This is a genomic window from Neobacillus mesonae (genome assembly GCF_023715155.1).
GTDB classification, from domain to species: domain Bacteria; phylum Bacillota; class Bacilli; order Bacillales; family Cytobacillaceae; genus Neobacillus; species Neobacillus mesonae_A.
Map to the genome: position 1 here is coordinate 1 of NZ_JAMBNQ010000031.1, position 57671 is coordinate 57671.

Sequence of the window (57671 nt, forward strand, 5' to 3'; positions counted from 1 at the left end):
TATTACAAGTGCTTTGAAATCCTGCGAATAAGTGAGTATTCGAGAGAAAATCGTATCTAACTGAGGGAGCTTAAATAGTAAAAAATAAGCGGAGTTTTTTCCGTTATTCAATGAAAAGCACCCGATTATAGCAGTTTAAAATCAAATAAGGGAAATTCCTCCGTCTATTTCAGCTAATTAACATCCAATTTCCTAAATAAGGGGAATTTCTACCTATTTTTGAACGAATTTTAAAAAGGGAGCAAAAAGCAACAATCTTTTAGAAAAGAGCCTTGTTAAAAAAGGAGGATGAAAAATGGGGGCAATAGAACGCAGCGGTTTTCGCTTTGTGCCTGAGTATAGTGTTGTTCAACAAACAGGTGCCATACATGTGTATAACGAGGATCATTTCATTGAAGAAATTAAGTTTCAATTTTCGGGGAAGTTTCCTGGAATGGACAAAATAGAGGATTTGGTGGAACAATATTGCGAGCTGCATAATATCTAGTCTAAATCGTGATATAATGAAACTTCGGAAGAGAGGAGGGATAAAAATGAGTAAATTAAACATAATTTACCCTCAAGCAATTGAACATACAAAAATGAAAGTGTATCAGGATATTGACCAATATTTAGAAACAAAGGCCGTACTGCCTCCATTTGAGCAATATCTTCGTGATCGCAGCCATTATCTTGAACAAATTTGGGTTAATGTTTGGCTGAATAAATCAACCAATGATGTACCAAGAAATGAAAAAAAGAGTTTTTTAAGCGAAAAAGGCTTTGAAGTTCAAGGGGTAGACCGTAAGATCATCAATAAACTGTTTCGTGATGAAATGAGGGAGTACCAGCCTTTTGATACTATGTCTTGGGTAGTAGAATCTTTTGATGGACAGGAAGAAAAGTGGGCAAATCGTTTCGAACAGGCAAAACAGCATTACATAAAAAAGCTTCAGGAGAAACAGCTTGAAGAAACAAAGCATAAAATAGAGGAAGAGATTGATAAAGCGGCTAATATTTTGATTGAAGAACATTATCAGCTTATTTATTTATATGTCCGTTCTTTCGTTGCTAAGCAATTAGACGCTGACTTCAAAAATAATGTAAAGTTCAGATCTGTAGATACATTTGCCTTGGAAGAGGAATTAGAAAAGGAAGGTTCTTTTAATCCTTCATCCTATAAAACAGTCGCTGCATTTTTTGAAGAACTAACAGGGGATATTCAAAAAACGCTGGGATGGGGAAAAAGTTATTTTGAATATGAAACCTATTTTTATGTATATGAAGGGTTAATTTCAGATTATCTTACAGAATTTATTCCTAAAAAGGTTTTGGACGAGTTTCTCCCATCCTTTAAAGAAAAGTTTTGGGAAACCTTTCATGAAAAGCTGTCTGTTTCTTTTGTAAAAGGAAGCATTGTTGATTTACTATATGATATTACAGGAATCTTTATTGAAGATATCCAGGAGGAATACGTCTCGGATTTACTTAAGCTTGCACAAGTCCCGTTTGAAGAAAGCATTCATCGTGAAATATTAGAAAAAGACCTCGAAGAACGTGAAAGACGTTACGCCGAAGAACAAGCAGAACTTGAGCGTAAAAGAGAAGAAGAAAAACGGATGATGGAGGATATCTTTGGGGAGGAATATAATCCCTCTTCAAGAGGAAATGTCCGTTATATCCTGCATATTGGGGAAACCAATACTGGAAAAACTCATCATGCATTAGAGAGAATGAAGCTGGCTGACAGTGGTCTGTATTTGGCACCGCTAAGACTTTTAGCACTTGAAGTATTCGATAAATTAAATGCGGAAGGGACACTCTGCTCATTAAAAACGGGAGAAGAGGAAAAAATTGTCCATGATGCCAATCATATCTCCTGTACAGTAGAAATGTTTCATGAAAAGGAATATTATCAAGTTGTCGTGATTGACGAAGCTCAAATGATTACTGATAAAGATCGTGGTTTTTCCTGGTATAAGGCAATTACCAAAGCCAATGCAGAAGAAGTTCATATTATCGGAAGCAAAAATTCCAAGGAAATGCTATTAGAACTTCTGGGAAATGCTAACATTGATATAAACGAGTATACCCGTGATACACCTCTTGAAGTAGAATCCAAAAAATTCGATATCAGACATGTGAAAAAAGGCGATGCCTTGATTTGTTTTTCAAGAAGGCGTGTGCTGGAGATGGCATCAAGACTGCAAAATGACGGCCATTCAGCAAGTATGATTTATGGCAGCATGCCTCCTGAAACACGAAAGAAGCAAATTGAGCTTTTTAACAAAGGAAAGACAAAAGTGATTGTAGCAACAGATGCAATAGGTATGGGATTAAACCTGCCGATACGCCGGATTGTCTTTTTAGAAAATGAAAAGTTTGACGGTACAAGGCGAAGGCTGTTAACCTCTCAGGAAGTAAAGCAAATTGCTGGACGTGCGGGCCGTAAGGGGATTTATGATGTCGGCAAAGTTGCTTTTACAAGCGATATTAAAAAAATGCGGGGGTTGCTTATGCAAGAGGACCGGCCTGTCCAAACCTTTGCCATTGCGCCGACCAATTCAGTATTTGAACGATTCCAGCACTATTATCATGACTTAGGGACGTTTTTTGACCTGTGGGAGAAGTTTGAAAGCCCAAAAGGAACAAAGAAAGCATCACTATCAGAAGAACGGTCGCTTTATAATAGAATTGTTGGAACCGAAATTGAAGCAAGATTGTCATTAATGGAATTATACGGCTTTTTACACCTGCCTTTTTCCAAAAATGAAGGTGCTTTAACACGGCAATGGGAAGATACTATGTATGCGATCATACGAAATGATGATCTTCCTGAACCAATAATAAAGGATGGAAACCTTGAGGAACTGGAGTTAAGCTATAAGGCGATTGGGCTGCATCTTTTATTTTTATATCGCTTAGGTGAAAGGACGGAAGCGATTTATTGGGAGCGGTTAAGGGAAGAAATTAGTGATAAAGTCCAAGAACGGCTAAAAACCGATATTAAAAAGTTTGTGAAAAAGTGTAAAAACTGCGGTAAAAAGCTTCCATGGGATCATCCGTTTCCAACCTGTGACGCCTGTTATCGCGCGAGGTTTAAAAAATATTGGTATAAAGAAGAAAATGAGTTTTAACGACAGAATGGTCTTAGAGTCCATTCTGTTTTTTTATGATACTTCCTGATCGCTTACGTATATTCATCCCATTTGCCCATATGATGATAAAAAGGAGCGTGATAAGATGGCCGTCCATGTGGTTCGATCGGGAGAAAATCTATGGAGAATTTCAACAATGTATGGAATCTCCATATCGAATATAATGAAGTTAAACGGTTTATCTCAAAGCGGTGCAATCGTACCAGGTCTTGCCCTATACCTTCCAGATTCCCTTCCGCCAAATCGCTCTTATCGAATTAAAGCTGGTGATATGTTATGGAAATTAGCGATGCAATACCATACAAACTCATCCAATATCATCAAAGCCAATCCTGGAATAAATCCGTATCTGCTCTCAATTGGTCAAATAATCACAATACCGTCCCCCCTCAAACTATCCATCCAAACACTTGGATTTATGATGCCAACCATCGTGAGTCAAAATATTGCTATACTTAATTCTCTAGCCAAGCAGCTTACCTATTTAGCTGTTGTTTCCTATTCGGTGACAGACGTAGGGTGGGCCTTTAATATAATGGATGATAAAGAAATTATTTCAAGATGTCACCAATTAAATATTAAACCGCTATTAGTTGTCCAAAACATAGAACATGGAGATTTTAGTGCAGATCTTGCAGGCAAAGTACTGGAAAATCCAAATTATCGAAAAAATTTATCAAACAGTCTTGTTAATTTAGCCAAGCAGCGGGGATTTAGCGGAGTTAGTATTGATTTCGAATTCATACCGCCTGAACGGCGGCAGGACTTTATTACCTTTTTAACAGAATTAAAAAATGCACTAGGCAGTCTTATTCTCCATGTAAACCTTCCTTCAAAAATACAGGACCTTCCAACTAATCCGATTATTGGTGCTTATGATTATGCAGAAATTGCCAAAATAGCTGATCTAGTTGCAGTGATGACAATGGATTATGGATATGCCGGGGGTCCGCCTGATCCGGTTTCACCAATAAATTGGATGGAGCAGGTAATAAAATATTCACTTACCCAAATTCCTAATCGTAAAATGCAAATTGCTTTTCCTCTGTATGGACATGATAAATTGGTTCCTTCTAACCAAACTGTCATGTTATCTGTACTTAATGCCCAAAATCAGGCTATTTCCAAGTGGGTTTCGATTCAATATGACAATACCTCTAAAGCACCCTGGTACCGCTACTGGCAGGATAGAAACGAGCATGTTGTTTGGTTTGAAGATATTCGAAGTTATATCGAAATGTATAAATTGGTTGATCTATATCAATTGGCTGGTTCCACTTATTGGGAATTAAGTTTTTCAGCACCACAAAATTGGGCATACTTAGGAAATAATATTTCTGTTATAAAATGATAATATTTTATGAAGGATATTGAAGGAAAGGATGTAGAAATAGATTTGTTTAGAAATAGTAAATACTTGATAATCTTCGTACTTTTTATGATAGTGGTGACTATTATCCCCTCCACACAAGCTCAGGCAGCTGCCGGAAATCATGCAGTTAATACATGGAGTCAAAAGCTTGATTCCTTATTAAGAGATGAACCAGATTTGCAAGGGGCGATTGCTGGAATCAGTATCCGGAATGCTTCAGATGGAAAAATCGTATACGATCATCAAGGAGATATCCGGCTCCGTCCAGCTTCAAATATGAAGCTTTTAACGGCAGCGGCTGCCTTGAATGTGTTAGGGGAGGATTATACTTTCTCAACTGAAATTTATTTGGATGGTCAAATGAAGAAAAAGACGCTAAAAGGGAATCTTTATCTAAAGGGAAAAGGCGACCCGACTTTAATGAAGACTGATTTTGATCAAATGGCCAAAATATTAAAAAAGCAGGGGATTGCTAAAATTGAGGGAAATGTGATTGGAGATGATTCATGGTTTGATGATATCCGTTATTCTAAAGATCTGCCATGGAGTGATGAAACCACTTATTATGGGGCACAGATTTCTGCCTTAACGGCTTCCCCGACAACCGATTTTGATGCCGGAGCAGTAAAGGTAGAGGTAAAACCGGTTGATCGAGTCGGAGACCGCCCTATGATAAAAATCTCTCCAAAAACAGACTATATTAAAATAATAAACCGTGCGGTAACAGTTAATAAAGATGGAAAAAAGAAAATAACCATTGAGCGTGAACACGGAAAAAATACTATTGCCATCAATGGCACCATTCCTATTACAGCCAAAGAAGTAACTGAATGGCCTGCTGTCTGGGACACGTCTCTTTATGCTTTGACATTATTTAAACAAGCTATGAAAGAAAATGACATTAAATTGGAAGGGGAAATCAAAAAAGGTCTAGTGCCTGAAACCGCAAAAATCATACATACTCATCATTCGATGCCGCTATCAGAGTTACTGGTTCCATTTATGAAATTAAGTAATAATACTCATGCGGAAATTCTTACAAAGGAAATGGGGAAAGAGGCAGCAGGAGAAGGTTCCTGGAAAACAGGATTAACTGTCCTAAAAACAGAATTGGCTAAATTTGGAGCAGACGCGAACTCAATGGTTTTGCGTGATGGATCAGGAATCTCACATGTTACCAGTGTGCAAGCAAACCAGATTTCACAGCTGCTATTTGCTGTGCAAAAAGAAAAGTGGTTTTCTGTTTATCTGAACGCATTACCAATTTCAGGTGAGCAAGAAAAGATGACCGGTGGGTCTCTGCGATACCGCATGAAAACCCAAGAACTTAAGGGAAAAGTTATGGCAAAAACAGGGACTCTTTCGTCAGTAAGTTCATTATCCGGATATATCGAAACAAAAAGCGGACAAAGACTGATTTTTTCAATACTCTTAAATAATTTGCTGGATGAAGAGAAAGGGAAGAGGATCGAAGATAAAATCGTTTCAATCATTGCCAATCAATAAAGTTGAATAGATTCCCCCTCACTGTAAAATCTATAAGAAATAAATAACCGCAGTGGAGGGGGTTCTTTTATGAAAATAGGTAGTCATGTAAGTATCAAAAAGGGATATTTCGGGGCAGCAAAACAAGCGGTCGAAAATCATGCATCTGCCTTTCAGTACTTTCCGAAAAACCCTAGGAGCTTGTCAATAAAGAATTTTGATAGGGGAGATGCATTGGAATGTAAAGAGTTTTGCCAAGCACATCAGCTCCAGTCTGTCGCACATACTCCATATTCGACCAGTTTTACACCCGTAAAAGAAAAAGAAGAATTAACGATTGCTTCACTATTCAATGATTTGGAAATTGCGAATGCCTGCGGTTCCATTGGAGTGGTAGTTCACTTTGGCAGCCAAATCAGTAAAACGGACCCGTTAGCAAGCTATCATTTAATGCTGGAGATGCTTAATCGGCTTTTAAGTCAGTGGGAAGGCGAAAGTTTAATTCTTTTGGAAAATAACGCTGGTACCAAAGGGGCTCTTGGGACAACATTTGAAGAATTAGTACAAGTTCGGAGTTTATGCCAGTACCCTGAAAAAATTGGCTTTTGCCTGGACACCTGCCACGCTTTCGCAAGCGGTCTTTGGACGGCTGAAAATACCAGGGGATTTTTCGAAAAAGGCAAGAAGCTGGAGTATTTTGAGCACTTGAAGGTTATTCATCTTAACAATTCAAAATTCCCATGCTTGTCGAGAAAAGACAGGCATGCGAATATTTTTTTCGGGAATGGTTTAATCCCTGTTGAACAATTAAAAGAACTAATCACCAACCCAATTCTTCAGTTTATCCCGCTAATTCTTGAAACACCTGATAATGAAGGTATCTCCCATAAGGAAGAAATTGAAATGCTTTTGAAAAAATGGGGATAAAAAGTTTTAATGTTTCTTTCATATAAATGGTTATATAATATAGAAAAAAGACTTCGGGAGAGAGAAATGAAAACGGTTAAAACAGATGGTCAGCTGCTTTCAGAGCGTTTTGAAGTGGCATATAACCAAGTACATGAAGCATTGAGGGAAATTGTAAAAATAAATGATGATAGATTCATAGTATTAGTAAAGGTCGGGGCAAAAAAATATCAGGTCATCGAAACGTTTAAGAAAGATCTTGTACAGTATGCTCGTCTTAGGAATGCGATTGTCCACGAAAAGATGGAGGTGGGATTTTATATCGCAGAACCAAATGCAAAAGTGGTCTATCATCTTGAAAAGATGGCTGATATTTTAAGCCGCCCTAACAATGGACTATCCATTGCCTCAAAAAACGTTATTTCCTTTCAAGATGATGATAGGATTTCCAATGTGATAACCTCTATAAAAAATCACGGCTATTCTAAGTTTCCGATTTACAAGAGCGGGAAATGTATTGGACTGTTAACCTCGAGTTCCATCGTAAAATGGATGGCACAGAATATGATAAATAGTTCGGTTAATTTAGCAGATATTCGTGTTTCCGATATTATGAAATTTGAAAAAAACCATCCAATTAAGTTTGTTTCAAAGGAGATTAATATTTTTGAACTAGAAAATATCTTTGAAAAGTCGCATAAGAATAAAAGAAAACTAGAGTGTGTCATAATATCTGAAAATGGAGGTCCGGAAGAAATACCGCTCGGCATTGTAACTCCATGGGATTTAATAGAAATCGATTATACGGATGAATAGGGAATGAGATTTCCTTGCACAGATTAGGAACCTTTTATACAATAGTTAAAAAATACGTAATACTGCGGCAGGAGAAATCTGCCGTTTTCTTGGGTAGTATAAGTCAGAAAATTTAAAAGGTTAAGAGAAAGGAGTGAGAATAATGGTTGAACTTGAGCTTTTATCATGTTTCAATTCTGTCATTTCTGAAGAACAAATTCAAAAAAATATTTTTAATTGTCCGTTGTTAGGAAACAATGGCCGCATAACGGTTTTTCCAAAAACAGAACAAGAAATATCTGAAATTCTTCATAATGCCAATGAACATCAAATAAAGGTGAACATAATGGGGGGAGGAACAAAAAGGGGGTATGGAGGAGTAGAAGATTCTGCTGATTTATTGCTGTCACTTGAACAATATAAAGGGGTAGTTGAGCATTCACCAAGCGACATGATGATAACCGTGAAATCCGGCACTACCTTTAAGGAACTTCAAATGTTTTTAAAGAAATATAATCAAAAAGTCCCATTGGATCCTGCATGGCCTAATGATGCAACGATTGGCGGAGTGGTTGCCGCAAATGATTTCGGTCCGAAACGGCTTGGTTACGGTTCTGCTCGTGATATCGTCATTGGGCTTCAGATGGTTTATCCCGATGGCACTTTAATTCGAACCGGCGGGAAGACTGTAAAGAATGTTGCCGGTTATGATATGAATAAATTATTCATTGGCTCAATGGGGACTCTCGGAGTCATCTCAGAAATTACCCTCAAATTAAGACCTCTGCCTAAATGTGAAAGTGTTATTCTAGTATTCTTCCCAGAAAATAACTTCGATGATATTCAAAGTTTTACCTGTAACTTGCTGGATTCAGTCATGGAACCATCCGCTCTTGAATTGTTTAGCCCTGCTTTAGCAGAAAAATTAACTGGAAACCATGCTTATATGCTTGCCATTGCATTTGAAGATGTCGAAAGCTCTGTCAGATATCAAGCGGATTTTGTAAAACAAAACAGACCCCAAAAATCAACCATTACTATTTTGGAACAAGTAAAAGCCCATCAGTTTTGGGATTCAGCTGCGCGAATTCAGCCGAACGGGCGGAATGAAGCTGCTGAGGCCAAAACAAGAGCTGCTTTAAAAATCGGTGTGAAGAATTTGGATGTTTTAAAAGTGGTCAAGGAGTGCCATCTTCACCAAGATTCCCTTAACCTAAAAGTTAATGCACATGGCGGTCTTGGTCATGGTCTCTGCAAAGTCGATTTAACAGGAGCAAAAGAAGATGTAGCAGCAGCCATCGATTCATTGCGGATTTTCACTGAAAAATTAGGAGGATATGCGGTTTTCACCCATCTGCCATTAGTGCTTCGCCAGCAAATAAACGTATGGGGAGAAAAGCCTGCTTATTTTTTCTTATTAGACGGAATTAAAACGAAAGTGGATCCGAATAGAATACTAAATACTGGTCGTTTTGTAGGAGGGATTTAAGATGAGCCTACCAGAACTTGAAAAGAAACCAGCCTGTTCTGCAGGAAGCCTAGGCAATTATTTGTGGAGCGACCCTCCAAAGGAACATAAGTGGGCAGATTGCGTACACTGCGGGTTATGCCTTGAGGCGTGTCCTACATATGAACAATTAGGACAAGAGCAGCATTCACCGCGCGGCCGGGTTCACCTGATTAAATCTGTGGCGGAAGGGAAACTCAAGGTGAATGAAGTGTTTGCTGAACCGGTATTTCAATGTCTTGACTGTCGTGCCTGCACAACGGCCTGCCCTGCAAGTGTAGATGTCGGCGGTCTAATTGAGGAAGCACGCGGCCAGGTCAGACAGGCCATTCCTTTAAAGGGATTGAAAGCATGGACGAGTAAATTTTTCCTCGAAGGTTTGTTTCCTCACCATGGCCGGTTATCTGCAGCAGGCAGCCTATTGAAATTTTATCAAAAAAGCGGCATGCAAAAAATGGTCCGCAAAACTGGAATGATCAACATCATGCCGAACCATTTAGTGGATATGGAATCCATCATGCCAGAAATCAAGACACCCGTTCGAAAAAAATACAAACAGGAGAAGGTCATAAAGGCAAAAGGTGAAACAAAGAGGGTAGTATCGATTTTGTCAGGCTGTATCATGGATATTATGTTTAGTGATATAAATGAGTCCACGATCAATGTATTGACCCGTAATGGCAATGATGTGACCATCCCCCAAAATCAAACCTGCTGTGGTGCTCTCCATGTGCACGCCGGGGACCGCGAAATGGGGAGAAAACTGGCAAAACAAAATATTGAGGCATTTAAGAATTCGGAAAAGGTTATTGTCAATGCGGCCGGCTGCGGCTGTATGATGAAAGAATACCCGGAACTGTTTTCTGATGATCCACAATGGCAGGAAAAAGCGAAGGCGTTTTCTGCAAAGGTAGAGGATATTTCTAAATTTCTTTACGATACCGGCTATGAAATTCCAAAAGCCGAATTAAAGACCCGCATTACCTACCATGATGCCTGCCATCTTGCCCATGGTCAGGGAATTCGTAATGAACCTCGCGAACTTTTGATCCATATTCCAGGGGTTGAAATGATCCAGATGCCAAATTCAGACCGTTGCTGCGGAAGTGCTGGTATTTATAATCTGACAAATCCTGAAATGGCTGGTGCGGTATTGGAAAGTAAGATGGCCAATGTTCCAGAGAATGTTGAAATGATTTCTATGGGGAATCCAGGGTGTATGCTGCAGATGGCAGCAGGCGTACAGAAATATGGCAGGAGCCAAAAAGTCGTTCATACAGTGCAATTATTGGATTGGGCCTATCAAAAGGAAGAGGACGGGAGTGGTGACCAAGATGGTGCAAATTAACTTGAAAACAAAAGATATTCATATTAGTAATCTTGCAAAGCTCGTATCTGGACCTAATGCGATCCTATATAAAGATGAGGATTTACTGGCCTATGACTGTGACGGTTTTACAATTAAACGGCACCTGCCAAGAGCAGTGATCTTCCCGAAGGATACCCATGAAGTTTCGCAGATTGTGAAATACTGTGCGAAACATAACCTGCCTTTTCTTGCCCGTGGTGCGGGTACGGGTTTGAGCGGAGGGGCAATCCCGTTAAATAACGAAGTCATTATTAGTTTAGTGCGGATGAAGCGGCTGTTGGAAATAGATTTAGAGAATCGCCGGGCAGTGGTGGAGCCCGGTTTTGTGAATTTGAAACTAACCAACTCTATCTCGGATAAAGGCTACTATTATGCACCAGACCCATCGAGTCAATATGCCTGTACAATTGGCGGGAATGTCGCCGAAAATGCCGGCGGAGCTCACTGTTTAAAATATGGGGTAACCACTAATCATATCTTGGGGTTAGAGGTGGTGCTCCCGAATGGCGACATCATAGAGATAGGAAAAAACGGAATCCCAGATGCTCCGGGCTATGATTTATTAGGTCTTTTAACAGGCTCAGAAGGAACGCTTGGAATTGTAACAAAAATAACGGTTCGAATTTTGAAAAACCCCGAAGCAAAGCAAACTGTTCTGGCCTATTTTGATAAAATTGACGATGGCAGTAAAGCAGTATCTGATATTATTTCCAGCGGTATTGTTCCAGCGGCACTGGAAATGATGGATAAAACCGCTATCGAAGGTGTGGAGGCGGCTGCCTTTCCAGTTGGTCATCCTAAGGATATTGAAGCAGTCTTGCTCATAGAAGTGGATGGAATCACTGCAGGTATTAATGACCAAATTAACTTAATTTTGGATGTCTGCCAAAAAAGGAATGTACGTGAAGTGAAGGCGGCTCGTGATGAAGCGGAAAGAGGAAGATGGTGGGCCAATCGGAAAACTGGTTTTGGAGCCATGGGGGCGATTTCCCCAGATTATTTAGTACAGGATGGAGTTATTCCAAGAAGCAAGCTTCCTGAAGTGCTGGCTAAAATTAATCAGATTAGTGAGGAAAACGGTTTAAGGATAGCAAATATTTTTCATGCCGGTGATGGAAATTTACACCCGCTAGTCTTGTTTGATTCACGGATCCCTGGTGAAACGGAAAAGGCCATACAAGCAGGGAGTGAGTGTTTAAAAGCTTGTGCAGATGTCGGAGGTTCGATAACCGGTGAGCATGGAGTCGGTATTGAGAAAAAGGAAGAAATGCGCTTTGTTTTTCATGATCATGAAATCCAGGCGCAAACCGATATCCGTGATGTCTTTAACCCAGACTATTTGCTAAATGCTGGCAAGCTCTTCCCAGCACCAGGCCGCTGTGCAGAGGTGAAGAGGGAATTGAAATGAAAAATATAAGGAAATTATGCCGGTAAGCTGATTTAGTTTAATGGGAGTGTAAAGAGAGACCACTCCTCTTGTCAATAAATTTGAAATTTACAGTAATTTTACTCAATATTCATACCTCCCTAACAATCCTAATTTATTATATTTAGTGTTAATAAATATTAGGGGGAAAGGGTAAACATGAAATCAAGTTTTAAAAAGAAAGCAATTCCTTTATTAGCAACAACCGTCCTTGCAACGACTGCTTTAACAACCCAGACTTTATTTAATGATGGTGGTAATCAAAAAGCGAATGCACAACAATTATCAAAAGAAGAAGTGAAAAAGAATGGTACAACATGGCTTGCAGGTGATCATCATGTACATAGTGAATGGAGCGTTGGCTGGGACAACTCTACTAATCCTCCAACAGCCATACAAGGCGGGGATGCTGTTTATCCAATCGTTAAGAATGCACAAAATGCAAAAAAGTATGGGCTTGATTAAATGGTTTCAACGGATCACGGCGGTCCTAATCATTCAAAAGTGAATTTAGAACAGGCATACCCTGAATTACTAAAATCCCGTCAATCTGTTCCCGAAGTACTTCAATTCTACGGAATGGAGTTCGATACACCTGCAGCAGATCACAGTTCATTAATCATTCCTAATGGAGATAATGAATCTCAAACACTTTATGATATTGAAAGTAAGTTTAATACACGCGACCCATATCCGAATGATGGCAGCAGAAACACTGAGTCTAATATGATAGATGCTTTAAACTATATGAAAGGATTGGAAGAACAACCTGTTCTATTTGCCAACCATCCTGCCCGTTCAGCAAGCGGGGATGCAAAGTGGGGACTAGATACACCACAGGAATTCCGAAATTGGAATGATACAGCCCCTGCGGTTTCTGTAGGTATGGAAGGTGCTCCAGGACACCAGGCAGGTGCAATCAATCCAGATGGTTCAATCGATTCTAAAGGTTCCCGTGGAGGATATGGAAACTATCCAACAATGGGCGGGTTCGATCAAATGACAGCAAAAGTTGGAGGTTTATGGGATTCGATGTTAGGTGAAGGAAGACACTGGTGGATCACTTCATCCTCTGACTCACATGTTAACTGGCGTGATGGCGGAAGCGACTTCTGGCCTGGTGAATATTCTAAAACTTATGTAAAGTCAGAAAAAAGCTACAAAGATATAATGGAAAACCTTCGTAATGGCCATGTATTCGTTACAACGGGTGACCTTATTTCAGAACTAGATATTAAAGCGCAGGCTGTTGGTAAAACACCAATGCATGCTAAAGCAAAAGGAAATACTGCAAATATCGGTGAAACTCTTACTCTTCCAGGCAAGAAATCTAGAGATGTAACGGTAACCATTCGCCTGAAAGATCCGAATGCTGCTAACTCTCACGGAGACAAGCCGCATGTAAAGCGTGTAGACCTCATTATGGGAGAAATAAATGGTAAAGTGTCTGATCGTTCAACTGCTACTAATCCAACAACAAAAGTGGTGAAACGATTCACTGAGAGTGATTGGAAAAAAGATGGGGAATACATCACGATTTCTTATAAATTAAAAGATGTGGATAAAGATAGCTATATCCGTGTACGTGGCACCAACACAGATGAGTTGGAACCAGCAGCAGATCCAAAAGGAGAAAACCCATGGAACGACCTTTGGTTCTACTCAAATCCAATTTTTATCAAGTCTACTAAGTAATTAGGAATATAAAAAATTCTTGACGAGGAGCCTAATACTCCTCGTCTTTCCATTATATTCAAGTTTAGTCTTGGAAATAACGATGAAATGGATGTGTTTTATAATGAAAAAGTTATGGTTCCCAATGTTGATCATCTTTTTTTCTTTAAGTTGTTTGGTTCCTTCCTCAACATCAGCCCACACAAATAATAGTGAAGGATTTTCCACAATTGAAGTTAGCGGAAATTCATTAAATTATGAATTAAAGCTGGATTTGGAAGAGTTTGGACATGCACTAAATAAGGAAACGAATCAAAAAGAGCTAATTAACCATAAGATTGTGGAGAAATATATTAATTCTCATATTAAAATCTATGCAGACAGTCAATTGATTGAAGGTACAGTAAAAAATACTGATATTGAGATGATAAAAGAGCGTCCTTTTGCTGTCATTGAGCTGGCTTATGACTGCAAACATAAACCTGATAAATTAATAATGGAATATAATATATTTATGGACGACTCTGATCCAAGCCATGCCAATTTTGCAACGATTAAAATGGACGGGAAACAACAGGAAAAAATTCTTACTTTTGAATCCAGAGAATTAGAAATTGGAGAAATCAGTTTCCTGCAAAATTTGAAACAATTTTTGGTTCTAGGTTTAAAACATATTTTTACCGGGTATGATCATATCCTTTTTGTCATCAGTCTGCTTTTTGGCGCAAAAACAATCCGGCACATTCTTTCCTTAGTCACAGCCTTTACTGTTGCCCATAGTATCACTTTGGCTCTCGCAACATTAGACATTGTTCATATTCCAAGCAGATTTGTGGAATCGGCTATCGCTCTAAGTATTATTTATGTAACGCTCATAAATATTTTTAATCAGGACTCAAAACACCGGCCATGGCTAGCCTTTGGTTTTGGGCTTATTCATGGATTTGGTTTCGCAGGCCTCTTATCTGAAATGAGATTAGATACAAATAACATGGCTTCATCTCTTTTATCATTTAATATCGGAATTGAAATCGGACAGCTGATAATTGTTTCTCTCGTCTTCCCAATCATATTGTGGATGAAAAAATTATCCTTAAAATCGATAAAGTGGGTGATACCTAGTACCTCGGCAGCTATACTAGCCTTTGGACTGGTATGGTTTTTTCAGAGAGCATTTTAAATGAAAGAATGCAAAGTTATATATTTCTATTAACTATAGCTAATAAGAATTTTGTTTTATAAATAGCCGATAGAATTCGCCATAACTGTCTTTGTGAACGAAGACACCAGCCGGTGATTAATGTTATGACTGGCTGGTGTCTTTTTTTAGGGACAGCTGTCTGAATGTAACAAGCAGCTGCTTACAGTTCATTCCCAGGTTTGTCACCATGATAAATATATAGGTTGAGCATATTTTAGGAGTTTACTATTTGTTTAGGAACTAAGGGGTTGGGGACGCAGTTTTTTTGATTTCCAGAAGTGATCGTTCTTTCTTTTTCGGAACATAAATAGCGGGGAACCCATTGCCCCCGCCCTGAACTATCTTCTTCGCAGCCTATATACCCACATATTGCTGTCCTTCCAACAGCTTTGGGATTGATGTCTGCCGCGTCCGGTATTCTGCCATTCGGTACAACATAAATCCATCTTCCTTGAAGTGTGTCGGGAAGTTACCTTTCGGGAAGTTCTTTTCCGAGAAGATTGTCTGCTTGACGTTCTATTTTGAGATGTCTGCTGTGGACGGCTGGACGTCCGTCTGCGTGTAGTCCTGCGGTTTTGGTTAGGGTCCATGAACATGAAATCACCAAATCCGCCGGTTCTTACCTCATCTGCGGCTGATTGAATTTCTTCAGGGGAAAACTCTTTTTCTTCGTCCATTATTGCACCTCCTTAATTTTGAAAAGGGAGTGAAAAGTGCCTGTTTTTTGGGGTTAAAACTCACTCTTCTTGTATCACTTTACGTTTGAAAGCCCCTATTTGTTTGGGCAGGAAGCCTAGAAAATAAAAAATAACTGAAAATACGTGACCGCTTTCTTTTTTTTTCATACCAATAAAAAGAGGGAGGGATCAATATGGACGAGATGGTAAAATTACCGCAATATCGACTATTCATAAAACCTATCGATCTTAAGGAATTGAAAAGGGATATTTGGATTGATGAGCCGATTCCCGCCCAGTTAAGGATAGATGGGAAAAGGCTTGAAATCGATATAAGCTATCGCGGATCCCATATTCGTGACTTTCCGAAAAAGTCTTATCATGTGTCTTTTTATAAACCAAAAAAATTTATGGGTTCACACGAGGTTCATCTCAATGCGGAGTATAAGGATCCTTCAATGATCCGCAATAAACTGTCATTTGATTTCTTTTCTGAAATTGGTGTATTGGCACCACAATCAAGGTATGTTTTCTTGTACTTAAATGGAAAGGAAGAGGGCATCTATTTAGAAATCGAATCGGTTGATGGGAATTTTATTAATAGAAGGAACTTGCCAAATGGCAGCATTTTTTACGCAGTGGATGGGGATGCGAACTTTTCCTTGATGAGTGATTTGGAAAAAGAAACGAAAAAATCTTTGAAATTAGGTTATGAAACAAAGTGGAAGGATTCCCGCTCGGCTGAATACCACTTGCAGGAACTGATTTTTAAAATCAATACAATTCCACCAGTTGAATTTGAACGGGAAATTCAGAAATATGTTCATGTAGAACAATACCTGCGCTGGGTGGCGGGAATTATCTTTACCTCCAATTACGACGGATTTGTCCATAATTATTCCCTTTACCGCAACGGAGAAACCGGATTATTCGAAATAATTCCATGGGATTATGATGCCACATGGGGAAGGGATGTAAATGGTAAGATAATGACAGCTGATTATGTTCCGATAAAGGGATTTAATACCTTAACAGCACGTCTTCTGGATGTAAATAACTTTCGCCGGCAATATCGCAGCCTGCTTGAAGAAATGATGAATCATCAGTTTACCCATGATTTCATGATGCCCCGTGCCGAAAAACTGATGCAATATATTCGGCCATTTATCTTACATGATCCGTATAAAAAGGATCATGTAATTCAATTTGAAAGAGAACTGCAAGTAATCTCTGATTATATTAAAAATAGAAGAAATTATCTGCAAAGAAAATTATATAAGCTGGATTAGAGGGAGCAGGGGGGTTCTTAAAGACCAAAGCATAAGTGAAAGCTCCCCAATCTGTCTTTAATAAGGTCTCTTAAAGACAAAGCAGGCAGTGAAACCAACAAAACCTGTCTTTAATAAGGAGGACAAAACAGGCAGCGGAGCGAATCAACCTGTCTTTAATTAAAGATAGACAAACCTGAAAACTCGCCAAACCAGCCCATAAAGAAGGTAGGATTACCTAGTGAACCATTCATATAATCTTATTTTTAAAAAATGGACTTATAAAAAATTTTTCGAACTTATAAAGATAGATAAGTAAAGTTCTCGGTGACAATATAACTAAATGAAAAGTATATCAAAACATCCCAATCGGGAATTCCATTTTTTCTGCTGCTTCCGGAAGATCGATAAATGGGTTCCGATTTCCTTGAATATGGAAAATGGCCTGATTGCGGTGTTTTTCATACAAGCTGACTGGAAACTCCTTGTGCCAGCTTAATAACATTTGAACATCGATTTCTTGCCGGTGAACTTTTTTAATTGCTTTAGGATAACGAAGTATAAAATAAAGCATTGCCCGTGCTGCAGCACCTTTCCCAAACTCAGGCTCGAACCTTTCTTTTACGGCCAATCCACAGTGATTTTGAATGGGTTCATCCGGTGATTCTGGCTGGTAGAACGTGAAATCTTTATAAGGAAAATTGGACCTGGCAATGTTGCATTCTGGATCACATACAAAAAGATGATGCAAATCCCCCTTCATGGGTTCTAAGGCACCAAACCATGATTGGGGAACGATATGTTCCGTATTAAGCTTTACTCTTTTTTCAAAAGCCTTTAATTCTTTTAATAAGTCATATTCTCTTTGCTCTACCTTTTCCAGATAATGCTGGAACTCTTCATATTTTTGATTAATAATTTCATAATCATGGAGAATTAAGGCTTCAGGGTCCTTTTTCTCTCCAGAATAGATACTTTTTACAGTTCCATCAGGGTATAGATCTACCCATGTATACAAATATAAATCTTTACTGATAAAATATGGGATCTGATTTTTATGTGTTTTTTCAAGTAAACTATTATATTTGTAAAATAACTCAAGGCCAGAGGAAGGTAAATATGACAAAGATTGATAATAAAGATCGATATCCATTTGATTTTGTCTCTCATTGAAATAGAGATCCTTATCTATTTTTATTTTTCTTCTATTTTCCCGTAAAAAAATCAATTGTTTATGTAATGGAATAAACTTAGATGAAGTATCCCATAACTTTTTCACATTTTTCCTCTTCTTCGCCATAAAAATTTCTCCCTTTTGCAGCACCTTGGAAAAATCTCCTTAGGAAATGTTATTTAGTACCTTCATTATAATATATCATCATATAAGAATCTGAATTAAATTAATCGAAGCGTTAGTAATAACATGGTAAAGGAATTCGTAAAAATAGGTTAAGGGAATAAAACCAATTTATGATATCCAGCTGAAATTGTTCAGTCACCAATTGGAGGGGAAAATTTTGAAGATTGAATATAAGTACAATTTTAATTTGCCTCGGGAAATCGTTTGGAAGTATATCCAGGATGAGCAGGTCTTAAGAAATGCTCTCCCTGGCTGCCAATCGTTTGAGAAAATAGGAGACGGACTGTATGCTGCTGAGATGGGAATTCATGTGGGTCCAATTAAAGGTTTATTTGCTACCGAAGTACAGCAAACCAATCAAAAACCGCCCTCTTCTTATAGACTCATCATAAAAGGCAAGGGAAAACCGGGAGAAATTCATGCAACAGCTGATATGTTTATTAAGGAAGAAAGGAATACTTCACAGGTTACCTGCCTGGTTGATTTTGAAGCGGCTGGTTTTTTAGCTTCCTTTGGCCAAAAGGTGATGGGAGGGGTAGCAAAGATTATTTTTGGGCAATTTTTTAAAGCAGCTGAAAAGGAAATGCGAAATGAAATAAACAGTGTATAGAAAATGTATGACAAAAACGGGCCAGGATGGTAAAAGCATTATTAAATGTCAAGAAAGCGGGGCAGGGTATGGGATCGGACCAAAAGGTAACCAATTTATTATCCCAATTGATTAAAAAGCATGAATCAGGGGTTTTGGCTACAGTGGTATCTATTCAGGGGTCAGCTTATAAGAGGGAAGGGTCAAAGATGATTATAGAGGCAGGCGGTGGGTATCATGGGATGATTTCCGTCGGCTGTTTGGAAACTGATGTGACTGAAAGTGCGGAATACGTCTACAGAACAGGAAAAACGCTGATAAAAAAATATGAGCTGGATCATGAACTTGAATGGGCCCACTCTTTGGACTGCCCTGGTACAGTTGAAATTTTAATAGAACCGATTGATTCATCTGATTTATGGCAGCGATTAGCAGATTTCTATGCAAAAAATGAGGCAGTTGTCGTATGTAAAGTACTTAAGAATGATGATTCTGACAGCCAGGTTTTACTTGTTACCAATAAGAGTGTATATGGCAGCTGGTCTGATGAATATTTTCAGGAAACTGTTGTCTCAATAGCCAAACGCAAATTATTACGGCTGACTCCACAGTCAGAAAGTATCTGTATTGAAACAAGAGCCGGCAAAGAAGAAACTGTTTTTTTTGATGTTTATTTGGGTACATCAAAGCTATGCATTTTCGGTGCTGGTCATGATTCGGTTCCGCTCGCGAAAACAAGTGCAATACTTGGCTTTGAAACGACCGTTATCGACCCAAGGCCCGCCTATAACACAAAAGAGCGTTTTCCATTTGCAAATCTGCTTTCAGCAGCATCAAAACAAGTTAACATAGATTCACAGACATATATTGTCATTATGAACCATCACCTTGAAAGGGATGCGGAGGCACTCGCCTATGCATTAAAATCTGAAGCGGCTTATGTGGGCGTACTGGGACCAAGGATAAGGACGCAAAGATTGCTTGGGCATCTGAAGAATGAAGGGATTGTTTTTACACCAGAGCAATTAAAGAAATTGTTCAGCCCGGTCGGCCTTGATATTGGCGCTGATACATCAGAAGAAATTGGCTTAAGCATTATGTCAGAAATTATTGCTTTTCGGAGCGGTCATCAAGGAAGTTTTTTAAAAAATCGTCCGTTTATTCATAAAAAGTCCCAAGTACCTGTGGAACATCCATTATAAAAGAACCCTGATTTTAGCAGGGTTGTTCCAAAGAAGGGGTGGTCAATATGGACCAGGAGCAGGTAAAAAGCTCATTAAAAGATAATCTAGTGGAATTGGATAAACGACATTTTATTCATCCAACATCTTCATTAAAGCAGCAGCATGAATCAGGTGCGCCGTTTATTTTTACCGAGGGTAAAGGCGTGTATGTCACAGATATCAGTGGTAAAAAGTTTCTGGAGGGTATGTCATCTTTATGGAATGTTAATATTGGTTATGGAAGAAAGGAATTAGCGGAAGCGGCACGGGCTCAGATGGAAAAGCTTGCTTTTAGCAACTCTTTTTCATCCTACAGCAATGAACCGGCCATCAGACTGGCGGCAAAGCTTGCGGAAATAACTCCAGGTGACTTAAATGCAGTGTTCTATACTTCTGGAGGATCGGAGGCAAATGATACTGCTTATAAATTAGTCAGATATTATTGGAAATTAAAAGGTTTCCCTAAGAAAACAAAGATTATTTCAAGGAAAAAAGGTTACCATGGTGTCAACATTGGGGCAACAAGTGCAACTGGAATTTCTCCTTTCCATGAAATGGCCTCCTCTATGGCCCCGGGTTTCCTTCATGTTGACACTTTTTCGACGGAAGCACTGCGGGAATGTATTGCCAGAGAAGGGGCGGATACAATTGCCGCTTTCATTTCCGAGCCTGTTCAGGGGGCAGGAGGAGTTAATATTGCACCAGATGGGTATTTTCAAGAAATACGAAAGATTTGCAGTGAAAACAATATTTTATTGATTGCTGATGAAGTGATAACTGGATTTGGGAGGACTGGAAAATTATTTGCCTGCGAACATTACCATGTTGTACCTGATATTATGCTCCTAGCAAAAGGAATTACGAGCGGCTATATCCAGCTGGGTGCAGTTGTTTTAACAGAGCAGATCCATAAAGAGCTGACGGCATTATCCGAAGGAGTTATGCTTCACGGGTATACGTACAGCGGCCATGCGACAGCTTGTGCGGTTGCTTTGAAAAATATTGAAATCATTGAAACTGAAAGATTAGTTGAAAATTCTCGTATCATGGGGCAGCAGCTGCTAAAAGGGTTTCAAAAGATCAAAGCGGAGGTAGATATTGTCGGAGATGTCCGGGCATTAGGGCTAATGGGTGCAGTGGAAATCAGGGATCCTTTAGCGAATAATCGATTCCCTGCACCAATTTCACCTAAAGTAAGTGAGGAATGTGCTAAAAGAGGCTTGATTATAAGAACAGTAGGTTTTGAAGGCATGGATACTATCGTATTTGCTCCCCCGCTTGTCATTAATAAGAGAGAAATAGAGGAACTTATTTTCATTTTAAGGGAATCACTGTTAGTGGTTCAGAATCATATGTAAGCTTCAGGCCCTTTCAATATTAAATGGAAAGGGCATTTATTTTTATGCTTTTATGCTTTTAAGCTTGTTTGCGGTAAAGTAATAAAAGTTTTTGTTGAATATTATCTGAATCTTTTTTATAATTATCTTAACATAATATATAAGGATAGGAGATAATTAGAATGAAAGATTTTTTCAGCAAGCTGTTGAACGGGATGAGCATTGGAATTGTTGTTGCGTTAATTCCAAATGCGTTGTTAGGTGAAATTCTTAAACTATTTGTGCCTCATTTTCCGGCCCTTCAGTCTGTTTTAGATATTACGGTGTTTGTAATGAGCTTATTGCCTATTTTGATTGGTGTTATGGTCGGAATTACCTTTAATTTAACACCAATACAAACAGCCAGTGTTGGAATAGCTTCTATGGTCGGCAGTGGTGTGGTGCAAAAGACTGCTGACGGTGTATTTACATTAAATGGGATTGGCATAACCTTAAATATTGGGATTACAGCAGCTCTGTCCGTTTTATTTGTTCGATTGCTTGGAAATAAACTAAAAGCTTATGCTATTTTATTACTGCCGACTCTTAGTATTTTAGTACCCGGCATGATCGGATACTTGATTCTGCCATTTGTTAAGAAGTCAACTGGATTATTGGGAATGGGGATTGCCCATGTGACAACACTCCAGCCGGTATTGATGGGGGCAATTATTGCAGTATTCTTTTGTGTCTTAATTTTGTCACCAATTTCGACGGTTGGAGTAGCGACTGTAATTATGCTTTCGGGTATCGGGTCAGGTGCAGCGAACCTTGGAATTGTTTCAGCTGGTGTTGGTTTAGCATTTGCAAGCTACAAGGCAAACTCATTGGGTACTGCTTTGGCACATGTATTGGGTTCACCGAAAATACAAATGAGAAACTTCTTTATGAAACCCAAAATCGCCTTTCCAATGTTGATTAGTGCGGCAATACTTGGAGGATTGGCAGGGGTATTTAATATTCAAGGCACTCCATATAGTGCAGGCTTCGGATTATCAGGATTAGTTGGTCCATTAAATTATATTAATTTAGCAGAAGGGGGCTGGACGGTTAAAAACATCTCTATTATGCTTAGTACATTCTTCATCCTGCCCATTGTTTTAAATCTCGGTCTTATATTTATTTTTTCAAGAAAATTAAAAGTGATTAAATCAGAAGATTATAAATTACAATTTGATTAATAATTAATAAAAGCGGAGCAATAGCTGCTCCGCTTTCTTTTTGACATGAGAAACATCTTATCCCTGATTGGTTTATGAAAATAATCTCTTATAATACCCTTTTCTAAAATAAAATGCCACTAAATTGTTCTTCCAATTCAGTTTGTCATTCTGTTTTTGAACATTTAGTGACATATCCTCTGAAAAGGTGTCTTTTAAAACTAAATGGTATTAAGATAATTGTAAAGATGTGATTTAAATCACATACCAATAGAAAGTTCTTGGAACACAGAAAATATAAAGTTCTCAGAAAAAGGAAAGGGGAAGCAGTATGAAATTAAAATCGGCTTTATTAATGCTTGTTCTTACTATTACAACAGTGCTTACAGGATGCCAGCCGCTCATGGTTCTTGATCCTAAAGGACCGCAAGCTAAAAGGCAAGCTCACGATATTTTATTATCAATTGGCATCATGTCATTTATTGTGGTTGTTGTATTCGCAATTTTGATTTACGTGTTAATCAAATATCGTGCCTCCAAGGCAAGCCCAGATTACGAACCGCCTCACATTGAAGGAAACAAATGGGTTGAGATTCTTTGTGTCGGGATTCCGGTCATTATTGTTACTTACTTCTCTATTGTATCTGTACAAAGTAACTATATTGTAGAAGCAAAACCACAAGGTTATCAGGATAAAGAACCTTTAGTGATTTATGCATCTTCATCTGACTGGAAATGGCATTTTAGTTATCCAGAAGAAAATATTGAAACAGTTAACTACCTATATATCCCAACAGACCGTCCAATTGAATTTAAATTATATTCTTATGGTCCGATTACAAGTTTTTGGGTTCCACAGCTCGGCGGTCAGAAATACGCAATGTCCGATATGGTGACGACACTGCATTTAGCTGCTGATGAGCCAGGCGAAATGATGGGCCGTAACGCCAACTTCAGCGGTAAGGGAGTTGCTGAAAATACATTTAATGTCAACGCAGTGTCGCAAAAAGATTTTGATAAATGGGTAAAAGACGTAAAAAAATCTGCCAAACCTTTAACAAAAGAAGAGTTTAATAAACTATTAAAACCAGGACATCTAGGTCAAATGACCTTCACTGGAACACACCTAGGATTCAATCCTCCGCCAGGGCATAATCACAGCGGTTCTGCCAAACAAGAGGGTCCAACTGAAAAATCGAATATGGACATGACAGGAAATATGGATATGTCAGAAAACCATAATCATGAGTAAAAAAGAAGGAAAATTTGTCATAGATGAATATTTTTCCGAAAGGAGTTATTAGGATGGAGTTCTTTGAACGATTTGCCATACCAAATCCAAGTCTAGCAATCTATATATCAATGGTTGCTATTGCCCTCACAATGGTGGCCATTGTAGCGGGACTGACCTATTTTAAAAAATGGGGATATTTATGGCGTGAATGGTTAACAACCGTTGACCATAAACGGATTGGAATTATGTATTTACTCTCTGCCTTAATTATGTTATTCCGGGGCGGAGTGGACGCGATTATGCTTCGGGCACAGCTTGCTGTACCTGATAATAAGCTTTTAGATCCACAACATTACAATGAAGTTTTCTCAACACATGGGGTTATCATGGTCATGTTTATGGCAATGCCATTCATCTTTGCATTTATGAACTTTGTTGTTCCATTACAAATTGGGGCAAGAGATGTGGCATTTCCAAGATTAAACGCATTAAGCTTCTGGCTATTCTTCTTCGGTGCCATGCTGTTTAATATATCATTCGTAATCGGCGGATCGCCTGATGCAGGGTGGACTTCTTATTTCCCGCTGGCTGGTAATGAATTTAGTCCATCGGTTGGAACGAACTATTATATGCTTGCCATACAAATTTCCGGTATTGGAACACTTATGACCGGTATTAATATGATTACAACTATATTTAAAATGAGAGCACCTGGCATGACACTGATGAAAATGCCAATGTTCACATGGGCTACTTTAGTAACAAACCTAATTATAGTTACAGTTTTCCCTGTCATTACAGTGGCACTTGCAATGGGAACGTTCGACCGGTTATTTGGAACACATTTCTTTGCCACTTCAAATGGCGGTATGGATATGCTCTGGGCCAACCTTTTCTGGGTTTGGGGACACCCCGAAGTTTATATCCTGATATTGCCTGCCTTTGGTATCTATAGTGAAATCATTTCAACATTTTCTGGAAGAAATCTTTATGGCTACAAATCAATGGTTGCTTCCATGGTTATTATTTCAGCTCTTTCATGTATGGTATGGGCGCACCATTTCTTTACGATGGGGCAGGGAGCAGTTGCAAACAGTTTCTTCTCGATCACAACTATGGCAATTGCTGTACCGACTGGTGTTAAAATCTTTAACTGGTTATTTACATTATGGAAAGGGAAGATTCGCTTCACTGTTCCAATGCTATATTCCGTCGGTTTTATTCCGCTATTTGTAATTGGCGGGGTAACAGGGGTTATGCTGGCAATGTCAGCTGCTGACTACCAGTATCATAATACAATGTTCTTAGTCGCACACTTCCATAATACGATTATCCCTGGTGTTGTCTTTGCAATGCTTGCAGGTCTTACGTATTATTGGCCAAAAATGTTTGGATTTATGTTAAACGAAAGAATTGGGAAATGGTCATTTTGGCTTTTATCCATCGGATTCTGCTTAGCCTTCTTCCCAATGTATATTACTGGGTTAGACGGACAGGCGCGCCGTATGTACACTTATTCAGAAGCAACTGGATATGGACCATTAAATATGCTTTCCTTCATTGGTGCAGGGGTTATGGCCATCAGTTTTGCTTTAATTGTTTATAATGTTTATTACAGTATTCGTTATTCGCCAAGAAACATTGGTGCTGATCCATGGGACGCACGTTCACTTGAATGGGCAACACATACTCCAATTCCAGAATATAACTTTGCGATTGAACCGCATGTGGCTTCAAGTCAAGCGTTCTGGGATGCTAAGAAAAAAGGTCATGAATTATTCCCAGGTAAATTGGAAAAAATCCATATGCCAAATAACAGCGGAGTTCCATTTATAATGGGTGCCATCTTCTTTGTATGGGGATTCTCGATGGTTTTCTCACTTTGGATTCCAGCTATTCTATCCATCCTTGCAATTTTTGCATGTATGGCACTTCGTTCATTTGAACGGGATCATGGCCGATATATTTCTGTTAAAGAAATTGAAGAAACTGAAACCAAATTGCGAGGTGTTAACTAATGAAAGTCGATCACTCGCTGCCATTAGAATATAGTACGAAACAAAACGGTTTGAATATTTTTGGCTTTTGGGTTTTCCTTGCAGCTGAAATCATGCTATTTGCTACACTTTTTACATCGTATTTTACATTAGAGCATAGAACTGCAGGCGGTCCAAACGGCACGGAAATATTTGAAATTGCTCCTGTTTTAATTGAAACTTTTGTTTTATTAACAAGCAGCTTTACGATTGGCCTTGGTGTTCACGCAATGCGCATCGGACGCAAAAAGGCAATGATGACATTCTTTGTGATTACCCTTCTTCTTGGCCTGGTTTTCATTGGCTTTGAAATTGATGAGTTTATTACGTATATCCATGAAGGTGCCACATTGCAGACAAGTGCATTTACAGCCATGCTGATGACAACATTAGGAACACATGGAGCACACGTTACTTTTGGATTATTCTGGGGAACAGCCATTCTTTTGCAAGTCAAAAAAAGCGGCTTAACACCTGAAACGGCTAATAAATCATTTATCTTCTCACTGTATTGGCACTTCCTAGATGTAGTCTGGATCTTTATCTTCAGCTTCATCTATCTGAAAGGAATGATGTAAGATGAGCGAATTATTTCCGCGTAAACAAATAATGGGCTTTGTCTTTTCATTAATCTTAACGGCAGCAGCCCTTACCGTATATTTCTTAAACATGTCCTTTGCAAAAGGTATGGTAGTTCTGCTTGTTACAGCATTTGTTCAAGCTCTGTTGCAGCTTGTTGTGTTCATGCACGCTGGTGAAACAAATGATAAATGGGTTATTTATGGAAAAGTAGCTTTTATGATGGCCATAGCCCTTATAACGGTTTTCGGCACATTGCTTATTTTCCTTTGGGATATGTAATGTATTAAAGAAAGAGAGCATTTTATTACGATGCTCTCTTTCTTTATTTATAGAATTAATATGTTCGATTTTGAGAATTGTTCAGCTCGAGGGGCTGACCTAGGTACTTCCTTTTTTCTTATCTTTTCACTAAATATAGGCCATTTCTTGGTTTAATTGGCGTAATTTCAATTCCTTTTTCAGTGTTTTCCACCATTTCCTCTGTTGCAATAAAGAACATTCCTATTAGAAAAGACATGATTGCTCCAACAATGGTACCGATTCCAATTCCTGTCGCAGGCATAATATGGCTGAAAATTCCGTATAAGAAGATCATTATACCCGCCAATAATGTAATACCGCCGGTCCATCTTGTCGCATGTAAGATTTTTGTACGCGAATTCATCCTAACACCCTCCCCTAATTCCCTTTATACTACTATTATTCACCTTGTTCACAAAATTGTCAAAACTTTGTTCACAAAGTTGTCAAAAAATAATCGACTTTTTTTCACAAATTATGTTATTAAAGTTTAAATAAAAAACATAATCCTATTGTCTATTATTCAATCTTTATACTAGAATTAAGATAAATTGAATTAATCAGACAACAGGCGAGTGATGGGGAAAAATGGAGAACTGCTTAAAAGTTTCACTTCAAACCAAAATACTTGTACTTATTTTTTCACTATTATTATTTGTAATTATTTTTCTTTCCGTTTTTTTTTCCTACTATGAATCTAAACAAACAGAAGAGCAAATGGGACAAATGGCTTTGCTTACCGCGAAAACGGTTTCATTCATGCCCACAATCCGCAATGCCTTCATGGAAGACAATCCCTCAAAAACAATCCAGCCGATTGTCGAACATATTCGCAAAGATGTCGGAGCTGAATTTATTGTTGTTGGAAATAAAGAAAAAATCCGCTATTCACACCCAGACGAATCCAAAATCGGAAAAAAGATGGTTGGTGGAGACAGCAATAAGGCCATTGATGAAGGAAAATATTATACATCAAAAGCAAAGGGATCACTAGGACCGTCTCTTCGAGGAAAAGCACCCATTTTCGATTATAATGGAAACATTATTGGAATTTTATCGGTTGGATTTATGATTGATGATATTAAACAAAATATCATATATAAATGGAGATTAATTGGAGCATTTGCATTTATTGCATTATGTATTGGAGCACTTGGTGCAGTACTTCTTTCCAGGAATATTCGAAAGGATACATTGGGACTTGAGCCATGGGAAATTGCATCATTGTATCGCGAAAGGAATGCCATTTTGTCTTCCGTTAAGGAGGGGATTGTTGCTGTTGATGATAAAGGAATGGTTACGATGCTGAATCAATCTGCAAAAGATATACTTGGATTGACAGATGATGCCATCCATCAACCGATTGAAAATATTATCAAAAATACACATATGTATAGGGTAATTAAGTCCGGAAAAGTTGAACAAGACCAGGAAATGATTTTACTAGACAGAGCTGTAATTGTAAGCCGGACCCCCATTATGGAGAAAAATAGAGTAGTAGGTGTTGTTGCAAGTTTCAGAGACAAATTAGAAATGAGGGAAATGATCAATACTTTATCAGAGGTAAGGAAATATGCTGAAGAATTACGGGCCCAGACGCATGAGTATTCCAATAAACTATATGTAATTTCAGGACTGCTGCAACTTGGAGAATATAAGGAAGCTATTGAAATGATTCAACAGGAATCAAGAATGCATCAAGATCAAAATAGGCTGTTATTTGAACAAATTTGTGACAAAAAAGTACAAGCAATTTTATTAGGGAAAATCAGCAAGGCATCCGAACAGAAAATTACATTTGTTATTGACGAAAACAGTTCTTTGGAAGAACTGCCAAGACATATTGGTATATCAAATTTAGCTGTCATTCTCGGTAATATTATTGACAATGCTTTTGAAGCTGTTGCAAATCGAGAAAAAAAGGAAGTTTCAATATTCGCTACTGATATGGGAAATGATGTGGTATTCGAAATTACCGATAGTGGTGATGGAATTAATCCGGCAAATATAGAAAAAATTTTCACAAGAGGTTTCTCAACTAAGACAGGGAAGAACCGGGGATATGGTTTAGCATCAGCTTGGGATGCAGTAAAAGAACTTAACGGTTATATCGAGGTGCAAAATTTAAAAAATGGCGGATCTGTCTTTACGATTTTTCTTCCAAAGATATAAAGGGGGAGTGAAAATTGATAAAAGTGGCGATTGCCGAGGATGATTACCGGGTAGCGGGGATTCATGAAAAATTCTTGCTTACAATAGATGGTATCGAGATTGTTGGTAAAGCTTTAAATGGTAAAGAGACTTTATCACTGCTCGAGGAAAACGAGGTTGATTTATTATTATTAGATATTTATATGCCGGATATTTTGGGTACAGAGTTACTTAGGAAAATCCGGCAAAAATTCCCTCAGGTGGATGTCATAATGATCACCGCAGCGACGAATAAACATATGGTAGAGACAGCTCTAAAAAATGGTGTTTATGATTATATTATTAAACCGCTTAAATTGGAAAGATTTAAAGAAGGCATCGAAAACTATAGAAGAAAACAAAATCTATTGAATGGAGCGGAAGAACTGGGGCAGGATACGATAGATCAGTTTCTTGGAAATCGGAAAACAGTCAAATCTACGGAAGTAAAGGGGCTGCCCAAAGGAATTGATCCGTTAACATTGCAAAAGGTTAGACAAATTGTCAATCAAACAGGGTTAACTGCAGAAGAAACCGGTGAGAAACTTGGAGCTTCCAGAACCACAGCCAGACGATATTTAGAGTATTTAACTTCTATCGGTGAAGTAATAGCAGAACTGGAATATGGTATTGTAGGAAGACCTGAGCGTAAATATTATGGGAAAACACCTTAAAGCATGGCTTTAAGGTGTTTTTTAAATCGTGAACTTTATGAACAAAATACACATAAAATTCTTTAAATTTAAAAAGTTGTAAACGATTACATAAAAGTGAAGATTCGTTACAATGATTACACATCCTGATGATTTACATAATTAAATATTCTAAAGGAAAAGAGGGGGATTATGAAAAAAATTGCTGCAATTTTATTGCTTGTATTCGTCATGGTCATTTCAGCAGCATGTTCCAGCAGCTCATCTTCCGGTAAGCCGGAAAAAACAACGAAGTCAAATGGAGAATGGCAACCTGAAAAGGCCATTGAAATTACTGCTCCATCAGGTGCCGGAGGCGGATGGGATACCACAGCTCGTATGGCAGCAAAGGTATTATCAGAAAATAAAATTATTGATCAAAATATTGGAGTCGTCAATAAACCAGGCGGCGGCGGTGCAGTAGGATGGGCTTACATTCATTCCAAAAAAGCAGATCCATATAAATTATTTATCACATCACCGCCAATGTTGTTGGTGCCATTGAATGGACAATCTCAATTTGATTATAAAGATTTTACTCCAATTGCTAATGTCATTGCCGATTATGCTGCATTTGCAGTCAAGGCAGATGCAAAATGGAACAATTTAAATGAATTATTTGCCGATATGAAGAAGGATCCTTCAAAAATCACAATTGTCGGAGCTTCATCACCAGGTAGTATGGACCATATCCAATTTGTAAAAATCGCTAAAGCAGCAGGGATTGATATTACAAAAATTAAATATGTATCTGACCAGGATGGTGGTGCCTTAACACAAATTTTAAATGGTAGTGCAGATGTTTATTCCACTGGTGTTGCCGAAACAGTAGAGCAAGTAAAGGCTGGAAAAATTAAAGTATTAGGCGTTACTTCTGAAGAAAGATTAAAAGGCGATGTGTTATCAGATTTTCCTACCGCAAAAGAACAGGGGATTGATGCAACATTCGTGAATTGGAGAGGTTTCTTTGGTCCGCCAGATATGGACAAAAATGCTATAGCTTATTATGAGAAGAAATTTAAAGAATTAAGCGATTCAGCTGAATGGGATGAAATCCGTCAAAAGTATGGCTGGGATGAAATGTATATGAACAGCTCGGAATACAAGGAGTTCCTAAAGAAAGAAAATAATGAGATTAAGACATTGCTAGAAGAATTAGGTTTAGCAAAATAGCAAATAGTTTGGGGCCGGACGCTAATTGCCGGCTCCTTCTAAAAGGGAGGTGCTCAGATGTTAAATACAACAAACAAGAAAACAGCGGTTGTTCTATTCTTTGTTTCTATTATTTATTTAATCGCAAGCTTCAAGCTGCCTTCATATGCATATGTTCCGATTGACTCGAATGTAATTCCAATTGGATTAGGTGTTATCCTTCTTATTCTGTCTATTGCCTTATTTTTCATAAAGGATGAAAAAACAGGAGAAAAAGTAAAGCTTCCAAAAGAGGATTTGATTGCCATTCTAGTTGTGGTCGGATTCATTCTGATTTATATTTTCCTCTTGGAAATTATCGGTTTCATTTTGATTACAGCCCTTTTCATATTTTTCTGTTCATGGTTTCTTGGATTTAAGAAATATATAACGAATGCAATAGTCTCTATTGTATTACCTTTTGCTATTTATTATTTGTTTGAAGCATTACAAATACAACTTCCTCAAGGAATTCTACCATTTTAGAAAGGAGTCTTAACATGGACGTTTTTCATGGTTTGCTATCAGGGTTTGAAGTCGCATTAAGTCTGCATGGACTCCTCTTTGTTTTAATTGGTGTCACAGTGGGGACGTTTATAGGAATGATACCAGGTTTGGGTCCAATTACCGCTATTGCTGTGATGATTCCGATTACTTACGGCATGGACCCTGCACTTGCTTTGCTGTTAATGGCAGGTGTGTATTATGGTGCAGCATATGGGGGAGCATCTTCTTCTATTCTATTAAATGCGCCCGGAACATCAGAGGCGGTGGCAACATCTTTTGACGGCTATCCAATGGCGAAACAAGGGAAAGCAGGGAAAGCACTTGCTACTGCTGCGATTGCGTCATTTTTCGGTGGTACCATTAGTATCATTTTTCTTACCTTTCTTGCGCCGACGTTGGCGAAGGTTGCTATTTCCTTTGGTCCACCGGAGTATTTTGCCCTGATGTTAATGGGATTGACAGCTCTTTCCAGCTTATCAGATGGTTCCACCATTAAAGCGTTAATTTCTGCCACCATTGGGTTTATGATTGCAACAGTTGGGATTGATAGTCAAACCGGTACACCGAGATTTACGTTTGGAAACGCACATTTATTAGAGGGAATAGACTTCTTAGTTCTAGCTTTAGGATTATTTGCCCTTGCTGAAGTTACTTCATTAATTATTACTCGGAAAGAAAAAGTTGGGAAGAGCAATACAATTGGTAGTTTAAAGTTAACAAAAAATGATTTTAAAGAAATTACCCCAACCGTGGGACGACAATCTGTCCTCGGATTTGTTATTGGTGTGCTGCCTGGTGCGGGCGGAACCATCGCTTCATTCTTGGCTTACATATCGGAAAAAAAATTATCGAAAAATCCTGATGAATTTGGAAAAGGTGCGATAAGAGGAGTAGCTGCACCTGAATCAGCGAACAATGCGGCATCAGGTGGTGCCTTTGTTCCGCTCTTAAGTCTTGGAATCCCTGGTTCAGGAACAACGGCAGTAATGTTAGGTGCTTTGATGGTGTTAGGAATCCAGCCTGGGCCATTATTGATGGGCGATCATCCCGATGTCTTCTGGGGTGTAATTGCAAGTATGTATATTGGGAATATTCTATTACTAGTATTAAACCTTCCATTAATCCCATATATATCAAAGGTGTTAAAAGTACCTCGGCCTTTGCTCACTTCCTTGGTTATTGTCTTTTGCTTAATCGGTGTTTATGGAATCAGCTTTAGTACATTTGATTTATTCTTACTTCTTGGGTTTGGTGTCCTTGGTTATATCATGAGATTAGTTCATTTTCCTGCGTCACCACTGCTGCTTGCTTTTATACTAGGCGGAATGATGGAACAATCCTTTAGACAAGCCTTAACTATATCTAATGGAAGCCTATCTATTTTCTTTACCAATCCAATTGCGTGTGTACTAATCATTATTGCCTTTGCTTCATTTTTGGTGCCAATTTTTAAAACTTTAAGAAGAAAAGCAAAGGTTGACCAATCAGTCGATATGTAAAAAAGGATCAGGAACCATGTAATATATAAACATGACGAGCTCCAGTGCCAACGGACTTGGATCCTGTAAAGGTCACTGGGGTTATTCTTATGCTGACAACAAAAAGAAAGGAGAATATTAAATGCATCAGCTTGTAAATAAAATCAATCGGCAAACAGATTCGTTACTGGTTTCAATCGCTGATTATGTGATAGATACAAAGATTTCTAGTGAAGAGGCTTTAGAAACAGCCAGATATGTGCTGATGGATACATTAGGATGTGGTTTCTTAGCCCTAAGATATCCCGAGTGTACAAAACATTTAGGGCCGATTGTTCCAGGAACGATTGTTCCAAACGGAAGCCGTGTCCCGGGAACACAATTTGTTCTAGACCCGGTTCAAGCTGCCTTCAATATTGGCTGTATGATTCGCTGGCTTGATTATAATGACACCTGGCTGGCAGCTGAATGGGGGCATCCTTCTGATAATTTAGGGGGAATCCTTGCCACGGCTGATTACATCAGCAGGAATGCAATTGCAACTGGAAAAGAACCTATTTCAATGAAAGAAGTTCTTACAGCAATGGTGAAGGCCCATGAGATTCAAGGTGTTCTTGCCTTACAAAATAGCTTAAATAGAAATGGACTTGATCATGTCTTATTTGTTAAAGTGGCAACTGCTGCGGTTGTAACGGGAATGCTTGGGGGGACAAAAGAGGAGGTTACTAATGCTGTTTCCAATGCCTGGATTGATAATTCCAGCTTAAGAACCTACCGCCATTTCCCAAATACAGGATCAAGGAAATCTTGGGCCGCAGGTGATGCAACAAGCCGCGGTGTCCGTCTGGCATTGATGGCTGTTAATGGAGAAATGGGATACCCAACCGCTCTAACTGCACCAAATTGGGGCTTTCAGGATGTTTTATTTAACGGTAAAGAAATAGTCCTAAGTCAGCCATTTGGTTCGTATGTAATGGAAAACGTTTTGTTCAAGGTGTCTTATCCGGCTGAATTTCATGCCCAGACAGCTGCTGAGTGCGCGGTGCAGCTTCACCGGAAAGTCCAACACAGATTAGATGAAATTAAAAAAATTGTCATTACTACACACGAATCAGCTATCCGAATTATTGATAAAACAGGGCCATTGCAAAATCCGGCAGATCGTGACCATTGCCTGCAATATATTACAGCATTAGGACTTATTTTTGGTACTGTGGAGGCAGACTATTACGAGGACGAAACCGCAAAAGACCCGAGAATTGATGATCTCCGTGATAAAATGGAGGTTTTGGAAGATCCGCAATATAGTATTGATTATTTAGATTTAAATAAGCGATCAATTGCAAATGCAGTGCAGGTATTTTTCACAGACGGAACTTCTACACCAAAAGTCGAATGCGAATACCCTTTGGGACACCGTTTCCGCCGGGATGATGGAATCCCATTATTAGTGAAGAAATTCAAAGAGAATCTTGTAACGAGATTCCCTAGAAAAAAAGCTTCAGAAATTGAAAAACTATTAAATAATAAGGAACGATTAAGAAATTTAGCTGTTCAGGAATTTATGGAACATTTGATTATGTAAGGAAGGGGGAGAGGAAAATGACATGGATGGTGAATCAAGAGACTTCCCAAAAGGATTCGGCAATACAATTTAAAAAGCTTATGGAGGATAATGAGATTTTTAAAATTCCGGGTGCGCATGACGGTATGACGGCATTAATTGCTAAGCGTGTTGGATTTAAAGCTTTGTATTTATCAGGTGCTGCGTACACCGCATCACGGGGACTGCCGGACTTGGGGATAATCCATTCGGAAGAAATGGCAGCAAGGGCGAAAGATATAATTAGAGCTGCCAATCTGCCACTATTGGTTGATATTGATACCGGTTATGGAGGAATCCTTAATACAGCCCGGGCTGCCAAGGAAATGGCGGAAGCAAGGGTTGCTGCAGTTCAAATTGAAGACCAAGACTTACCAAAAAAATGCGGTCACCTTAACGGGAAAAAGTTAGTAAGTATTGAAGAAATGTGTCAAAAAATTCGTATCATTAAAGAGGTAGCACCATCTTTAATTGTGATTGCAAGAACCGATGCTGCCGCAGTGGAAGGACTTGATGCTGCGATTGAAAGAGCAAACGAATATGTGGAAGCTGGAGCAGATGCCATTTTTCCAGAAGCAATCAGGACAAATGAGGATTTTCTAAAAATTAAGCAGCAAGTTCATGCTCCGTTACTGGCCAATATGACTGAATTTGGTAAAACACCATACTATTCAGCTTATGAGTTTAAAGAATTTGGCTATAGTATGGTCATTTATCCGGTCACCTCATTACGAATGGCTGCCAAGGCAGTTGAAAATGTATTTTCTGAAATCATATCAAATGGGACTCAAAGAAAGTTGTTAGAATCCATGCAAACGAGAAAAGAGCTTTATGACACGATTCAGTATTACGATTATGAAAAACTAGATTCAAAAATTTCCAAAACCATTTTACCAGATTAAACACTAAGGAAGGCTGTCCAGATGGGCAGCCTATAAGCGAAAAAAGGCAATAAAGATACGTAGAGTGGTGAAGCAGTAGGAAAAAAGCAATAAAGACACGTAGAATGGTGCTATGTGACCGAAGCGGCAGGAAAAAAAGCAACCCTGTTACCTAAAGTTTCTATGTGACCAAACAGGTAAAAAATGTTTAGCATCGTTACATATAACAACTAATACTACCGATCGCGGTCTATTACCTTCTTCCCTCGATAAAACACCTTTCGAATCTGTTCAACATCAGTAATTTCCAAACCTGGCACACCGTCTGCGACGATAAAGTTAGCATCTAAACCTGGTTCAAGCCTTCCAAAATGATCCTCTTTTTTTAATATTTTTGCCGGATTTTCAGTAAGCAGCGCCAGTATTTCATTTTCACCGTACCCTTGCTTTTGTAACAATTTCATACCAGGCTGTGCAATAAGCATGAGAACGTCTGGTCCCTTTAATGACTGGCTGCAAAACGGAAGCCATGATGCTTCAGGATGCGGAGGAAGATAAGCGTCAGTTGAAATGGAAACATCAATGCCCTTTTTCACCGCAATTAAAATGTCTTCAGGTGAATTCGGTTTCAAATGAGTCCCGCCAATTGGCGTAGCGACTAACTTGACTCCTTGCTTTGCGGCAAAATTTAATTGGTCCTCTGTAATACCATGGGCGTGATGCAGTACATTAAAACCTGCATCAAGTGCCATTTGAATTCCCGCTTTGCCGGCAACATGACAGCCGATTCGTTTATCTAATTGATGATATGTTTCGACAATCTGTTTTAACTCTTCCAAGGTATAAACAATTTCTCCGGCTCGAGGAACTTCGGTGGCTTTAAAATTTGCCGGGGTAGCATTGATAAAGATATTTTCGCCTGGGTATTCGCTTGACCGCGCAATTTCTTTAACAATACAGGGGAGGGACAATTCTCTTTGGTCCACATTTCTTGAACCCGTAACTGAGGTGAAATGGGCTAATTTTTCAAAGCCTATTGAGATACTTGTTGCCGCAAAAGAAACATCAATGGGTAATTCCGCTAAAGCCTGACGATAATCTTCTATTGAAAAATCACAAAGAGGATGACCGCAGACTTGTTCACCTAATGCTGTAATACCGCATGATAGAGCATGAAAAAGAATGTTTCTTCCTGCTAATAAATGCGTTTCTGGCGTAACTGGATAAATGGAGGATGGAGCAAATTCAAGTAAGTGTGTATGGCAATCGACCAGAGCAGGAGTGATGACCTTATCTGTGCAGTCAATCATTTTTGTGTCTGAATACTGTTTACGTAAATCTGCCCATTTCCCAACGGCAGTAATTTTTCCATCTGAAACGACCATCGCACCATCTAAGACTGTCCCTAATGCGGTTACAGTTACAATCTTCTTAGAACAAATCATATAATTCATCATACATCACACCAAAAATGGAGTAAGGAAATAACCAAGAATACAAGCGGTAATCAAGCGAAGTACCATTCCAATGATCGCAGCTTCCAATACTTCTCGTTCATTTAAACTTGAAGTTTCCGCCCAAGTGACAGGGACCTGGCCAAAGATCACAGATAACGGAAGGCCAGAATTAGCTAAAACAAAAGATCCAACAATTAATCGCGGGTCGATAGAGCCGGCTAATTCTGCAAGTTGAGCAACTGCAAGTGTTGGGGCAGCGAGTATGGAAACAATCCCAGTAGTTGGTTCAATACTTAAAAAAGTTAGTATGGCAGACAGTCCAGTTTCAATCGGCTCCCACACACCCAAGTATTTCAATACACCAATAAAGAAAAATACCGCTGCAACTGCGGGAATAATAATAAGGAATAATAGTTCCGCACCTTCCTTTGCCGATGAAAAAATGGTTTGTAGAAATCGAGTATTTGGTGTGAATCGTGGTAATTCCTCAAGTTCTACACGTTTAGTATCCCGATAGATGGTTCTGGACAAAAGATAGGGAACCACAATAATGGGTACAAAAATAGATAAAATCAAAACCGGAAATGCGCTGATGCCAAACGCTATTAAGGCTATCAAACCGAGAACAAATGTAGCGAATGATTGCGGGGATTGTATCATTGTCGCAACGGCTATTTTCTGTTCAGCCTTTGTCGCATTCGCTTTGACCAAAATAGGGCCAGAAATTTTTCCAGCGGCATTTATATCTCCTAGGATATTGTAAGCACTTGGAATAATAACCGATGGATTAATCTTGAACCATTTCATAATCGGAACAAAAAGGCGAATCAATCCATCTGTAAAACCCAGCCGTTCCAAAATCCGGCCGACAATTACGCTTACTATAATTGCTATACCAACTTCACTTGTTAGGAAAATATCAACAACGATGGGTTTAACTTCCTTAATAATCGTATCGAATAACGAAGACAGGGAATTTGGTGTAAATAATAAAAGGATGAGTGAACCGAAAACAAGTACAATTCCAATAATTTCAAAAAGATGCCATTTCGATCTTGCAGGTGCAGGGTTAGGGGCTTGTTTATTTTCCATCCAAAATACCTCCAAACATTTTTAATACCATATGTTTGGAGGTATGGAATGTGTTTGTCTTAAAAGAAAATATCATTTTTAGTTTTGGCTGTCCCTGATAGGTGACAGCTAAAATGTTTTCAATCTTGAGGGACTTTCAGGGAACTAATAAATAACTCCTTAAAGGCATCGCAGGCAGGGGATAATACTTGTTTCCGATGGATTAAATAAAGATACCGTTTTAATGGTATACCTTTAATTCTGGTTTGTTTTAAAAGCCCCAAATCAAGCTCCTTTTGGATAGTCGTTTTAGAAATGATGGCAACCCCCATACCGGATTCAACCGCTGATTTAATTGATTCAGTGTTCTCAAACTCCATAATGATATGTAATTGACCTACATCCAGCTGGTGTTTTGATAAGTTGGTTTCAAGTACCTGTCTTGTTCCTGAACCATGTTCCCTGACAATGATGGGAAGGGAAAATAATAATTCGGGTTCAATTGTATCTTCAGTAAGATTAGGATGAGGATCTTTAACAGAAGATATGATCACAAGCTCATCTTCTAAAAATGGGAAACTATCAATTTCTTTGCGCGGAATGGACGCCTCGATAAATCCTAAATCAATTTTTCCATCCAGCAGCTGTTCAATAATCTGGTAGGAATTATCCACTTTAAAACTAATATTGACTTCAGGATATTTTTTGATAAAATCTCCTAAAAAATAGGGCAGCAAGTATTCACCGATAGTGAGGCTTGCACCTAAACGCAGATCGCCATGGATGGTTTCAGATAGAAGAGAAATATCTTTTTCTACTTGATTAACAAGCTGAATTAGTTGTTCTGCATAATTATAGAGAATAGTTCCGGCATGTGTCAGCTCCATTTTTTTCGTAGAGCGGTCAAATAAAGACGTGTTTAAATATTCCTCAAGATGTTTGATATGTAAACTGACTGATGGTTGTGAAAGATGAAGGATTTTAGCAGTTTCTGAGAAATTCTTTTTTGTAGCGGCCGTAAAAAATACTTTTAGGTGTTCAAGATTCATTAATAGACCCCCTTATTTTAAGTCATAATACTCAGAAAATAAAATATTTGCAATTAATTATAAAGGAAACTAATGACAAGTGCGATATAAATTAGTAACATATAATTAATAACAGAAAATTTGGAAATTTAAGGGGGGAGAAAAATGCTTTTAAATCCAAAAGATCCAATGCCGCTTCATATTCAATTAAGAAACATGCTGGATAAATTAATTAAGGAAGGATTTTACCAAGAAAAAATACCAAGCGAAAGAGAGCTCATGGAAGCTTTTAAAGTGAGCAGGAGCACCGTAAGAGAAGCAGTTTCTCATTTGGTAAGAGATGGTATATTAGAAAAGGTGCATGGAAAGGGGACTTTCATTTCTCTTAAGCCGATTCAGGATTGGCTGGGAAGCATCAGCAGTACAACAGAAACAATTAAAAAGATGGGTATGAAGCCAGATGCAAAACTCATCACCCATGGTATCGTGACTACACCGGATGAAATAAGAGAAGTAACAGGATTAAAAGAAGCTTATTATATTAAGAGAATCAGGTATGCAAATGATATCCCTATGGCCATTGAGGTTCAGTACTATCCTGTTGAAATTGGCAGGAAACTTGCAGAATTCGATATTGAAAAAGGGACTTTATACGATTTCCTTGAAGAAAATTTACAAATTAAATTCTCTGACGCTGAACAGATTATTACAAGCGGACAATTAAGCAGAGAAGATGCTGAACTTTTGGGCATACCCGAAAGCCTGAATGTACTGATTACAGAACGCTTGCTGACGGATCAGGATGGGGAATTAATTGAATATTATAATGCCAATTATCGATCAGATATGTATTCGTTTCGAATTAAATTGTCAAGAAAGAATATGTAAAAGTTTTCAGGACGTACTTTCATAAGTATGATTAATAATCTTAATAAGTGTTATTAGAAAACTAAATCTTCTTTATAATTAGAATTTATTGAAAATTAAATTACCATGTGATTAAATAAGATTAAAGGTTCTCTTGTTAACCAACTGGTACGGATGACGTGATGTCCGTATTTAATTGAATACCGTGGAAACGCTGTCATCCAATCAATGGTAACTTTTGACACCAATACATAATAGGAGGGATCATCATAATGACAAAATTAGAAGTTCAAGACAAAGAACTGCTTGAAGCTCAGGATCAAAATCATTTATGGCATGCCATGAGCCGTCATGTTGAAGGCGGCAGCCCAACAATCGCTGAGTCTGGTGAAGGTTCATGGTTTACCGATGTAAATGGTAAGCGTTATATGGACGGAGTATCCGGATTATGGTGTTTGAATTTAGGGCACGGCAGAAAGGAAATTGTTGAAGCGGCTGCAGAACAAATGATGAAACTTTCCTATTTTCCACTGACGCTTAGCCACATCCCTGCTATTAAATTATCGGCTAAGATCAGTGAGCTTTTAGGAGGTTCATACAAAACCTTCTTTTCTAACAGCGGATCAGAATCTAATGAAACAGCCTTTAAGATTGCTAGACAATATCACATTCAAACTGGAAATCCAGGAAAATACAAAATTATCTCAAGATATCGTGCCTACCATGGTTCAACACTTGGTGCCTTAAGTGCAACAGCACAGGCAAATCGAAGGGTAAAATATGATCCAGGTGTTCCAGGATTCCTTCATGTTGCACCGCCTTATAGCTATCGCTGCCCATTTGGAGAAGAAGTTACTGATTGTGATAAAGTGGCTGCTGATATGATTGATCAAATGATTAATTGGGAAGGAGCTGAAACAGTTTCAGCGGTAATCATGGAGCCGTTTATTTCCGGCGGCGGTGTGATTGTTCCATCGCCAGAATATATGCAGCGAGTACAAGAGATTTGTAAGAAACACAATGTACTGCTCATTTGTGACGAGGTCGTTTCAGGTTTTGGCAGAACTGGAAAAATGTTCGGATTCATGCATTCCGATGGTGTTCAGCCTGATATCGTGACAATGGCTAAGGGACTGACTAGCGGATACCTGCCGCTTGGAGCAACTGCAGTTAAGTCTGAAATTTTTGAAACCTTTAAAGAAAGTGGAAATGACAAACATCTTCGTCACGTTTCTACTTATGGAGGACACCCAGCAAGCTGTGCGGTTGCATTGAAGAATATCGAAATTATTGAAAAAGAAAATATCGTAAGCCGGGTTGCAGCATTAGGAGAATCTATTTTAGGACAATTAACAGAATTAATTCAACATCCAAATGTTGGTGAAGTACGCCATAAAGGATTCTTATATGGAATTGAAATGGTAAAAGATAAAGAGTCAAAAGAACCTGCTGCAGATGATATGCTGGCAAAAGTAATTGGCTTATGTAAAGAAAAAGGCTTAATTATTGGAAGAAATGGTGACACTGTACCAGGCTTTAACAATGTGCTTATAATTGCACCTCCGCTTTCTTCAACAGAGGAGGATCTCAACTTCTTGGTTGAAACAGTAAAAGGTGCTTTTGAAAAAATAAACTAATAATATAGAAGGGTTGTGCTAGTATGGCAAAAGTAGAAAAGGAATTACAACAAATTCAAACTAAAAAAGTAAAAATGACTCCAAGTGAGGCAATCGTTGAAACACTGGCAGCTGAAGGGGTAAAACATATTTCAGGTATTTTAGGCTCTGCTTTTATGGATATGCTTGACTTATTACCAGATGCCGGAATCCGCTTCATCGGTGTTCGTCATGAACAAAGTGCGGCACATATGGCAGATGCCTATACAAGAGTAAGCGGCGTAGCGGGCGTAGTTATTGGTCAAAATGGACCGGGGATTACAAACATGGTGACTTCTGTTGCTGCAGCTAATCAAGCACATACACCAATGGTTGTTATTTCTCCATCTGCTGGAACTCCAACTGTTGGATGGGATGGTTTCCAAGAGTGTGACCAAGTCTCCGTATTTAAAGCAATTACGAAAGAAACAGTAAGAGTAACACATCCAAGCCGTGTTGCAGATTGCTTAAGAACTGCATTCCGTATTGCTTATGCTGAACGTGGTCCAGTACTATTCGATATTCCAAGAGACTATTTTTATGGTGAAATCGAAGAAACTATTTTAGAACCACACCAATATCGCGTAGATGATCGCGGCTGCGGATCTCTAGAGCTTATTGATAAAGCTGTTGAATTACTTGCTTCTGCAAAAAATCCGGTTATTATCTCTGGACGCGGTACAGTTGATTCTGATGGAATCGAAGCTGTAAAGGAAATTGCAGAACATCTTACTGCACCTGCTGCTGTTTCATACATGCATAATGATGCATTCCCTGCTAACCATTCTCTTGCAGCGGGACCGATTGGTTATATGGGTTCAAAAGCGGCAATGAAAACACTTAAAGATGCAGATGTAGTTCTAGCTATTGGTACTCGTTTATCGGTATTTGGAACACTGCCATGCTATGATATTGATTACTTTCCAAAGAATGCGAAAATTATTCAAATTGATATCAATCCGCGTAATATTGCACGTACACATCCAGTGGAAGTGGGAATTATCGGGGATGCAAAGGCTGCTTGCGTTGAAATAGGTAAACGCTTGAAAGAAAAGACTCCTAATTTAGCAGTAAATCAAGAGAAAATCCGCCAATTAGCTCAAGTAAAAGCAGAATGGGAAAAAGAATTAGTTGACCTTGCAATGGTGGAGGGTAATCCAATTAATCCACGTCGTGCACTATTAGAATTAACAAAAGTTTTACCTGAAAATACTATTGTTACAACAGACATCGGTAATGTTTCATCTACTGCAAATGCTTACTTGAAATTTAATCATGGCCGTCAGCATATCGCTGCTTTAACTTTTGGGAACACAGGATTTGCTTATCCATCTGCATTAGGTGCTAAGCTTGCAAACCCAAATAGCCCAGTAGTTGCTATTGTTGGTGATGGTGCATGGGGAATGAGTTTGCACGAGGTAAGCACTGCTGTTTCTGAAAATATTCCTGTTGTCGCATGCGTATTTAATAATGGTGCATGGTGCGCAGAAAAGAAAAACCAAGTAGATTTCTATAACAATCATTTTATTGGTGCAGATATTCAAAACCCTGATTTTGCAGAAGTAGCAAGATCAATGGGAGCAGTAGGAATCCGTGTTGAGAAACCAGAAGAAGTAGGTCCTGCAATTCAAAAGGCGATTGAGTCCAATAAACCAACTGTTATTGATATTCAGGTAGATGGTACTCAATTAGCACCTCCATTCAGAAAAGATGCCTTAAAATTGCCTACTCGTTTATTACCAAAGTATGCTCACTTGGATCACCGTAACTGGTAAGATAACGCTAGAAAAGGGGCTCGACACCAGTCAAGCCCCTTTTCTATTAGATAGAAACAAGACATTTAAAGAATGGAACTATGGGTTAATAACGAACAAATAGAATAAAAGATAAAAAAATAAAATTCCACTTTGTTAAAGGATTTTATTTTTTTAATAGTTAACATAAAAATATTAAATATTCTATCAAGTTAGAAAATATTGAATAATTCAATAAGGTATGTTTAAATAATATTATGTATTTTTACTGGTAGGGATGACATGACATCCGGATTTTACATTCAATTGAGGGGGTATTAATGTTGAAGGAAATGGAGATGGATTTATATCCTTATGTTTATGAGGAGTAGTGGCCTTTAGAATGTACATCCAGCCTTTAAATATCTCAATTATTGTTAACAAGCAGGAATGAAAGCGCATCCAGAAGATGATTTAAAAGCATACTTCCTCATGGACCTTTGATGAAAATAAAATTGTAAAAATTTATCCCGCTTTAACGGGCAGTAAAACCCCAACTTCAAGGCTTAGCTCCAGCAGGAAGTATAAGTGGGGAACTGCCCATAAAAAGTCCGATTGGTTCAACTAACAATTAGTGGGGGATGGAAAAAAACACTGATTGAAGTTTCACTTTATCCTTAGTAAGGCAGGAGGAAAAATATATGAAAGATAAATCAAGTAAACATTCAAAGTTGGATCGCAGTTTAAAGGATCGTCATATTCAGTTCTTAGCTTTAGGCGGGGTAATCGGAGTTGGCTTATTTTACGGTGCTTCCGAAGCAGTTAGACTTGCTGGTCCTGGAGTTCTTGTGGCATATGTCATCGCAGGAATTATTGTAGCCATTGTAATGAGATCTTTAGGTGAGATGACGGTGGAAAGACCAATTGCTGGTTCTTTTAGCAGCTATGCCCATCAATTAATGGGGCCTCGGATGGGATTCATAACAGGGGGAATGTGGTGGTTTTTCTGGGTTGCAACAGTAATGTCGGAATTAGCGGCTATTGGGAAACTAATTCAATTTTGGTATCCTAATTTTCCAGCTTGGATCCCTGGACTTGCAGCACTTGTATTATTTACATTATCCAATTTGCTTGTTGTTAAGGTTTTTGGAGAAATCGAATTTATATTTGCTATTTTAAAAGTTATGACGATCATTGGCTTTATGATTTTTGGTGCATTGATGATATTAACTGGTGTTTTTAATGATGGTAAGGTCGTGGGATTAACTAATTTATGGGCCCATGATGGATTTTTACCTTTTGGCTGGGTCGGTGTGATTTCAGTAATATCACTTGTTATTCAAGGATATAGCGGGATTGAAACACTTGCAGTGGAAGCTGGAGAATCCCAGGATCCTGCAAAATCATTACCTAAAGCCTTTAAAACAGTGACATTCCGAATTTCATTTTTCTACATTGGCTCCATTTTAATCATGTTGGCTGCTTACCCCTGGGATGAATTATTGAAGGCAGGAGAAAGCCCATATATATTAATATTCATGAAAGCAGGCATTCCTTTAGTTGCTACAGCTATGAATCTTTTAATTATCTTCTCTGCACTCTCTTCTTGTAATACTGGTGTGTATGGGGCTAGTCGAATTCTTTATAGTATGGCGGAAGACAAAAATATGCCAGCTGCATTAACAAAAATAAATAAAAATAAAATTCCATACATGGCCACCTATGCTACAGCTGGTGCCATGTCCATTGGAACACTCATCACATACTTGTCTCCTGACTATGTTTATATTTGGATTACTAGTGCCTCAGCCTTTGCCTCGTTATTTACATGGATTGTAATTTTAGTGTTGGAAATTATGTTTAGGAGCAGAATGGAAAAAAGTGGTGTGAAGTTACAATATGCGATGCCTTTTTGGCCTTTGCTCCCAATATTAGGAATCGTTATGCTATTAGGTGCTTTTGCCGCAATAATTTACTCGCCATTAACTAGGGTTTCCGTTTTTTCAGGAATCGGCTGGCTTGTCATCCTAATAATTTACTATCAAATCAAAATTGCCCCAAGAAATAAGAATAAGGAAAAGAAAAAAGTGGTAAATGAAGTACATCAGGGAATCTAAAATAGCTTAAATTAAATATTTTATAAATCCAATAAGTAAAAGGCTTTTATTGAATAAAGGCCTTTTTACTTTTCCGGATAATTAATTTCGTCGCCTTTGCATCCATTTGATTTGGCAGAAAGGAGCTTAAATAATAATAATGGATTATTTGAAAATCATTTTTGGGAATATTTTAATATCCCTATCTTATGCCTGCTTAGTGGTTCCAAATGAAATAATCAATGGGGGTGTAACCAGTCAAGCGTTAATACTAAACAAATTTTCTGGAACAGGGATTGCTAACCTTGCTAATATTATTACGTTGCTTCTATTATTATATTATTATGTTTAATTTTTCTTGGAAGGGAATATTTCTTTAAATCCATTTTAAGCGGCAGCTACTTATTCTTCTTTAATATTTTTTATTCATTGCAGTTAGACCTTCATGTAAATATCTTTACTTCTGTTTTACTTGCATCTGTATTAATTGCCTTGGGTTATTATTTTTGTATTTCTGTCAGCTCAATTACTTTAGCCTTATGAAAGGTGCCATTTTTACCTTGATCTATACCTTTTTATTAAAACAATTTTTAAATAGGAAGCAAGCAGTTGTTTTTCATCAGGAAGAGAGAGTAAAGATTAAATTAAAAAACCGCTTGAAATCAAGCGGTTTTAGATATTAATGTTGTAAGGATATCAAGCTGATAATTTCTTCGCGCTTTTTAACAAAGTCAGGATCTCCCCTGTACATTCGGCTTTTTCCTTCTTGAATTTTATATGGCAGATCACTATGAATTTCTTTAATGATTCGCCCTGGCCGAGAGGATAAAACAATAATATGTGTGCCTAACAGCAGTGCTTCTTCCACGTCATGGGTAATGAAGAAAATGGTTTTATGAGTTTCTCTCCATATTTGCCGGATATTGTCCTGCATTTGTTCTTTTGTCATGGCATCCAGAGCACCAAATGGTTCATCCATTAATACAATACGGGGATCATTGGCTAAGACACGGGCAATCGAAGCCCTTTGTTTCATTCCTCCTGAGAGTTCATAGGATTTTGCTTTTTTAAACTGAGAAAGCCCAACCATTTCTAAATAATGGTCAATAATTTCGCGCCTTTCTTTCATTGGTACTTTTCTCATCTTTAATCCAAAGCCGACATTGTCTTCAATATTCAACCATGGATAAAGCATTTGCTGCTGGAAAACGACACCCCTATGCCTGTCGGGTTTAGGAGAAATAGGCTTGTTGTCGAGCAGGACCTCACCAGACGTAGCTTGGTGAAAACCCGCTAGGATTCTTAATAATGTGGTTTTACCACAGCCGGAAGGGCCTAATACACAAACAAAACTACCTTCTTTTATTTGCAAATTAATATTTTTAAGTGCTGTTACTACCTGTTTATCTGTTTGATAAGTTAAATCTACATTCTTAATTTGAAGGACCATTTTTTCAGCGATAGTGTCTGTAAGAGAATTGCTGTTATTAATCGGACTCACCTCCTAATCCTGTTGAAGAAATTGTGGTGCAATAGCGTCTTCATATGCTTTCAAATCTGGTACCGATTGAATGGCCTTTTGTGTTTTTAAAAACTCCGCTGTGTCTTTTAAAGCCTTTGCAAATGCACCTTTTTTATCAGGTGTTCCTAAATAATCTTCAGAAGCTTGTTCTTTTGCATCTAACCAGATCAATTGATCCATGAAAAATGCTGCATCTTCTTTTGATACATTTAACTCATTTTTCATCGAGTCAGCCGCTTCATCTTTAGAAGAACGGTATAATTGGACTGCTTCATCCAATATTTTTATATATTGTTTTAATACATCAGGATGCTTTTCAACAAAATCACTCGAGGCTATTCCAACATCTGCAGTTAGAATTCCATCTTTGGCCAGGTCACGGCTGGTTAAAATAATATTACCGTCATCAACCATTTCTCCTAAAGTTGGATACCAAACGTAGCCAGCATCAATTTGTCCCTGCTTCCAAGCAGCCAGCATGTCCGCAGGCTTCATGTCTAATATTGTTACTTTGTTCTGATCAATCCCTTTTAATTTTAGGGCAGATAACAAGCTGTAATGTGTGGTGGAGCCAAAAGAAACCGCTACTTTTTTTCCGACTACATCTTCAAGAGATTTAATACCGCTGTCTTTCTTTGCAATTAAGGCCTCATTATCACCAATGACGTCGTGAAGCCAAATAACTTTATACGGCAGGTTTTGTGCAACACCGGATGCAACAGAACTGGAACCAATCAATCCAGCATCAATTTCCCCAGCAGCCATGGCAGTATTTACATCAACCGCTGCTTCAAACTGGTGCAGCTCAACCTTCACACCTTTGAACTTCTCCTCAAACATTTTTGTTGCTTTTGCCAGCAGCTCTGCATTTGGTATGACTTGATAACCAATTCGAAACGTTACAGTACCATCTTCAGATGTTGAGGTAGTTTTGTTCCCGCAAGCACTGACAATGAACAAAGTGAATATAATCATTAAACCCGTAAACCATTTCATTTTCTTCATTTCGTTACCCCCATTTTTTAATCTTTTCCTTTCCAAGGAATCACTTTATCTTCAATAATACGGAGGAGTCGATCAAGCAAAATCCCCGTTATTCCCATTAAAATAATCCCGACATACATGATATCGCTTCGTAAATATTTACTTGCATCAAGCACCAGCCATCCAATACCTGAAACAGCAGCAACCATTTCAGAGGCAACCAGAGTGGTATAGGCAAATCCAATCGCTGTGCGCATTCCGGTGAATATCTCGGGTAAACAGGATGGAAAAATAACATAGCGGAATGTTTGCCAGCTATTTGCACCTAAAGATGTTGCTGAGTGGATACGGTCTTCCAAGACACCTTTTACACCTGAGACGGCAGCGATATACATGGGTGCAAAGGCAGCAAGGTATAATAATGCAACTTTTGATAAATCTCCAATTCCAAACCATAAAATAAGTAGTGTGTAGTATGATAGTGGTGGCAGCGGTCGATAGAATTCTAGAATGGGGTCTAATGCAGCTCTGACTTTTGATGAATAACCACTAATTAATCCTAAAGGAACTGCTGTGATTAATGCTAAGAAGAAAGCTACGGATAAGCGATATAAACTATCAAACAAATGAAATAAGAGGCTGTTTCCTTTATAACCATTTACAAGCAGATCGGTAAAGGCTTCCCACGTCTTTGCTGGAGAAGGGATAAATACTTCAGAGAAAATATGGAGTTTGGTGATGATATACCATAGTAGAAAGACGACAACAACCGAGCTCCACATGATGCCTGTTTCCTGAGAAAATTTCGATTTCCACTTTCTTTTTTTTCTTATTTCCTTTGTTTCATTCATTGGTGAAACTGGGTCATATAATGGAAGGGTATCCTGATCCAATTTTTTATTCGTGTCCGAATTCATAAATATACTTCACTCTCCCTTGATATTTAGCCAAATGGTTATGGGACATATTGGCTGCTTTATGTAAAAACTTTTTAACAATTTTAAAAATCATAGATGTAAGGAAAAGCACTTAGATAAATCGTATTATAGAAGATAGTATAGAAGTCGTCAATATTATTTGAATATTAATATTATTCAAATAATAGATATAGGATATAAGTAAATTTCATAAATAGTTTAATAAATAATTAAATTCTTTAATAAAAGAAACAGTAATTTCCGCCAATTTGTCAATTACTTGTTTTTTTCTTTGTAGAAACGCTAAAATAATACATAGATAAAAGATAAATATATGAAGAAGCAGGGATTATAATGATTGTAAAAACCGAAGAAGATATTAACGGCTTGAAAGAAATTGGCAGAATCTGTGCTGCTATTCGTGATGAATTAGTAAGTAAAACGGTGCCGGGAATCACCACTAAGGAACTGGATGAAATTGCTGGTGTCATGTTTGAAAAGGAAGGGGCTGTTTCTGCTCCTAAAGGAGAATACGATTTTCCTGGATATACATGCATTAGTGTCAACGAGGAAGTCGCTCATGGAATTCCTGGGGATCGTGTTATCCAAGAAGGCGATCTTGTCAATATAGACGTTTCTGGTTCAAAGAACGGCTATTTTGCAGATACAGGTATCTCCATCGTTGTAGGCGATGGTAATGAAGTGTTAAAGAATTTATGTAATACAGCAAAATTAGCCTTTGAAGCAGGTATAAAAAAAGCAAAACCTGGTTCGAGAATTACAGGGCTTGGCAAGGTTGTATACCAGACAGCGAGACAGCGTGGCTTTAACGTTATAATGAACTTAACTGGTCACGGAATTGGCCGAACCATTCATGAAGAGCCTGAGTATATTTATAATTACTATGAACCATCAGACAGCGGTTTATTAAAAGATGGAATGGTTATTGCCTTCGAACCGTTCATCTCCACTGATGAAGAAGAGGTATTTGAAAAAGGAGATGGTTGGACCTATATCACTGAACAAAGCTTTGTTGCACAGTATGAGCATACCATGATTTTAACAAAAAATGGTCCAATCATTACGACTCTTTAAATAAGAGAAAAGCAGGAACTTATAAAATCCTGCTTTTTTTGTTGCGCCAAAAAATAATAATCTGTATAGTTGTCCTATACACAAAATTCAAACGATTCATTAGTAATGTTGGGAGAGAGGCAAAAATGATTAAGGCAATATTCTTTGATTTGGATGATACCCTGCTGTGGGACCAAAAAAGTGTGAAGGAAGCATTTCGTGCTACTTGCAAAGCAGCAGAAGAACGTTGCGGAGTGGAACCTGATAAACTTGAAGAAGCTGTTCGGGAGTCAGCAAGAAATCTATATTCTAGTTATGAATTTTACCCTTTTACGCAAATGATTGGTATTAATCCTTTTGAAGGATTATGGGGGGATTTCCCAGATGAAGATCTTGATGAATTTAAACAAATGAAAGAAATTGTTCCAAATTATCGAAGGGATGCTTGGACCGCAGGGCTGGAAGCATTAGGTGTAAATGATCCTGATTTTGGTCAAGAATTAGCTGAACGGTTTCCTGCTGAACGAAGGAAGTCGCCGTTTGTCTATCAAGATTCCTTTCAAACACTTGATGCTTTAAAGGGGAAGTATCAGCTTCTTTTATTAACAAATGGCTCACCAGACCTGCAAAATACGAAATTAACCATTACACCGGAAATTAGTCCTTATTTTGATCATATCGTCATTTCGGGGGCTTTTGGAAAAGGAAAACCAGATCCATCCATTTTTGAACATGCATTATCATTACTTACTTTGGATAAAGAGGAAGTCATCATGGTTGGTGATAACTTAATGACAGATATCCTCGGAGCAAATCGTGCGGGAATAAAATCGGTTTGGATTAACCGTCATGGAAAAGAAAGAAATGAAGTTGTCCCTGCCTATGAAATTAAAGAATTAAGTGAGCTATTTCCTATCTTAGAAAGTTTAAAATGATGCCAAATTAGGCTGTTAATAGTGTAACTATTCCCTTAGTAACGCGACTAATTAAATGAACAGTTTAATACAATTAAAGGGGATAGTGTGTATGTTAAATAATAGATTTTTTTACTTGATATTTTCAGTGGTTATTATAGGGATGTTGTCAGGCTGCGGAAGCAGTGATGATGATCATCTTAATTCGGATTCTGTTACACCGAAAAACTCTGCTGGGAATAGTATTGCTGCAAAATTCCATCCGACCCTCGATATAAAAGAGGAGGAGAAGGATGTTATTGTAAAATATAATGTAAAGAATTTATCTGGTGCCTCCAAAAAATTGAGCTTTTCGAACGGATTGGAAGCAGATTTTGTTTTATATGACCAAAACGGTCATATTTTGAAAAGACATTCTCAAAATGTCTTATCATCCCAGGCATTAAAAGAAATGACGCTAAAAAATAATCAAGTGATTGAAAAAGTTTTTAAAATTCCCGGCCTTGTTAATGGCGACTATAAAATAGAAGTATTTTTACTAGCAAATGAGGAGCAGGCTAAAGTGGTGACTGAATTTAAGGTAGAACATTCTATTTATACAAAAGGGCATGGGAAACTAACTGGACTTATGGACCCTCATACAATAGAGGTAAATCAAGATGGAGAAGCTGTTGCTTACCAATTATCAACCCAGGCTAGGGAAGAAGTAACTTCTTTAAAAGACGGTATTATAGTTTCTTTCATTTATAGCGAAAATGGTAACGGACAAAAAGTCATTCAATGGTTTGAAAACAAATAGGATACCTATGTGAAAAGAGATATTAAAGTTGTCTCTTTTTATGTTTATAAAATAATTTAAATGACTAATATAAAACCAAATTATTTTGAAAATATTGAAAATTATAAAACATAGTGTTTTAATTAAAAGTAGCCACTTTTATGGACTGGTCGGAAAATGTACTTGTTGTATCCACAGTGAACCAATTTCCTGCAGCAGTGAAACTGGAAAAAGGATGGGGGTATGAATCGAATGAAGGTTGATCTATTACTGAAAAACGCTAATGTTTTAACATTGGACCAAGAAAATCGCTGCGCTGGTTGTGTAGCCGTTGCAAAAGGAAAAATCGTTGGGATTTGGGTCACTGAAGAACCTCCAAAGGGAGCTATTGAGATTTCTAGTCAAACAAATGTGGTTGACTTACATGGTGCTTCATTATTACCAGGATTTATTGATACACATAATCATATTTTAATGTACGGACAAACCATGAGCATGGTAAATTGCTGTAGTCCATCTCCTAATCAAACGATTAAGGGTGTACTTGAAGGGATTGCGGCGAAAGTACAAGAAACTAAAAATGGGGAGTGGGTTCAAGGGTATGGATATGATGATACCCTAATCAATGAAAAACGCCATATTACCCGGGAAGATCTCGATCAGGTTTCCAGCAATACTCCCGTTTTCATTACCCATGTATCCGGTCACGTAGCCTATGTTAATTCCCTAGCTTTAAAAATGGCAGGGTTAACAGATGGAATCTCTAATCCAAATGGCGGTCAATATGGAAAAGATGAAAAAGGACGGTTAAACGGGGTACTTTATGAAGAATCAGCAATGGCTCCAGTAAGACGGAAAATTCCACAAATGACTGTTGAAGATAAAATACACGCCATTAGTACGGCATCAAAAGAATATGTTGCACAAGGAATTACAACAATTACGGATGCAGCTGTCTTCGGACTTGATGACCTTGAAGCCCACCTTCAAGCATCGAAATTTGGAGTCAATCCAATGCGCACCAGGTTAATGATTATGCACCATCTTCTCCGTAAAGGGGCTCCTTATGGGGACTATTCGCAGGAACAATTGAATAAAGAAATTATGATGCGCTCCGGCGGCCGGGCTAAATTGGACAGTGCCAAAATTTTCCAATACGGCTTAATTCAAGGTTTACCAGAGGCATTAAGTAAGTCTTATTATAATAATCCCGTTACGATAAACCATTCACAGGATTCTTTTAATGAAGAAGTGCTGGATTTACACCGGAGAGGATTTCGTATGGCAGCACATGGGAATGGAGATAGGGCGGTCGGATCTATTTTGGAAGCCTATGAAAATGCTTTATTACCTTATCCTCGAGCAAAACACCTTCATCGTATTGACCATGTTCAAACTGCTTCAACTGCTGTCATCAAGAAGATGGCAGAGCTTGGTGTTGCGGGCTCCTTCTCTATTAATCATGTTTATTTATGCGGAGAACGTCATAAACAAATCTTCTTAATACCTGAGCGGGGTAATAGAATTAGTCCATTGGCCGAGGCCGTTAAGCATAACTTGTTATTTACACTGCATTCTGATTGCCCAATCACTTCAATTTCACCCATTTTTTCGGTGTGGTTGGCTGTCAATCGAATGACAAGAGATGGCGATATTCTTGGTCCTGAACAACGAATAGATTTGGTGACCGCATTAAAATCAATGACCATTTACGGGGCAGAATTAAATTTTGACGAAAAAATTACTGGAAGTATAGAAATTGGAAGGCAGGCGGATTTTGTTGTGCTGGAAGCAGATCCGACCGCCGTCAATCCGATGGACATTAAAGATATTAAAATACAGGCAACGTTTATAGAAGGCAAGCCTGTTTATGTGAAAGATACAGTAAGAACCATATGATTAATAGCTTTAAGCCATTAAACGTAACCAATTTAACTTTTAATAAAAAAGTTAGCAATTGAGAATTGATACAAAAGTATAAATACCTGAAACGAAATAGGAGAGGAGATTGAGTTCTTCTCTTTTTATTTTTAGCATCAGATATTTAGATAATTAGAGACATATTTCTATCGATTTTTTAGATACATATTCATCTATTTGTATGATATAATTTTTCTCGTTCTAATTTTAGGAGGTTTCTTTTATTATGGCTGAAGTTAATCATTCAATTTCATCACCGCAGGCTCATCAAAAGAGGACTGTTGTTTATGTTTTCATGTTTTTACTAATTACCATTATCGGATTGACATACGTAAAATGGTATCCTTACTACAATAAAACCATTTTGGCGTCTGCCACACATTCTATTGGGGCGTCTATTTTGGGTGATAACGCTGATATGCCGTCAGTTTCATGGAGCAGTGCCTTGTCTTATGCGCTTGCCTATTTTAATTCTGTTTGGGAAGCGGCCGTTTTGGGGATTCTGCTTGGATCCTTAATTCAGGTATTACTTCCAGCTAATTGGCTGTTAAAAGTGCTGGGTAAAACATCCTTTGGCAGTACTGCTGTTGCAGGACTTGCATCACTTCCAGGAATGATGTGCACCTGTTGTGCTGCGCCGATTGCTGTCGGGATGCGTAAGAAAAATGTTTCAGTTGGTGCCAGCCTTGCCTTCTGGATCGGCAACCCGACGCTTAATCCAGCTACATTAATTTTTATGACTTTTGTTCTGTCGTGGAAGTTTACTGTTTTGCGTCTTATATTTGGGATTATTTTAACATTTGGAGTAAGCTATCTGGCGAACAGGTATGCACCCCAGGGAAATTCAGCAGATTTTAATAAAATGATTGAAAAGGCTGAAACTGAAGAAAAAAGTTCTTTTGCAAAAAGATGGATGAAAAGCATCGGAAATATGATTTTATATATTGTTCCGATGTATGTTCTTTCTGTACTTATTATCGGTGCTGTTCGGGTATGGCTGTTCCCTCATATTGGTGAAGCAGCAGGTAATAGTTTGCTTGCCATAATAGGTTTTGCTATCGCCGGAATGCTATTCGTCATTCCAACGGCTGCAGAAATTCCCATTATCCAAACGTTCATGTCATTTGGTCTTGGGGGAGGGGCAGCAGGTGCCTTATTGTTGGCCTTGCCATCTGTTAGTCTGCCATCATTATTGCTTGTGGGAAGATCATTTCCTAAAAAAGTATTATTCTTTGTTGCAGGAGCAGTTGTCATTTTAAGTATTATAAGTGGAATTGCCGGATTGTTTATACTTTAGTTTTTAAAAAGGGGTCAGCCGTTTTTGGCAAGGCCCCTTTTCTAATGTTCATAAGTTGTTAAAAAGTTTAAACCCAACCAATGATTTTTATCACAATCCTCGATTCATATCAATGTTATTTTATAAACAAGACAAAAATCCCCGACATGGCGAAGGAGAATTGTGATGAGTGAACTTATTAATAATCGTGAAAAAAATACCATCCAAAATACAGAACGGCATGGAATGCTGAAACAAATTTTTATAGATCTTCATAATGGGAGAAACATCGCAGAGGTAAAAGCTCATTTTGATGCATATATCGGTAAAATAACGATTGGGGAAATTTCCCAGCTTTCCCATGAGTTTGATGATATTCCAGCAGATGAATTAAAACGAATTTACACACAGCACACTGAAATTTTTATGGGGTCCATCGCAGAGGATTCACGTGATCAAAGTCCTGAAGAACAACCAGGGCACCCAGTTCATACATTCAAATTGGAAAACGCAGAACTTGATAAACTGGTGAAAACAAAGCTTCAAGTACATTTGTGGCAATTCGAAAAAGAAGACTTACCAGAGGTTGTATACAATTTACTTGAGGACATTAATCTCCTGCTGGATATTGATAAGCATTTTAATCGCAAAGAACACCTTGTTTTTCCTTTCCTTGAAAAGTACGGAATATACGGCCCCACGAACAATATGTGGAGAATTGACGACTTTATTAGAGATGCCATAAAGGATGTAAAGCAAAAATTAACGAATTATGAGGGGGACAAAAGGACAGTTATCAAGGTAATTGACTATATAATAGAAGAAATAACTGCTATGATATATCGAGAGGAGAATATCTTGTTCCCTATGGCATTAAATAATTTCACGGAGGATGAATGGGTAAAAATAGCTCATGAAAGTGATGAAATCGGATTTTGTTTGACAGAACCGGCGGCTATATGGAAACCTGAGCGAAAGCAGTTGGATGCAAATGCGATTTCTGAAGGCTACATTAAATTCGAAACAGGAATTTTATCGTTAAAACAATTAGAGCTAATTTTAAATCACCTGCCTATAGATATTACGTTTATTGATCATGAGGATGTTGTTCGTTATTTTTCACATGGAAAAGAACGTATTTTTGCAAGAACCAAGGCAGTTATAGGCCGTACAGTGCAAAATTGCCATCCACCTAAGAGCGTTCATGCAGTAGAAGAACTTTTGGCTGATTTTAAGGCTGGAAGAAAGGATTGTGAGGATTTCTGGATAAAATTCCGAGATAAATATGTCTACATTCGGTATTTTGCAGTTAGAGATGAAGGCGGTAAATACATCGGCACACTTGAATTTACGCAAAATATTGCATCTCTTCGGGCCGTTGATGGGGAGAAGAGGATACTATCATAAAAATACCGGCATCATTGTCGGTGTTTTTATTTATCAATTTTTGAGCATAAAGGTTGATTTAATGAAAATGTAGATATATTATGAAAAACTGTGTGATATATTTGAAAAATCTCAGAAAAAACATCATATGTTTCTAAAAAAGATGATTTAGTTAATAAACAATAATAACATTATGTTAACTAATCTTATGTTCTGATAGATAACACCATTCATGTATTGTAAAAATTATAATATTATTGAATTATGATTACATTTGATATGTTATCCTAAGTCACTATTGGGGGAAACTCAACATGTGATAAATAGAATCGATTCATTTTTCTAAACCTTAATTCAATTCATTTCAGGCTGAATAGTCTAAATTTTTACTTTATGTATAGGCTTCCAAATGCGTCCCGTTAGGAAATCTATGAAATATAAAACACATTTCGACAAAAAGATACAAATATCTCCAATATCAAAATTGTCGAAATAATTATAAAAATGTGTTGCAATTTATAAAATAGAATAGTAATATTACTTTATCGCAATAATAGTTTTCGGTTATACATTTAGGAGGAATTGTTTTATGGAAAAGAAACTGCCATTTTCAAGGTATTTTGTAATAGGGGTCATGTTGTTTGCCTTATTTTTTGGGGCAGGAAACTTAATATTTCCAGCATCATTGGGTCAGCAGGCAGGTACAAATATTTGGACGGCTGTAGCAGGCTTTTTGGTTACGGGAATAGGTCTTCCATTCCTAGGTATTTTGGCGATGGGCTACTCTGGAAGCCGGAACTTACAGGATCTTGCCAGCAGAATTCATCCAATATACGGCGTAATCTTTACAGCTTTATTATATTTAACAATTGGACCATTTTTTGCAGCACCTCGGACCGGAGCTGTTGCTTATGATATTGGGATTGCACCATTTGTCGGTGAAGCACATGCTCAGCTTGGTTTATTCATTTTTACATTGCTCTTTTTTATCGTAACACTTTGGTTTTCATTAAACCCTGCCAAGATTGTTGATAATGTTGGAAAAATATTATCTCCTGCAATTATCGTCTTGCTTATTATCCTGTTAGTTACTGCTTTTATAAAACCAATTGGAGCTTTTACAGCGCCGCAAGAGGCTTACTCTAATGGTGCATTTATGAAAGGCTTTATGGAAGGCTATAATACAATGGACGCCCTTGCGTCACTGGTATTTGGGATTATTGTTATTAATGCCATACGTTCGATGGGAGTAACATCTGCCAAAGGAATTCTTTTTACATCTGCTAAATCAGGATTTGTAGCAGCATTATTCCTTGGATTAATTTATGTAGGTATTGCTTATTTAGGAGCAACATCTACCGGAACTTTCGGTCTGTTTGATAACGGCGGTCCTGTACTTGGGAAATCAGCTTCTTACTATTTTGGAACATTGGGTACCGTTATGTTATCGGTCGTCATTCTTCTTGCTTGTTTGACAACAAGTATTGGCTTAATCACTGCATGTGGTGAGTATTTTCATACTTTATTTCCAAAAATAAGCTATAAAAGGTTTGTCTTACTTTTTTCGGCCTTCTGTTTTGTTATTGCAAATTTTGGTTTATCAAATATTATTAATTATTCAATTCCAGTTTTAATGTTTTTATATCCATTAGCTGTCGCATTAATGTTGTTGACATTCTTGTCGAAGTTGTTCAATCATTCACGAATTGTTTATATAGCTGCAATCATTGTAACATTCTTCATCAGTATCATTGATGGCTTGAAGACTTTCTGT

49 protein-coding genes (1 of these 49 running past the window's edge) are annotated in these 57671 nt (G+C 38.0%); 40 read left to right on the forward strand and 9 right to left on the reverse strand.

Annotated features, from left to right (window positions below):
• Nucleotides 1–295 precede the first annotated feature (295 nt).
• The 12 genes from M3183_RS19875 (at nucleotide 296) to M3183_RS19930 (ending at nucleotide 14851) form a co-directional block, all read left to right on the forward strand.
• On the forward strand, nucleotides 296–487 hold the full coding sequence (locus tag M3183_RS19875) for a YbxH family protein (RefSeq protein WP_251472395.1): 192 nt from the start codon (nucleotides 296–298) through the stop codon (nucleotides 485–487).
• A 46-nt stretch (nucleotides 488–533) separates the two neighbouring features.
• The gene (locus M3183_RS19880) at nucleotides 534–3116 is read left to right on the forward strand and encodes a DEAD/DEAH box helicase (RefSeq protein WP_251472396.1); all 2583 of its coding nucleotides are present in this window, start codon (nucleotides 534–536) and stop codon (nucleotides 3114–3116) included.
• Between the two features lie 106 nt (nucleotides 3117–3222).
• Nucleotides 3223–4488 carry a glycosyl hydrolase family 18 protein gene (locus tag M3183_RS19885; protein WP_251472397.1) on the forward strand — a complete coding sequence of 422 codons (1266 nt, stop codon included), beginning with the start codon at nucleotides 3223–3225 and terminating at the stop codon, nucleotides 4486–4488.
• Between the two features lie 9 nt (nucleotides 4489–4497).
• Nucleotides 4498–6015: a D-alanyl-D-alanine carboxypeptidase/D-alanyl-D-alanine endopeptidase gene (gene dacB / locus M3183_RS19890; protein ID WP_251472399.1), complete on the forward strand. Its 1518-nt coding sequence runs from the start codon at nucleotides 4498–4500 to the stop codon at nucleotides 6013–6015.
• A gap of 69 nt (nucleotides 6016–6084) precedes the next feature.
• Nucleotides 6085–6921, forward strand: coding sequence for a deoxyribonuclease IV (locus M3183_RS19895; protein ID WP_251472401.1), 837 nt, complete (start codon nucleotides 6085–6087; stop codon nucleotides 6919–6921).
• A gap of 66 nt (nucleotides 6922–6987) precedes the next feature.
• Nucleotides 6988–7716, forward strand: a complete 729-nt coding sequence (locus tag M3183_RS19900; RefSeq protein ID WP_251472403.1) for a CBS domain-containing protein — start codon at nucleotides 6988–6990, stop codon at nucleotides 7714–7716.
• Between the two features lie 142 nt (nucleotides 7717–7858).
• The gene (locus M3183_RS19905; RefSeq protein WP_251472405.1) at nucleotides 7859–9184 is read left to right on the forward strand and encodes an FAD-binding oxidoreductase; all 1326 of its coding nucleotides are present in this window, start codon (nucleotides 7859–7861) and stop codon (nucleotides 9182–9184) included.
• A gap of 1 nt (nucleotide 9185) precedes the next feature.
• Nucleotides 9186–10550 (forward strand): (Fe-S)-binding protein, encoded by a 1365-nt coding sequence (locus M3183_RS19910; protein WP_251472406.1) that lies wholly within the window; start codon nucleotides 9186–9188, stop codon nucleotides 10548–10550.
• Nucleotides 10537–11979 (forward strand): FAD-linked oxidase C-terminal domain-containing protein, encoded by a 1443-nt coding sequence (locus tag M3183_RS19915; protein ID WP_251472457.1) that lies wholly within the window; start codon nucleotides 10537–10539, stop codon nucleotides 11977–11979. The genes M3183_RS19910 and M3183_RS19915 overlap by 14 nt, the downstream gene beginning before the upstream one ends.
• Nucleotides 11980–12156: 177 nt before the next feature.
• Entirely contained in the window at nucleotides 12157–12462 is a 306-nt protein-coding gene (locus tag M3183_RS19920) for a hypothetical protein (protein ID WP_251472407.1), read from the forward strand.
• A complete protein-coding gene (locus M3183_RS19925; protein WP_251472408.1) occupies nucleotides 12463–13692 on the forward strand; it encodes a CehA/McbA family metallohydrolase domain-containing protein in 1230 nt (409 codons plus the stop codon).
• A gap of 103 nt (nucleotides 13693–13795) precedes the next feature.
• Nucleotides 13796–14851: a HupE/UreJ family protein gene (locus M3183_RS19930; RefSeq protein ID WP_251472409.1), complete on the forward strand. Its 1056-nt coding sequence runs from the start codon at nucleotides 13796–13798 to the stop codon at nucleotides 14849–14851.
• A gap of 359 nt (nucleotides 14852–15210) precedes the next feature.
• Here M3183_RS19930 and M3183_RS19935 read toward each other — a convergent pair whose 3' ends face one another.
• Nucleotides 15211–15549 (reverse strand): CotG/ExsB N-terminal domain-containing protein, encoded by a 339-nt coding sequence (locus M3183_RS19935; RefSeq protein ID WP_251472410.1) that lies wholly within the window; start codon nucleotides 15547–15549, stop codon nucleotides 15211–15213.
• Nucleotides 15550–15743: 194 nt separating this feature from the next.
• Here M3183_RS19935 and M3183_RS19940 point away from each other — a divergent pair, with 194 nt between their 5' ends.
• A complete protein-coding gene (locus M3183_RS19940) occupies nucleotides 15744–16838 on the forward strand; it encodes a CotH kinase family protein (protein ID WP_251472412.1) in 1095 nt (364 codons plus the stop codon).
• Between the two features lie 334 nt (nucleotides 16839–17172).
• Here M3183_RS19940 and M3183_RS19945 read toward each other — a convergent pair whose 3' ends face one another.
• On the reverse strand, nucleotides 17173–18117 hold the full coding sequence (locus tag M3183_RS19945) for an endonuclease I family protein (RefSeq protein WP_251472413.1): 945 nt from the start codon (nucleotides 18115–18117) through the stop codon (nucleotides 17173–17175).
• A gap of 217 nt (nucleotides 18118–18334) precedes the next feature.
• Between M3183_RS19945 and M3183_RS19950 the strand changes: the two genes are divergently transcribed.
• The 8 genes from M3183_RS19950 (at nucleotide 18335) to qoxD (ending at nucleotide 26656) form a co-directional block, all read left to right on the forward strand.
• Complete coding sequence (locus M3183_RS19950; protein WP_251472414.1) at nucleotides 18335–18787, forward strand: CoxG family protein; 453 nt, start codon at nucleotides 18335–18337, stop codon at nucleotides 18785–18787.
• Between the two features lie 68 nt (nucleotides 18788–18855).
• Nucleotides 18856–19968 (forward strand): XdhC family protein, encoded by a 1113-nt coding sequence (locus M3183_RS19955; protein WP_251472415.1) that lies wholly within the window; start codon nucleotides 18856–18858, stop codon nucleotides 19966–19968.
• A gap of 47 nt (nucleotides 19969–20015) precedes the next feature.
• Nucleotides 20016–21347 carry an aminotransferase family protein gene (locus tag M3183_RS19960; RefSeq protein WP_251472416.1) on the forward strand — a complete coding sequence of 444 codons (1332 nt, stop codon included), beginning with the start codon at nucleotides 20016–20018 and terminating at the stop codon, nucleotides 21345–21347.
• Nucleotides 21348–21508: 161 nt separating this feature from the next.
• Complete coding sequence (locus M3183_RS19965; RefSeq protein ID WP_251472417.1) at nucleotides 21509–22546, forward strand: PTS sugar transporter subunit IIC; 1038 nt, start codon at nucleotides 21509–21511, stop codon at nucleotides 22544–22546.
• A gap of 310 nt (nucleotides 22547–22856) precedes the next feature.
• Complete coding sequence (gene qoxA, locus M3183_RS19970; RefSeq protein ID WP_251472418.1) at nucleotides 22857–23777, forward strand: cytochrome aa3 quinol oxidase subunit II; 921 nt, start codon at nucleotides 22857–22859, stop codon at nucleotides 23775–23777.
• Nucleotides 23778–23830: 53 nt separating this feature from the next.
• Nucleotides 23831–25777, forward strand: coding sequence for a cytochrome aa3 quinol oxidase subunit I (qoxB, locus tag M3183_RS19975; RefSeq protein ID WP_251472419.1), 1947 nt, complete (start codon nucleotides 23831–23833; stop codon nucleotides 25775–25777).
• Nucleotides 25777–26373, forward strand: coding sequence for a cytochrome aa3 quinol oxidase subunit III (qoxC, locus tag M3183_RS19980; RefSeq protein WP_251472420.1), 597 nt, complete (start codon nucleotides 25777–25779; stop codon nucleotides 26371–26373). The genes qoxB and qoxC overlap by 1 nt, the downstream gene beginning before the upstream one ends.
• A gap of 1 nt (nucleotide 26374) precedes the next feature.
• Nucleotides 26375–26656 carry a cytochrome aa3 quinol oxidase subunit IV gene (gene qoxD, locus M3183_RS19985; RefSeq protein ID WP_251472422.1) on the forward strand — a complete coding sequence of 94 codons (282 nt, stop codon included), beginning with the start codon at nucleotides 26375–26377 and terminating at the stop codon, nucleotides 26654–26656.
• A 118-nt stretch (nucleotides 26657–26774) separates the two neighbouring features.
• Here the strand turns inward: qoxD and M3183_RS19990 are convergent, their stop codons facing one another.
• The gene (locus tag M3183_RS19990) at nucleotides 26775–27041 is read right to left on the reverse strand and encodes a hypothetical protein (protein ID WP_251472423.1); all 267 of its coding nucleotides are present in this window, start codon (nucleotides 27039–27041) and stop codon (nucleotides 26775–26777) included.
• A gap of 224 nt (nucleotides 27042–27265) precedes the next feature.
• Between M3183_RS19990 and M3183_RS19995 the strand changes: the two genes are divergently transcribed.
• From M3183_RS19995 to prpB, 7 genes are all read left to right on the forward strand, one after another.
• Nucleotides 27266–28849, forward strand: a complete 1584-nt coding sequence (locus M3183_RS19995) for an ATP-binding protein (protein ID WP_251472425.1) — start codon at nucleotides 27266–27268, stop codon at nucleotides 28847–28849.
• A gap of 14 nt (nucleotides 28850–28863) precedes the next feature.
• Nucleotides 28864–29541 carry a response regulator gene (locus tag M3183_RS20000; RefSeq protein ID WP_251472426.1) on the forward strand — a complete coding sequence of 226 codons (678 nt, stop codon included), beginning with the start codon at nucleotides 28864–28866 and terminating at the stop codon, nucleotides 29539–29541.
• A 171-nt stretch (nucleotides 29542–29712) separates the two neighbouring features.
• Entirely contained in the window at nucleotides 29713–30732 is a 1020-nt protein-coding gene (locus tag M3183_RS20005) for a Bug family tripartite tricarboxylate transporter substrate binding protein (RefSeq protein WP_251472427.1), read from the forward strand.
• A gap of 57 nt (nucleotides 30733–30789) precedes the next feature.
• Entirely contained in the window at nucleotides 30790–31236 is a 447-nt protein-coding gene (locus M3183_RS20010) for a tripartite tricarboxylate transporter TctB family protein (protein WP_251472428.1), read from the forward strand.
• A gap of 14 nt (nucleotides 31237–31250) precedes the next feature.
• On the forward strand, nucleotides 31251–32756 hold the full coding sequence (locus tag M3183_RS20015; protein WP_251472429.1) for a tripartite tricarboxylate transporter permease: 1506 nt from the start codon (nucleotides 31251–31253) through the stop codon (nucleotides 32754–32756).
• A 121-nt stretch (nucleotides 32757–32877) separates the two neighbouring features.
• Complete coding sequence (locus M3183_RS20020) at nucleotides 32878–34320, forward strand: bifunctional 2-methylcitrate dehydratase/aconitate hydratase (protein WP_251472430.1); 1443 nt, start codon at nucleotides 32878–32880, stop codon at nucleotides 34318–34320.
• A 17-nt stretch (nucleotides 34321–34337) separates the two neighbouring features.
• Nucleotides 34338–35240 (forward strand): methylisocitrate lyase, encoded by a 903-nt coding sequence (prpB, locus tag M3183_RS20025; RefSeq protein WP_251472431.1) that lies wholly within the window; start codon nucleotides 34338–34340, stop codon nucleotides 35238–35240.
• Between the two features lie 215 nt (nucleotides 35241–35455).
• On the opposite strand, the gene M3183_RS20030 is transcribed toward prpB, so the two are convergent.
• The 3 genes from M3183_RS20030 to M3183_RS20040 form a co-directional block, all read right to left on the reverse strand.
• Nucleotides 35456–36676 (reverse strand): amidohydrolase family protein, encoded by a 1221-nt coding sequence (locus M3183_RS20030; RefSeq protein WP_251472432.1) that lies wholly within the window; start codon nucleotides 36674–36676, stop codon nucleotides 35456–35458.
• A gap of 3 nt (nucleotides 36677–36679) precedes the next feature.
• Nucleotides 36680–37768: a hypothetical protein gene (locus M3183_RS20035; RefSeq protein ID WP_251472434.1), complete on the reverse strand. Its 1089-nt coding sequence runs from the start codon at nucleotides 37766–37768 to the stop codon at nucleotides 36680–36682.
• A 119-nt stretch (nucleotides 37769–37887) separates the two neighbouring features.
• The gene (locus M3183_RS20040; RefSeq protein ID WP_251472436.1) at nucleotides 37888–38796 is read right to left on the reverse strand and encodes a selenium metabolism-associated LysR family transcriptional regulator; all 909 of its coding nucleotides are present in this window, start codon (nucleotides 38794–38796) and stop codon (nucleotides 37888–37890) included.
• A gap of 144 nt (nucleotides 38797–38940) precedes the next feature.
• On the opposite strand from M3183_RS20040, the gene M3183_RS20045 reads away from it, so the two are divergent.
• The 5 genes from M3183_RS20045 to M3183_RS27480 all read left to right on the forward strand — a co-directional run bounded on the left by M3183_RS20045 (nucleotide 38941) and on the right by M3183_RS27480 (nucleotide 45478).
• Complete coding sequence (locus M3183_RS20045; RefSeq protein ID WP_251472438.1) at nucleotides 38941–39663, forward strand: GntR family transcriptional regulator; 723 nt, start codon at nucleotides 38941–38943, stop codon at nucleotides 39661–39663.
• A gap of 251 nt (nucleotides 39664–39914) precedes the next feature.
• Nucleotides 39915–41279, forward strand: coding sequence for an aspartate aminotransferase family protein (locus M3183_RS20050; RefSeq protein WP_251472440.1), 1365 nt, complete (start codon nucleotides 39915–39917; stop codon nucleotides 41277–41279).
• A gap of 23 nt (nucleotides 41280–41302) precedes the next feature.
• A complete protein-coding gene (gene xsc / locus M3183_RS20055; RefSeq protein ID WP_251472441.1) occupies nucleotides 41303–43072 on the forward strand; it encodes a sulfoacetaldehyde acetyltransferase in 1770 nt (589 codons plus the stop codon).
• A gap of 659 nt (nucleotides 43073–43731) precedes the next feature.
• Nucleotides 43732–45147, forward strand: coding sequence for an amino acid permease (locus M3183_RS20060; protein ID WP_251472442.1), 1416 nt, complete (start codon nucleotides 43732–43734; stop codon nucleotides 45145–45147).
• A 139-nt stretch (nucleotides 45148–45286) separates the two neighbouring features.
• Nucleotides 45287–45478 (forward strand): YitT family protein, encoded by a 192-nt coding sequence (locus M3183_RS27480; protein ID WP_396953743.1) that lies wholly within the window; start codon nucleotides 45287–45289, stop codon nucleotides 45476–45478.
• Nucleotides 45479–45805: 327 nt separating this feature from the next.
• Here M3183_RS27480 and M3183_RS20065 read toward each other — a convergent pair whose 3' ends face one another.
• From M3183_RS20065 to M3183_RS20075, 3 genes are read right to left on the reverse strand one after another with little or no spacing between them, the layout of a single operon-like run.
• Entirely contained in the window at nucleotides 45806–46627 is an 822-nt protein-coding gene (locus M3183_RS20065) for an ABC transporter ATP-binding protein (protein ID WP_251472443.1), read from the reverse strand.
• 3 nt (nucleotides 46628–46630) lie between these two features.
• Nucleotides 46631–47653 carry a taurine ABC transporter substrate-binding protein gene (locus M3183_RS20070; RefSeq protein ID WP_251472444.1) on the reverse strand — a complete coding sequence of 341 codons (1023 nt, stop codon included), beginning with the start codon at nucleotides 47651–47653 and terminating at the stop codon, nucleotides 46631–46633.
• Between the two features lie 17 nt (nucleotides 47654–47670).
• Nucleotides 47671–48549 (reverse strand): ABC transporter permease, encoded by an 879-nt coding sequence (locus M3183_RS20075; protein ID WP_311315389.1) that lies wholly within the window; start codon nucleotides 48547–48549, stop codon nucleotides 47671–47673.
• Nucleotides 48550–48903: 354 nt separating this feature from the next.
• On the opposite strand from M3183_RS20075, the gene map reads away from it, so the two are divergent.
• The 7 genes from map to brnQ all read left to right on the forward strand — a co-directional run.
• A complete protein-coding gene (gene map, locus M3183_RS20080; protein WP_251472445.1) occupies nucleotides 48904–49644 on the forward strand; it encodes a type I methionyl aminopeptidase in 741 nt (246 codons plus the stop codon).
• A 125-nt stretch (nucleotides 49645–49769) separates the two neighbouring features.
• Nucleotides 49770–50558 carry an HAD family hydrolase gene (locus tag M3183_RS20085; RefSeq protein ID WP_251472446.1) on the forward strand — a complete coding sequence of 263 codons (789 nt, stop codon included), beginning with the start codon at nucleotides 49770–49772 and terminating at the stop codon, nucleotides 50556–50558.
• Between the two features lie 91 nt (nucleotides 50559–50649).
• Nucleotides 50650–51336: a BsuPI-related putative proteinase inhibitor gene (locus tag M3183_RS20090; RefSeq protein WP_251472447.1), complete on the forward strand. Its 687-nt coding sequence runs from the start codon at nucleotides 50650–50652 to the stop codon at nucleotides 51334–51336.
• 231 nt (nucleotides 51337–51567) lie between these two features.
• Nucleotides 51568–53214: an amidohydrolase gene (locus M3183_RS20095; RefSeq protein ID WP_251472448.1), complete on the forward strand. Its 1647-nt coding sequence runs from the start codon at nucleotides 51568–51570 to the stop codon at nucleotides 53212–53214.
• A 247-nt stretch (nucleotides 53215–53461) separates the two neighbouring features.
• The gene (locus M3183_RS20100; RefSeq protein ID WP_251472449.1) at nucleotides 53462–54532 is read left to right on the forward strand and encodes a permease; all 1071 of its coding nucleotides are present in this window, start codon (nucleotides 53462–53464) and stop codon (nucleotides 54530–54532) included.
• Nucleotides 54533–54697: 165 nt separating this feature from the next.
• Entirely contained in the window at nucleotides 54698–55918 is a 1221-nt protein-coding gene (locus tag M3183_RS20105; RefSeq protein ID WP_251472450.1) for a DUF438 domain-containing protein, read from the forward strand.
• A gap of 568 nt (nucleotides 55919–56486) precedes the next feature.
• Nucleotides 56487–57671: the 5' portion of a branched-chain amino acid transport system II carrier protein gene (gene brnQ, locus M3183_RS20110; RefSeq protein WP_251472451.1), read on the forward strand. The gene runs 195 nt beyond the window's last position; the window shows 1185 of its 1380 coding nt (coding positions 1–1185); its start codon is at nucleotides 56487–56489; the stop codon falls past the right edge of the window.

Excerpts from the sequence above, each read along its gene's own strand:
- M3183_RS19875 (WP_251472395.1), top strand. The coding sequence starts at position 296 with ATGGGGGCAATAGAACGCAGCGGTTTTCGCTTTGTGCCTGAGTATAGT.
- M3183_RS19880 (WP_251472396.1), top strand. The coding sequence starts at position 534 with ATGAGTAAATTAAACATAATTTACCCTCAAGCAATTGAACATACAAAA.
- M3183_RS19885 (WP_251472397.1), top strand. The coding sequence starts at position 3,223 with ATGGCCGTCCATGTGGTTCGATCGGGAGAAAATCTATGGAGAATTTCA.
- dacB (WP_251472399.1), top strand. The coding sequence starts at position 4,498 with ATGAAGGATATTGAAGGAAAGGATGTAGAAATAGATTTGTTTAGAAAT.
- M3183_RS19895 (WP_251472401.1), top strand. The coding sequence starts at position 6,085 with ATGAAAATAGGTAGTCATGTAAGTATCAAAAAGGGATATTTCGGGGCA.
- M3183_RS19900 (WP_251472403.1), top strand. The coding sequence starts at position 6,988 with ATGAAAACGGTTAAAACAGATGGTCAGCTGCTTTCAGAGCGTTTTGAA.
- M3183_RS19905 (WP_251472405.1), top strand. The coding sequence starts at position 7,859 with ATGGTTGAACTTGAGCTTTTATCATGTTTCAATTCTGTCATTTCTGAA.
- M3183_RS19910 (WP_251472406.1), top strand. The coding sequence starts at position 9,186 with ATGAGCCTACCAGAACTTGAAAAGAAACCAGCCTGTTCTGCAGGAAGC.
- M3183_RS19915 (WP_251472457.1), top strand. The coding sequence starts at position 10,537 with ATGGTGCAAATTAACTTGAAAACAAAAGATATTCATATTAGTAATCTT.
- M3183_RS19920 (WP_251472407.1), top strand. The coding sequence starts at position 12,157 with ATGAAATCAAGTTTTAAAAAGAAAGCAATTCCTTTATTAGCAACAACC.
- M3183_RS19925 (WP_251472408.1), top strand. The coding sequence starts at position 12,463 with ATGGTTTCAACGGATCACGGCGGTCCTAATCATTCAAAAGTGAATTTA.
- M3183_RS19930 (WP_251472409.1), top strand. The coding sequence starts at position 13,796 with ATGAAAAAGTTATGGTTCCCAATGTTGATCATCTTTTTTTCTTTAAGT.
- M3183_RS19935 (WP_251472410.1), bottom strand. The coding sequence starts at position 15,549 with ATGGACGAAGAAAAAGAGTTTTCCCCTGAAGAAATTCAATCAGCCGCA.
- M3183_RS19940 (WP_251472412.1), top strand. The coding sequence starts at position 15,744 with ATGGACGAGATGGTAAAATTACCGCAATATCGACTATTCATAAAACCT.
- M3183_RS19945 (WP_251472413.1), bottom strand. The coding sequence starts at position 18,117 with ATGGCGAAGAAGAGGAAAAATGTGAAAAAGTTATGGGATACTTCATCT.
- M3183_RS19955 (WP_251472415.1), top strand. The coding sequence starts at position 18,856 with ATGGGATCGGACCAAAAGGTAACCAATTTATTATCCCAATTGATTAAA.
- M3183_RS19960 (WP_251472416.1), top strand. The coding sequence starts at position 20,016 with ATGGACCAGGAGCAGGTAAAAAGCTCATTAAAAGATAATCTAGTGGAA.
- M3183_RS19965 (WP_251472417.1), top strand. The coding sequence starts at position 21,509 with ATGAAAGATTTTTTCAGCAAGCTGTTGAACGGGATGAGCATTGGAATT.
- qoxA (WP_251472418.1), top strand. The coding sequence starts at position 22,857 with ATGAAATTAAAATCGGCTTTATTAATGCTTGTTCTTACTATTACAACA.
- qoxB (WP_251472419.1), top strand. The coding sequence starts at position 23,831 with ATGGAGTTCTTTGAACGATTTGCCATACCAAATCCAAGTCTAGCAATC.
- qoxC (WP_251472420.1), top strand. The coding sequence starts at position 25,777 with ATGAAAGTCGATCACTCGCTGCCATTAGAATATAGTACGAAACAAAAC.
- qoxD (WP_251472422.1), top strand. The coding sequence starts at position 26,375 with ATGAGCGAATTATTTCCGCGTAAACAAATAATGGGCTTTGTCTTTTCA.
- M3183_RS19990 (WP_251472423.1), bottom strand. The coding sequence starts at position 27,041 with ATGAATTCGCGTACAAAAATCTTACATGCGACAAGATGGACCGGCGGT.
- M3183_RS19995 (WP_251472425.1), top strand. The coding sequence starts at position 27,266 with ATGGAGAACTGCTTAAAAGTTTCACTTCAAACCAAAATACTTGTACTT.
- M3183_RS20005 (WP_251472427.1), top strand. The coding sequence starts at position 29,713 with ATGAAAAAAATTGCTGCAATTTTATTGCTTGTATTCGTCATGGTCATT.
- M3183_RS20010 (WP_251472428.1), top strand. The coding sequence starts at position 30,790 with ATGTTAAATACAACAAACAAGAAAACAGCGGTTGTTCTATTCTTTGTT.
- M3183_RS20015 (WP_251472429.1), top strand. The coding sequence starts at position 31,251 with ATGGACGTTTTTCATGGTTTGCTATCAGGGTTTGAAGTCGCATTAAGT.
- M3183_RS20020 (WP_251472430.1), top strand. The coding sequence starts at position 32,878 with ATGCATCAGCTTGTAAATAAAATCAATCGGCAAACAGATTCGTTACTG.
- prpB (WP_251472431.1), top strand. The coding sequence starts at position 34,338 with ATGACATGGATGGTGAATCAAGAGACTTCCCAAAAGGATTCGGCAATA.
- M3183_RS20030 (WP_251472432.1), bottom strand. The coding sequence starts at position 36,676 with ATGATGAATTATATGATTTGTTCTAAGAAGATTGTAACTGTAACCGCA.
- M3183_RS20035 (WP_251472434.1), bottom strand. The coding sequence starts at position 37,768 with ATGGAAAATAAACAAGCCCCTAACCCTGCACCTGCAAGATCGAAATGG.
- M3183_RS20040 (WP_251472436.1), bottom strand. The coding sequence starts at position 38,796 with ATGAATCTTGAACACCTAAAAGTATTTTTTACGGCCGCTACAAAAAAG.
- M3183_RS20045 (WP_251472438.1), top strand. The coding sequence starts at position 38,941 with ATGCTTTTAAATCCAAAAGATCCAATGCCGCTTCATATTCAATTAAGA.
- M3183_RS20050 (WP_251472440.1), top strand. The coding sequence starts at position 39,915 with ATGACAAAATTAGAAGTTCAAGACAAAGAACTGCTTGAAGCTCAGGAT.
- xsc (WP_251472441.1), top strand. The coding sequence starts at position 41,303 with ATGGCAAAAGTAGAAAAGGAATTACAACAAATTCAAACTAAAAAAGTA.
- M3183_RS20060 (WP_251472442.1), top strand. The coding sequence starts at position 43,732 with ATGAAAGATAAATCAAGTAAACATTCAAAGTTGGATCGCAGTTTAAAG.
- M3183_RS27480 (WP_396953743.1), top strand. The coding sequence starts at position 45,287 with ATGGATTATTTGAAAATCATTTTTGGGAATATTTTAATATCCCTATCT.
- M3183_RS20070 (WP_251472444.1), bottom strand. The coding sequence starts at position 47,653 with ATGAAGAAAATGAAATGGTTTACGGGTTTAATGATTATATTCACTTTG.
- M3183_RS20075 (WP_311315389.1), bottom strand. The coding sequence starts at position 48,549 with ATGAATTCGGACACGAATAAAAAATTGGATCAGGATACCCTTCCATTA.
- map (WP_251472445.1), top strand. The coding sequence starts at position 48,904 with ATGATTGTAAAAACCGAAGAAGATATTAACGGCTTGAAAGAAATTGGC.
- M3183_RS20085 (WP_251472446.1), top strand. The coding sequence starts at position 49,770 with ATGATTAAGGCAATATTCTTTGATTTGGATGATACCCTGCTGTGGGAC.
- M3183_RS20090 (WP_251472447.1), top strand. The coding sequence starts at position 50,650 with ATGTTAAATAATAGATTTTTTTACTTGATATTTTCAGTGGTTATTATA.
- M3183_RS20095 (WP_251472448.1), top strand. The coding sequence starts at position 51,568 with ATGAAGGTTGATCTATTACTGAAAAACGCTAATGTTTTAACATTGGAC.
- M3183_RS20100 (WP_251472449.1), top strand. The coding sequence starts at position 53,462 with ATGGCTGAAGTTAATCATTCAATTTCATCACCGCAGGCTCATCAAAAG.
- M3183_RS20105 (WP_251472450.1), top strand. The coding sequence starts at position 54,698 with ATGAGTGAACTTATTAATAATCGTGAAAAAAATACCATCCAAAATACA.